Genomic DNA, 56783 nt, shown 5'->3' on the forward strand with positions numbered 1-56783 from the left:
GCGGCGGCCGTGCGCAGCGGCCTGGTGCACAGCTCGCCGCCCTCCAGTACCTCGGCGTGGCGCAGGGTAACGACGCGGCCCGCCTCGCCGGACACAGTGAGGCGGAGTCGGCCCACGAGGTTCTGACCGAAGTCCAGGAGCATCTTGCCGGACGCAGTGGTGGTCACGGAGACCGGAGCGATCTCCTCGATGCGGCGCACCTGCGGGCCGTTGGGCGCCACGAGGGTGGAGAAGTCGCGTTCGACGACACGTACCCCGCGCCAGCCGGACTCGTCGTGGCCGGGCTCCGACCAGCCGGACCGTTCCCGGCGGGCGTCGTAGGCCTCGCCGTCGTAGAGACCGGAGGCGACGACCGGGCCGGTGGCGGCCCGCCACGAACCGTCGGTCGTGACGCGCTCCGTGGTGCCGTCCACGTACTCCACCTCCAGTTGGGCGAGCAGGGCGAGCCGGTCGCCGTAGACGGCACGCGTCTTGCCGTCGAACCCGATGCGACCACGGAACCAGCCGTCGCCGAGGATCGCGCCGAGGGCGTTGCGGCCGGGGCGCAGCAGACCGGTGACGTCGTAGGTCTGGTGGCGCAGGCGCTTGTCGTACGCCGTCCAGCCCGGGGCAAGCACGTCGTCGCCGACACGGGTGCCGTTGATCTCCGCCTCGTACACGCCGAGCGCGGTGGCATGCAAGCGGGCCGAGCGCACCGGGCCGCGCAGGTCGAACTCGCGCCGCAGGAACGGGGAGGGCTGGTCTGTCTGCGGGTCCTCGTCCCAGTCCGGGGTGACGAAGACGGCCGACCAGTCGTCCGGGACGAGCAGGCCGACCTCGGCCGTCGCCGGTTCGCTCCAGGGCGAGACCTCACCGTCGGAGCCGGTGACGCGGACGCGGACGGTGGCCCTGCCGCGTGCCGGGAGCGGCTCGAACGGCCACGTCACAAGGACGGAGTCGGCCGACTCGACCCGCATCCTCACGGCCGGAGTATCGCCGTCCGGGACGGTCAGCTCCACCTCGTACGCCCTCTGGGTCCAGTCCCGGGCCTGCGTGAGAGTGGTCCACGACAGCCGGGGGCGACCGGTGCCGAGGCCCAGCGCATCGCGTACGTGCTCGAAACGGACATCGGCAACGACACCCGCCCGGTCAAGCGTTTCCTGATTCACGTGTGGTCCTCACTCTCGCGCCCGGCCACGGTGGCGTGCCTGTGGCCATCATGAGTCACCGTCCGTGAATCGATTCAAATCCTGACCTGCGACAAGGAGAGCGCCCTGGAGGCAGCGGGAGATCCAGATGGTGACTCGAAAAAAAGTTATGGCTGAAACTCTAGCCACGAATCCCGAACGTCGCTAGGTTTCCGTCACGTGAACTTCTCGTTCACTCTGGATCCGACCGGTTCAGAGGCCTGCGAGAGCCAAGCTCCACACCGCTCCCCTTGCTCGCGCGGCTCGGCACACCAGTCACAACGAGCCGGGGTGACACACCGGGGCACGGCCCCCACCATGGCAGCCACGGAATTGAAAGGTTCCAATTCCCGGGCGCAGATGCACTGTTGCTCATTTCCCCTCGGATGCGGCGCTCGTCCCGTACGGACCTCCCCCACCGCCCCGACGAGGTCACCCTCCGCAGGACCGCTCACTCCTTCTCTCCGAAGAGAGGCCAAACCGTCGTGACTTCCTCCACCACACCCTCACCCGCAGCCACACCCGGGCCTACGACGAAAGCCCCCAGGGCCGGCATGGGAGCCCGCTTCGCCCTCATCGCTCTCGCCCTGATGTGGCCCACCCAGCTGCTGTCGCTGGCGGGCCTGCTCGGCGGCAACGCGCAGGCCTCCGTCGCGCTGCACTTCCGCACCACGGAGATCGGCTGGTTCATCCTCGTCAACGCGCTGGTCGCCACCGTGATCACGCCGTTCGTCGTGAAGGCCGCCGACTTCTACGGCAAGCGCAACGTCATGATCGCCATCACTCTGCTCGGCCTCGTCGGTGACATCGTCGCCGCGCTGGCCACCAGCTACGGCATGCTGCTGGTCGGCCGGGGCATAGCGGGCTTCTACGGCCCCATCGCGGCCCTCGCCTATGCCTCCGTCCGCGAGCTCTTCCCGCCCAAGCACGTGGGCGCGGCCAGCGGCCTGATCGGCAGCGGCATCGCCTTCGTGGCCCTGGGCGGCCCCTTCCTCACCGGCTGGGTGATCGACAGCTTCGGCTTCCGAGGCGTGATGTGGTCACTGGCCACCGCCACGGCGATCGGTCTGCTGCTCCTGCTCACCGTGGTACCCGAAACCCCGCACCGTGCGGAGCGCACGAAGGTGAACTGGCTCGGCGGCGCGCTCCTCGGCGGCGGCGCCGCGGCCCTCACCTACGGCATCGGCAAGGGCGGCGAGTGGGGCTGGACCGACGCTCGCACCCTGGCCTTCATGCTCGGCGGTGTCGCGGCAGTCCTGCTCTACGTGGTGACCGACGTCAAGGCCGCCCATCCGCTGTTCGACCTGACCATGATGTCCCGCCGCTCCGTCTGGACCGTCATGCTGGCCACAGCACTCATCTCCGCGACCGTCTTCGGCACCGGCGTGATCAGCCAGCTGCTGGTGCTCTTCCCCAAGATCCCCGGCGTCTCCGACGGCCTCGGCATGACCGCCACGCACTACGCGATCATCGGCATCCCCGCCAGCATCCTCATCCTGGCCGTCGGCTTCGGCACCGGCGTCGCCCTGCGCAAGGTCGACGCCCGGCTGCCGCTGGGCCTCGGCGCGGCCCTGGCCGCCGTCGGTTTCCTCCTTCAGCGGCAATGGCACTACGGCGACACCCAGCTGATGCTGCTGGGCACCGTGTCCGCCATCGCCCTGGGCCTGATCGTGTCCTCGGTACCGGTCCTGATCATCGAAGCGGTGACGCCCGACGCGCAGGCCACCGCCAACGGGCTCCAGGGCATGATCCAGGGCGTGTTCACCACCGTCATCACACAGCTCGTCTACGTCATCCTCGCCAAGAACAGCACGGTCTACCAGGGCACCCGCTTCTACCACGACGTCGCCTTCAAGAACGCGATGCTGCTCGGCGCCGGCCTCGCACTCCTCGGACTCCTCGCCGCCGCCCTGATCCCCCGGCTCAAGCGCGCCCAGGACATCGAACCGGAGACAGCCGTGGCCGCCTCCTGATCGCCCTCCCTCCAAGGCTGCCCCCCACCGGCCACCGCCCCGAGCGCCAGCCCCGGATCCAAGACCCCATCCCCCCGAAAGGCAGGAACAGCCGATGACTCGTCGACAGACGGTGGACGAAGCGGATCTCACCCGGCGCCTCAACGCCATGTCCCTCAAGGAGAAGGTGACCCTGCTCACCGGCGGCGACGCCTGGACCCTGACACCGGTCGCCGCCGCCGGCCTCGCTTCCCTCGCCCTGTCCGACGGGCCCGTGGGCCCTCGCGGCACCGCCTTCGGCGACACCGCGGCCCCCTCCCTCCTCTTCCCCAGCCCCACCTCACTCTCCGCGGCCTGGGACGAGGACACCGCATACGAGGCCGGCCGCCTCATGGGCCTGAAGGCGCGGGAAATGGGCATTCACGTCCTGCTCGCCCCCACCGTCAACCTGCACCGATCCCCACTGGGCGGACGGCACTTCGAGTGCTACTCCGAAGATCCGCACCTCACTGCCCGCACCACGGTCGGCTTCATCAAGGGCGTGCAGTCGACCGGCGTGGCGGCCACCGTCAAGCACTTCGTCGGCAACGACTCCGAAACCGAGCGGATGACATACGACGCCCGGATCGACGAGAAGACCCTGCGCGAGACGTATCTGCCGCCCTTCGAGGCCGCCGTGCGGGAGGCCGGCGCCTGGGTCGTGATGGCGGCCTACAACTCGGTCAACGGCAAGTCGATGACCGAGAACGGCGAGCTGCTGAACAGTCTGCTGAAGGAGGAGTGGGGATTCGACGGCGTCGTTGTCTCCGACTGGCAGGCCACAAGGTCCACCGAGGACTCGGCCCTGGCCGGGCTCGACCTGGTCATGCCGGGCCCCGACGGGCCGTGGGGCGACGCCCTGCTGGCCGCCGTCACTGAGGGCCGGGTTCCCGAAAGCGTGATCGATGAAAAGGTCCGCCGCATCCTGCGGCTGGCCGCGCGGACCGGGGCACTCGACGGCATGGACGGCACAGACAGCACGGTCGGCGCGGACGTCGCTCCGGTACCGGAGGATGTGCGCTCCCGCATACGGGATCTCGCGGTCCGCGGTTCTGTACTCCTGCGCAACGACGGTCTGCTCCCCCTGCGTACCGACGCCCTGCGCAAGGTGGCCCTGATCGGTCCCAACGCCGTCCGCTTCACCGCGCAGGGCGGTGGCAGCGCCCATGTCACCCCCGAGCACATCGTCACCCCGCTCGAAGGACTGCGCCGGGCACTCGGCGACAACGTCGAGCTCACCGTCCGCCAGGGCGTCTTCCCGCACGCGGCGCTCCTTCCGCTGGACGGGGACACGGCCACCGACCCGGTCACCGGCGAACCCGGTGCACGACTGGAGTACCGGACGGCCGACAACACCGTGGTCTCCGAGGAGCACAAAGACCCCGCGAGCACCTGGTTCCCGATCCTCCTCTCCGACGAGGTGGCGGAACTGGTCGTACGGACCCGTCTCACACTCCGGGAATCCGGCATCCACCGGCTGTCGGTGCTCGGCCCCGGCCACATCACGCTCCAGGTCCCCGGAAACGAACCACAGACCCACGAACAGCTCCAGGACAACGACGACATCGGCTCGCTGGTGCTCTACCCTCCCTCGCACACCTTCGCCTTCCCCGCGGCCGAGGGCGAGACCGAGATCCTGGTGCGCTTCCGGCCGCAACGTCATCTGCCGTACCCCATCACCCTGTTGGGCCTCGGGTACGACACCCCGCGCGGCACCGACGACGAGGAGTTGGAGGCGGCCGTCGTCACCGCTTCGGACGCCGACGCCGTCATCCTGATGGTCGGCAGCGACGCGCACACCGAGTCCGAGAGCGTCGACCGCACAACCCTCACCCTGCGAGGCCGACAGGACGAACTCGTCGAACGGGTCTGCGCCGCCAACCCGCGTACGGCCGTCGTCGTCAACGCCGGCTCCCCCTTCCTCCTCCCCTGGGCGGACCGGCCCGCCGCCCTGCTCTGGTCGTGGTTCCCCGGCCAGGAAGGCGGCGATGCCATCGCCGACATCCTCACCGGGACCGAGCCGGGCGGCCGCCTGCCCACCACCTTTCCCACCACCGAGACCGACGTCCCGGTCCTGTCCACCCAGCCGGTCGACGGAACCCTGGACTACACGGAGGGCGAACTGATCGGCCACCGCGCCTACACCGCTTCCGGCACCGCTCCCCTCTTCCCCTTCGGCCACGGACTGTCCTACACGACCTGGGACTACCAGGACCTCGTCGTCACCGGCGACATGGAACGCGGACTCACGGTTCGGGTCACGCTCCGCAACACCGGGGAGCGCTCGGGCCGCGAGGTCGTCCAGGCCTACCTGGATCCGGTCGACGGCGACCACCCGCGGCGCCTCGTCGGGTTCGCCGCGGTCGAGGCGAGCGCGAGTGAGTCCGTGATCGCCACGATCACCGTGCCCGCAAAGGCCCTCAGCCTCTGGACCCCGGCCGGCTGGGCCGCACGATCCGGGCCGCACCAGCTTCGGGTGGGGCGTTCGGCGGCCGTTCTCCCGCTGACCGCCGCCGTACCGCGGTCGTCATGATCGCGCCCCGCGCCCCCCGCGACCCTCCCCGTCCATGAGTGAAGTACGGTCGAACCGTGAGCAGCACACCACGCAAGCCCAGGGGCCCTTACCGCAAGGGCCTTGAGCGCCGCGAGCAGATCCTGCGTGCGGCTCTGGAGGTCTTCAGCGAGCACGGCGAACGCGGCTCCTCGCTCAAGGAGATCGCCGACCGCGTGGGCATGTCCCAGGCGGGTGTGCTGCACTACTTCGACTCCCGGGAGGACCTCCTGCTGGCCGTGCTGGCCGAGCGGGACGCCCTGGACACCGAAGCGGCCGCCGATGTGATGTCACCGGGCGAGGCGGTGGCCCGGACGGTCGGTCACAACGCCCGACAGCCGGGTCTGGTCGACCTGTTCGTGACCCTGTCCGCCGCCGCCTCGGATCCGGCCCATCCCGCCCACGCCTTCTTCAAGCGGCGGTACACGGACCTGAGCACCCGGATCCAGGAGGGCCTGGAACAGGGCCGACAGAACGACCAGATCCGCCAGGACGTCGATCCAAAGCTCATGGCGCGGCTGCTGCTCGCGGTGTCCGACGGCATCCAGTTGCAGTGGCTGCTGGATCCGAGCGTCGACATGACCGCCCTGGTCGAGGCGTTCAACCGCATGTGTGCCGTCCCGGTGGGCGAGAGCAACAACCCGTCGCCCACCGGCGAAGACAACTGACGCACCCAGTCGGCCGTCCGGGACGGATCGCCACGCCGACAGCACCCTAGGCCCTGTCTCCTTGAACCTCGACAGGCTGGGGCGTTTGCGGATGGTCCACGGTGGTGCCGTCAGGATTCCGCCCGAAGGCGGCCTCTAGAACGTCGGGGAGATCTTCCTCGGAGACCGTGGTGCGCACGTCCGCCAGAATCTGGGGAAAGTCGTCATCGTCGATGACGCCCATGTGCTCCTGGCGGAGTTGGTAGATGATCTCGACGAGCTCCGGTCTCAGCCTCATCCAGGCACGGGCGGTACGGATCTCTTCATCGACCTGGTGCATGAACCAGCGCATGACCTCGTACGGGACGTCAGCGTGCCCTGCGTGCGGGTTGAAGCACACTGTGGGTTCCCGTGCCGGATGCTCGTCGGGGACGATCGCGGTCACGAGAGTCTGTTGCTTGGCCACGAGATCCAGTTCCAGATACCAGGCGTCGTCGGGCACGGAGTACATCGCGGTGATCGTGTAGTCGCCGTCGGGGTGTCGCAAGACCATTGCCGCATGCTGCCACGCTGGGCCGAGAAGGTGCCTCTCCAAGTCAGGCGGCCCGACGCCTCTGTGCCCGGGCCCGGATGAGGAGGCCGGCGCCGTAGCACGCCATCTGGCAGGCGATGGCGAGCTTGTCCGTTCCCATGGCCAGACCCCTCCACTGCTTGAACCGGCTCATGCATCGCTCGACCGCGTTGCGCTGCTTCTACGCCTCGGTGTCGAAGGCGGACAGCCGAAGCGTCAGTGAGTGGATGAGTCAGGCCCACAGGGTGATGCCACCGAAGGCATCATCCCGCTACGGCAAGATTCAAACTGACGCTTCGACAATCATCACTGTGAGGGGAACGGTCGTACCGGAGGAACGACCCTGTCCCGAGGTCCATGGCGGGTTCCGCTGCCGTGCCCTACGAAGTCGATCATCGTTTGCGCAGCCTGATCACGAAGACCTTCACGGCAGTTGCCCTCGCTGTTGCCACGGAACCGGTCAGCGGATCACGCTGAACCGCAGATGGGTGGCGTTCGGCGTCTCGATCACCTTCGTACGCTCCAGCCGGTACTGCCCGCCCAGGTGGTCGAACAGCCGAGTTCCACCGCCGAGCAGGACCGGTGCCAGATGGATCTGGATCTCGTCCAGCAGCCCGGCCGCGAGGCACTGTTGAGTCGTGCTCGCGCCGTGTACGGCGACCGCTTTGCCGCCCGCCGCTGCCTTCGCCTGGGCCACCGCGCCGTGGATGCCGTCGGTGACGAAGGTGAAGACCGATGGGGCCCGTACCGTCTCCGGGTCGGGTGCCTTGTGGGTAAGCACGAAACATGGCGTCGGTCCGGCGGGCCCGCCGTCGCCCCATCCGCCGTCGCCCTCCGCCAACTCGTACGACACCCGGCCCATCAGGATCGACCCCAGCCCTGCGCGCATCTCGTCCAGCAGGGCGATGTCGCGCGGGTCCGGCTGGTGCAGCCACTGGTGCAGCGGCAGGCCGCCGTCGCCCAGTTGCTGCTCGCGGGAGACATTCGGACCGGCGACGAACCCGTCCAGCGACATCGAGATACCTGAAACGACCTTGCTCATGACCTCATCCCTCCGTTGGGTGCCTTCCTGAGGTGACGTCGGAGCCGCACGGGAGTTCTCGACATCGCCCGGGGCAAAGGTTCCGCGCGTACGGCTCCCCCGCCGGGTGCGCGTCGTGGGGCCCGAGCCCTAGAAAGCGCCGCCCTGTCCCGGGCCCCCAATGTGTGGCGCGGCATGCCGAATGGTCGGGGCCGGCTGCTGGCCTTTCCGGTACGCGCAGCGCCCAAACGGCGCTGTACCAGACGGGAAGCGGGCGAACCCGTGATGCCGAACGTGGACGCGGGCGCGGGTGACCGGCTGGCGCTGGCGGTGCTGGTCCAGTACCGGATGGCCACTACCGAACAGATGCACTGGGTGATCGCCCCCGAGGTACGCATCGAGCAGACGAGGCGACGGCTGGCCCGACTGCGGGAGGCGGGGCTGGTCGACAGGATCACCCTGCCAGGGGCCGGACGAACCCGGGTGTGGTTCCCCACCCGGTACGGCGTGCAACTCGCCTGTGAGTGGCCCGAGATGCGCGGCCGCCGGCCCTCCCGGACGGTGTCCGATCCGACCGCCGTACGGCTGAAGGTCGGCCACGCGCTGACCGTGACCAGGACCGCGCTCGCATTCCTCCAGGACGCCCGCCGCAACGGCGACCTGTGCCGGCCACTGGACTGGATCCCCCTGAGGCCCACTATCCGACAGGGAGCGGCGAGGCGGTCATCCCCGACGCCCTCCTGTACTACCGGCGTGGTCCCGCCGACGACAACTGGTCGATGCTGCGGGCGTTCGTGAAGGTCCACCGGGCCACCATGGGCCCCGAACGCCTCGCCGCCTAACTGACCGCGTACGCCCGCCTCCACGGCTACGTGCCCGGGGCGCTGGCCGACCATCCAGGAACCGGCACTGGAAGACTGGCGGCGGCGCTACCCCCTGTTCCCGCGGCTGCTGTTCGTCCTGGACGGCACCGGCCCCACCTGTGCCAAGACACGTATCCGTGCCCTACACGCGGCCGCCAGAGACCTGGCGCCGTTCTGCTTCCTGCACGACGTGCCCGTCCTCGCGGCACCGCTGACCGACCCGCTCCGTGACGGCCCCTCCGCGCCCGTCTGGCGGCCCGCACAGGACCCCGCCCAACAGGTCGCCTGGCACACCTGACCCTGATCGGCGGCATCGGCGGCTGTGAAGCCCAAGGCGCCGTACGGCCCTGCCCCGAGACGTGTTGCACAAGGCCGGGTACGGGCGCCAACGCCGCTCACCATGGCACACGGAGCCACCATTGGCCCTGGTCAAGAACCTACTTCACTACCCTGGGATCCAGTATTCGAAGTAGTACCCAGCCGCATTCCGGAAACAACCGGATGTCGGGTTGGTGGGATAGCCCTGTGCGTACTTCCTTCGCCGGTCCTCATCGCACTTCCGCATCCCGGTCACGGTGTTCGCGTAGACAGGGGAGCTTTCCCACCGGAGGGGGCGGTATATATCCGCGCTCTCCCGCTCAGCCGGCCCGGACGACGCCGATGCTCCGACTGCGGACACTCCTAGGCATAACCAAACGACGGCCAGACAAGATACGACACGACGCACCCTCATACTTCCCCCTCGGCTCTCCGATGAGTCGGCCAACAACACGCTGGCATACGGCGATAGTTCCCAGGCACAAAGCTTGCCGTCCAGACTTGCGGAACCCTCCGGCCATGGCCCACCAAAAGCAACCTCCTATCAAGAGCCGCGAGGCGTCGGCTGCCTCGGTTCGGGGGCACCGGCACGCAGCGCCAGGGCGGCCCGCCCGCAGGCCCGGGTGACCTGTTCACGGAAGGGGTAGATCCACGGGTGGGTCACCTCGCGCCGCAGGGCCGCGAGTGCCTCCACCCACTCCACCGCGTCCTCGGGCAGGGTGTAGGGCTGGCCGCTCAGCGCTTGACTCTGTCGGTGATCTTGAGAATTGCGATGTGGCGAGCGTGATCGCACCGCGACAATTCTGCCCAGGGCGCGAGAAACTGACGATCTATAGGAGCTTCAGCGTCGGGCTCAGCGAATCAGCTGCACCGGAAGGTGTGGACCAGCCACCTCGCCACGCCGTCCGTGTCCGTTGTGGTCAGGTTCCGAGGCGTATAAAGCTGACCCGACGCATGAAGATCGTAAGGGTGCTCCACGCCGCCTTTCTGGAAATAACTGTTGGCGCAGTACCCGGGACCAATGTAGTAACCCTCGGCTTGGGCCCACCCAAGATGCCTGTCCGTTCGCCTGTCTACAGGCAGGATCGCGTCGTAGATGGGGCCACCATCACTCGTTTCGTATACCACGCCGATGCCGACTTCGCTGGCGTACGAGTTGTGGATGTAGCTCCAGGGCGGAGGGGCCGCGGATGCGGGAGTGGTGGTGAAGGGGATCGCGGCCATTACCGCCAGGGCAAGCGCCGTCATACTTCGTAGAGGCCTCATTGTGTCCTTCCTGGGGGCGAGACAGGGGAGCTTTCGGCTGCGTTGGCCGGCACGGGTGCTGTGAGGACGACAGCACATAGGCTGGCGGCTGCCGGTCCGGTGACGAGAGATGCTCTCCGTTTCATCGTCGGTACCTTCGTGCCGCCTGGCGTATCGATAACGCCGTGCGTGGTACGTCGCCTGCTCGGAGGGCCCGCGGAGGATCTTCCCCTTCTCACTCCTCACCTGGAGTGCTGATGCTGATTGCCGCAGACATACGGAGCAGTTGGCCGCGCGCAGGAACGGACTTGGCGTACCAGGCGCGAACGCCCGACGGCCGGCACGGCGAAAACAGCCAGGGGCAGGATCGACGGTCGCGCGCTTTCCGCCATAGTGGCGGGCTTCGGATGAGCGAAGCTCGTCGGTGTTCATTCGTGGTTGCTCTGGGCATTGACCGTAGGCGCGATCCCGGACTTCGTGGCACCATTACGCGCATTGCGGCTCCCCAGTTCGTGCACAGCGTCCGTGGTGCTCGCCGACCACAACGGTGGAGAGGTGCAGGTCAAGCCGTAGCGAGTCACTCGCCGACCGCCAGCGGCTGCGCGGCGACCGTGCGCCCAGTGCCGTCGCGGCTGTCCGCGCTGAACTTCCACGCTCCCCAGATGTGCGCTCTCACAGCTTCGGGAGTGACGCTGCCTGCGAGGCGGGGTCCACTACCCCGGTGGGAGCTGTCGTTGCGACTGGACACGGTGACGACCGCACGGACGAACTCCACCGCCTGATCTTCCAGCATCTGCTGGACGACCAGTGGCACCACGGCGTGGAAACAGCCGTGGACACCACGCTGGTCGGCCGCTGCTACGAGCAGTTCGCCGACCATGCCGCGTCCGTGGCCCGGCGCGTGGCCTACCTCGCCACAGGCGAACACGCCGACGCACTGCCTACCGACCCCATCCGCACCCGCCCGACTTCGACCCAGGGGCCAACCGTCGCGCTCTGGGGCAACAACAGCGCGCTCAACCGCACTCACCGCCAGGGTCGCCGGCTACCGGACCGGCTGCCGGAACACCTCGATCGCGATGCGCACCTCGTGGGCCTGGTCCCACTCCGCGCCGTACTCGCCGGACCCCGCGCGAAACAGCTGCCGCGCGGCACAGATCCCAGGCAGTGGCTGCAACGAAGAACGTGGTCGTGAAGGGCGGTCGCCTACGCGGCGGAACGCTCCATGAGGCTTCAGCCGAACAATCGTCCTCATGGGCAATAGGTGAGGCCCGGGGACACTTCGGCCGCTGGAGGTGATGGTTCAGTTCCCGGAGCCGACGATGGCGGTGACGCGGATCTCCACGCGCATGGCGGCCAGGCCGAGGACCGTGACGCCGGTCTCGGTCCAGATCGGCGCGCGGCCGTCGAGGCGACGGCGGAACTGCTCGGCCATGACCGTGTTGACGTCGTCGCCGATGGCGTCATCTCCCGGTGCGACCTTGTGGTACGAGTTGACGTGGATGACGTCCTTCCATGTCGCGCCGACCGTGGCGAGCGTGCGCTCCACGTTGTCGAATGCCTGGACGATCTCGTCTTCCAGCGAGTCGGGGATGACCAGGTCGTCATCCACCCCGGCCTGACCGGAGGTCTCGACCCGGTCGCCGACGCGGACGGCCCCGCTGTAGCCGAAGGCCTCGTGCAGCTTCTCGCCGTAGCCCGGAACGACGCCGAAGGTGACGGTGCTCATGATGTTCCCTCTTCCTGTCCATAGGGGTGCGTTTCCTCATCCATGAGTTCACGCGTAAAGTGAGACTAGCACGCAATGACTTCAAGCATAAAGTGATTACGGATCATCGGAGAGCCGGGAAGATCCATGACCAGCACGGGAGGGCCCATGAGGGGCGCGAGCGAACACCAGGACGACGAGGAGCTGCGATGGCTCGACGAGCAGGAGAAGGCGGCGTGGACGGGGATGATCTCCCTCGTCCTGCTACTGCCCGCCAAGCTGGAGGCGCCGCTGCGGCAGGAACACGGCCTCACCCTGTTCGAGTACCTCGCGCTCAGCCACCTCTCCGAGGCCCCGCAGCGCAAGCTGCGGATGGGAGAACTCGCCTTCCTCGCCAGCGGGTCGCTCTCCCGCCTGTCCAACGTCGTCAAACGCTGTGAACAACGCGGCTGGGTCGTACGGACACCCGACCCGGCCGACGGCCGCTACACCCTCGCCGAACTCACCGACGCCGGCTTCGACATCGTGCACCTGGCAGCACCCACACACCTGCGCGCCGTACGCCGCATCGTCCTCGACTCGCTCAACACCACCGACCAGAAGGCCCTCGCCCGCATCGCACAAAAACTCCGCATCATCCCCGACGACTTCGGCTGACAGCCGCCCCCTCGTGGCCGGAGCCGTCCGTGTTCACGGTGAACGACACACCCCGCCACGGCAAGGCCGAAACCTGAGCCTGGAACCGGCTGCACCCCAAGCGGATGGCCCTGGAACACAGCGCCAAAGTCGCCATCGCCAAGTACGCATGAGCCGCCGCGAGCGCCTGGGACTGCTCCGTACTGGCGGAGGCCACTTGTTTCTTACGCGCGGTATTCCCTGTGCTCAGGCTCTGCGACGCTGCGGCCATGGGTAACCGAGTTGCCTGGCGAACTCTGGTGAGCCACCGCAGACCTCGGCGGCTTGGCGCGGGTCAGTTGCGACGAGTTGCTCAGCGAGCCGTTCAGCTTGGTCTACCGGATCGTCACTGGAAACGGCGACGATCATCCGGAACTGCAGCCAAGGATGATCTTCCCTGATGGCCGAGCGGCCCGGATGGAAGAGGAAGACGTTGACCTGGTCTGGTTCCCAGGACCAGGCGGACACGGCCCCGAGTTCGCATTCCCACCGTGCGAGCCAGTCAGGGCGTTCTCGGAGACGTTGCTCCAGCAGTCGTGCAACGGTCCGCGCCGGCCATTCCCAGCTGCGGTCCGTGGTCGCCCGCTCGACTTCTCGTTGGTACTCCTGAGCCTCGAAGCGGAAGGCAGGCAGGTCAACCTCGTCCTCGTCAGGATTGCGCCACTCGTCCCAGAGCACGTAGTCGCCGTCGCGCTGGATGGTCACGTAGAGAGCGCCGCAGCAGCCTTCGGTGCACGATGCCTCGGCCAGCCGTACCTCGTGTGATACCGACGCAGCAGTGAGAGGGCCGCCGGGCACCAAGAGGTACTGGGGATCTTCGCCCGGACCCTCTGTAAATGCGTCAGCCAGGATGTCCCTACCATCAACCAGCGCCCGAACCTCCACGTTTGCACCCCTCTGTGAGGGGTCAGGAACGACAACGCGAAGGGTGAGGCAACGCTTCTCATCAGTCACCGGACGATTGTCGAATACGCCGGGACCGGACGTCGCGCCAATTCTCACAACCGACCTTCCTGGGCAGAGATCACCTATCCCAACGCTGTGGCGTACCCCTGTAGTTGAGGTCCTCGGCTCGCGTTGCGATGTAGCTGCTCCAGTCCCTCTTCGCCCGCTGCACCCAGCGGACGGCCGTGTTGATATGCATGTCGAAGAGGTCAGCGAGGACGGCTGCGGGGAGATCGAGAGCCAGCGTGATGCGAGCGGTGTTGCGGACTTCCGTGATCTTGATGTCAAAGGGCCGCGGCGAAGCCGAAACGCAGCGCGTGATCCGACCCGGGAGGGGCCGGACGGTGATGCCACAGCCTCGCGCTGACCAGCTGGGTCGGAGTCATGGTCCGGGGTGTGCAGACTTGTCGGGGCGATCTGCCCCGTCTTCACGTCGCGACTGTCGCCTGATCGTTGGTTCCATCCGCGCGACGGGAGGCCTTCTGCCACCAGCCCAGGAGACAACCCCTGACGATGTAGCCGAAGGTGTGGAGATGCATCGGCAGATCATCTGACAACCACGCGGCGTTGCCGCTCGCTGATGCAATGGAGTTCCCCATGGACAGGAGATCGGCCAAGATCCTTCTGTCGCACGAGGAACTCCGTTGCATGCTCAGTGTCGCGCCCTGCCCGCAACAACCAGGCAGCATGACCGGTATATGGCGACGGACCGGCCGTAAGCGGTGCCTGTCGGCTTCGAGGCGACGGGCCAGGGCGCCGGTGTCGGTGCTGTCCCGAGCTGTCCTCCCGGCGGTGGTAGAAGGGACGGCCGCGTCAGCGCCGCTGGAAGGCGCGTTTCAGGACGTCGCGGGTGACCGCCAGCCCGAGCCGGTGCCCGTGCTCGGAGGCGAAGCGGTAATGCACGCCGGCCCAGATTCGCGCCTCCATGAGTTCGGCTGTCGCCGCCCGAAGGCTGTCGTAGTGGCGGGTCGTGCCGGAGGCGGGGCTGTACGCGGCGAACGTGAGGTCGTCACGGCCGAAGAACGACCCCAGGGTCGTCATGACCGCCGTGGTGAAGCAGGCGTGGCCCGACGGGTACTCCGGCGACGGGGCGGTGACCCGCAGCGGCGTCCAGTCCGGGTCGGGATCGGTGGCCGCGTTGCCGTCGGTGCCGGCGAGCGGAATGGCCGTCACCGGGCGCCAGAAGTTCCAGTGCGCCTTGGCCTTGTAGCAGGCGACCAGGGTGTCGGCGGAGGCCACGTACACCATGGCGAGCAGCCGGGCCGTCCGGAGGCTGCTGAGGCGGTGCGCGCCGGCGAGTTGCCGGGTGATCGACCATTCGACCATCCGGGGGTCGTCCCACCAGATCGCCGCCTCGGTCTGGTCCTCGGTGCGGACGGTGCTGGTGGCCGCGCCGAGGCTCTTGACCTCGTTCAGGTCGCGGGCCCAGGCGGCGCCGGTCAGGGCCGGCGGGGGCTTGACCCGGTAGGCGCCGGCGTCGGGGACGACGAACGGCTTCAGGTTCGGCACCCAGGCGCCGACGCCGATGTAGCCGGGCGGGGTGAGCCGGTATTCGCCCGGCTCGGTGCCGACGGTCCACGGCGCGGTGGGGTCGAAGCCGTCGTCACGGCGGCTCTCGGTCATCGCCGCGGCGGCGGCCCTGCCGACGGCCACTCCGCCGTCCTCGGCGCGGCCGTCGGGGATCGCGGCCAGCGCCTCGTCGTACCGGGCGTTCAGCGACTCGGCCTGCCCGGGGAAGAGCCACAGCAGCGTGTCGTGGGCGGCCGCGGCGACCGCCGCGGCGGTGGAGTCCCCGGGGCGGCTGCGGGGCGCGCTGACCAGGGGCTCGTACGGACGGCCGGCGACGGCGTTGACCGCGTCGTACACGGCGCCCTGCACGATGGCGAAGCTGCGGGTGCTGGTGGTGGGCGACTGCTTGGCGGTGTCGTAGATGGCGGTCTGGGCGTGGATGTTCCAGGCGATCACGGGATTGCCCGGGGCGGCCTCCACGCCGCTGTGCGCCTCGGCGGCGGTGGCCGTCAGTGGGACGGTCAGGGTGAGTACGGTGAGGACCGCGATACGGCGTAACCCTCTGAATGATCCGGCGAGCGGACGTTGTGTCACGAGACCCCCATGGGCTTGTCGGTGACAGGTTGTCCGAGCCTATAAGGCAGGGGTCAGTTGTGTCGTTACATCGACAATCCGACGGGGTTCACACCCGGATGTCCGTCACCTCGGCGACGAATGCGCCGGCTCCGGCCGGGAGCACTCGGCCGGAGCGCCCCCGGGCGGGCCGGTGGCCGTGGTGGCGCAGAGCACCGTCCGGACTACGCGCGGGCCGCGGTGCGGTGGGCACTTGAGCCCGCGTCCGCGCCGCGCGTGCTCGACCTCGGCGCCGGAACCGGCAAGTTGACCGCCACGTTGGTCGCGCTGGGTGCCGAAGTCATTGCCGTCGAGCCCGATCCGGCGATGCTGACCGAACTGCGCCGCTCGCTGCCTGCTGTCCGCGCCCTGCCGGGTGGCGCGGAGGCGATTCCGTTGCCGGACGCGTCTGTCGATGCCGTGCTGGCCGGCAACGCCATGCACTGGTTCGACATGACCGTCGCCGGGCCCGAGATCGCCAGGGTCCTCGCGCCCGGCGGCATCCTGGCAGGTCTGTGGAACGTCATGGGCGACGGGGACGAGTGGGTCTCCGGGCTCGCACGGGCCGGCGGGAGCGCGGCCATCGGCCCGCGTGACACACCCGCCGGCTGGCGCGCCGAGACGGCAGACATGCACCTTCCGAAGAATGGCGAACCCGCCCGGTTCGGCACACCGGAGCAGGCCGAGTTCCCCCACGGGCAGCGCCGTACGGCCGACTCTCTCGTCGCGACTCTCGCGACGCGCGCGGGGTTGCTGGTCATGCCAGAACAGGAACAAGAGGCCACGCTGGGCCGGATCCGCGCGTTCCTCGCGAGCCGACCGGAGACCGCCCGCGGCAAGTTCACTCTCACGATGCGGACAGGTGTCCCGTCTCGGCGCAGTTGAGGCAGTCCCGGTCTTTGCGAGGCATCGGATCACACGTCTCGCTCAATCTCGGGCAATCGGTCTTGGTGGAGGCCGTCGCAAATCTGATCCGCGACGGCTGACCCAGTCTCACGCCGTCGAAGGCTGCACCAACGAATCTGAAACCCCGTCAACCCGTCCTGACCAGCTGATCATCACCTCTCGAACAGCAGGGGAACCTCACGTCCGCAACCTGAAAGGTTCCAGGCCCCGCAGCAGCGCATGTCTGGCTAGCGTGACGGCGGGCCGACGCAGATAACCGGCCGAAGCCATCGGGAACTTGGGGGATGAGGATGCGGATGAAGCAACGGGGGACGGCGCTCGCTGTGACGGGGCTCACGGCACTGGGGGTCATGCTGGGCGCGGCGACGCCGACGCAGGCGGCGGCGGCACCGCCGCGGAACAACAGCAACACCGAGGACGTGCTGCTGGTCCACGGGATCGACTGGAAGGGCACGGCGTCCTACGACTGCAAGAGCACCTGGAAGAACGCCAAGAGGGAACTCTCGGACCGCAGATGGAAGGGTAAGGTCCGAAGCGTCGCCTTCTACAAGAAGGACAAGAACTGCGACCTCCGCATCGCCTCGGGCAACGTCAACACCAAGATCAAGGATCTGGGGAAGGCGCTCGCCAAGAAGATCGATTCGGAGTACACCTCCAAGGGGAAGTCCGTCGACCTCGTCGGCCACTCCATGGGCGGGCTCATCATCCGGGCCGCGATCACAGGCGTAGCCAAGGCGGACTCCGGCTTCCCGAGCAAGCTGTATGTCGAGGACGTCGTGACGCTGGGCGCCCCGCACGACGGCACCGGGTCGGGGGCCTTCTGCTTCTGGGCGACCCAGTGCACGGACATGGTGAAGGGCTCCAACTTCATCGAGTGGCTCAGGAAGAACCCGCAGTCCTCCCACGGCACCGACTGGACCGCGATCGCCAGCGACAAGGACGAGGCCGTCGGCGAGGACACCGCGACCGGCGGCGGCGTCAAGCACTGGGTCCGCTACAAGAACCTCCCGGGCGACGGCGACCACTCCAAGCTCCGAACCGTCCGCTCCGGGACACACAAGCTCACGTACCGCAACCTGCCCAACGCCCAGAAGAGCACGAACACCGGCGAAGCGCCGCTCGACTGGATGGTCCGGGGCCTCTACTGGCAGAAGCTGAGGTAACTCCTCCCCAGCTGACCCATTGTCTGATCAGCCGCACCCTCCGGCGCCGCCGGGACGTCCGTCCCGGCGGCGCCGGAGGGTGCGCGGACGTGGAGGCTGCGAGCCAGGACCGCACGGTGGCCCACGCCCAAAGATTTGGGCCCTCTTCGACCCGCTCTCCACTACTTCGGCGGACGCTGACACAAGGCCAGATACCTCATCTTGATCGAGACGGAATGTCCAATGCTGTCTCGACAAACATGAGGCACCGCAGGTCAGAGCATCAAACTGCCTCACCCCCATCGAGACCGGACAACAGGGGTGCTGCGCGTCCGGCGACTGTGAAGCATCACATCGACGCCCGAGCCTGAGGCCTGCTCACCTGAGAAATGACTCCGGCTGGTGCGGCAACGACGGCCTCGACAATCCTCATGCTCGACCCCGAAGCCGTCGTACGCGCCGACGATCGCACTTCCCAGCACGTCCGCCGCATGCTCCGGTTCAGTGACGCGGGGTCACCACCGCGACCAGCACCGGCGGACCGGAGTCGATACATGTCCACTGCCTTCGCTCTGGGAATCGTGCCACCGACGACGTTCGCGGCGAAGTCGGCGCCGCAATCGGGATCGACTGATCCGCTTGCCGCATGCGGTTCCTGCACCCAGGCTCAGCAGCAATGTGAGAAATGCAGCCAAGACCGCCTGAGACGCGCAGATCACCGGCAGAACAGCCCAAGAGATGCCGTAGCTGATCAGCGCGCCGCGGAGGTCGACCCCACGCTCAGTATCAGGAGGAACCGGCTCGTCCCGCCGGGAACCGGCCCTCCCTCGGCAGCCCACTTCTTCATGCCTTCGACGAACCAGAAGGCAACCCCTGAGTGAGATTCACCGGGTTGCCGTCGGGGTCCCGGATGTGGGCGACGCGCTGTCCCACGGCATGGCGTTGGGGCCGCCGCGGGCCGAGCCGCCCGGCGACTCCACCCGGCCGAGCGTCTCGTCGACACCGATGCCGAGCAGGATCCGTGGCGCCGCCCCGGACCCCGGGTTCGCCTTGACCACCAGCCGGAGGTCGGTGTCGCCAATGCGCAAGCCGAGGTGGAAGGCCGGGCCTTCTGCCGGCACCCGGAAGATCTCCTCAGCGCCGAACAACTTCGTCTGGAAGCCGAGCCGGACGTCCTGGTCGGTAGTCACGATCACTGGCTGGATGGTGGACATGGCGCTCCTGTTGAGAACGGTCTTGTCGCTGTGCAGACCGTTCCAGGACGGTGAACCCATCGACAGAACCACCCCGCCGGACGATCTGCAACGCTGACCACAGCCGACGACCAGCGCGAGCGCCCCGAAACGAGGGCACGCCACCCCGCTGACCAGCCATGGAAGATGCCGGTGGCCCAGTAGTTGAGATTTCACCTACCGGGGTAGATCAAGTAAGGCTTGCCTTATATGCTGACGCAGCCCCTTCGATCCTTCTGGTCGACACGGGGCAGTTCTCTTCTTCCGCACGACAGGACACCCATGCGTACGCCCTCCCGCCGTTTGTTCGCGGCGCTTGCTCTCACCCCGCTGCTGGCCGGCTGTTTCGTGTCCGGCGAGGAGGGTTCGGGTTCGGATGCCGAAGGCGGGTCGACGGGACGGTTGAGGGTCGCTCTCGCCGTGCCGCCGGTGCAGGCGCTTTCCCCGTACAGCAACGACGCCACTGTGCTGAGCAAGCTCTCCGTCGCCGAAGGCCTGACGGCACTCGACAAGAACGGTGCCGCAGCGTCCGCGCTGGCGAAGTCGTGGAAGCAGAAGAACGACACCACTTGGACCTTCGAACTCCGCACGGCCACCTTCCAGGACGGCACCCCGGTCACAGCCGACTCGGTCGTCAGCGCGCTCGGCCACGCGAATGCCGCCGCGGCCAAGCCCCGCGTCCTCAGCGATGTGACCCTCACGGTGAAGGCCGAGGACGCCGACACCGTCACCATCAGCACCAGGACCCCGGACCCGGTGCTCCCGCTGCGACTCGCCAGCCCGGCGCTGGCCGTCCTGTCCGCCAAGGCGTACGCCAAGGACGGCACGGTCAGTCCGGTCGGCACCGGATCGGGCCCTTTCGAGATCACGAAGCTCACCGGAAAGTCCAAGGCTACGCTCGACCGCTACGACGGCTACTGGGGCGGAAGGGCCAATTCGTCCGGCGTTGACGTGACATGGATAGCCGACGGCACCGCCCGCGCCAACGCCCTGCGCGGCGGCGAGGTCGACATTGCCGAGTGGATCCCCACCGCCCAGGCGAAGCTGCTGGACCGGAAGACCCGTCACGAAGTGCCCTCCGTACGCACCGACAGCCTGGTGCTGAACACCGGCAGTGGCCTCTTCACCGAATCGGCCCTCCGTGCGGCGGCTCGCGAGGCCGTTGACGGTTCCGCGCTCGTCGATTCGGTCTTCGGCGGATACGCCGACCCGGCACAGGGCCTGTTCGGTCCCGCCGTGTCCTGGGCCGCCGACAAGCGCATCGACGTCACCGGCCGCGCCCAGGCCGCGACCACCGCACAAGTGAAGTCCAAGACGAAGAGCAAGACCCTGCGCCTGGCCACCTACACCAACCGCGCGGAACTGCCCGAAGCCGCCACCGTCCTGCAACAGCAGTTGGAGAAGGCCGGGTTCACCGTGAAGCAGGAAGTGCGCGAGTACACGCAGATGGAGGCCGACCTTCTCGCCGGCAAGTACGACGCCCTCGTCTTCTCCCGCGTGACGCTCCTCGACACAGGCGATGCCGTCGCCTATCTCGCGAGCGACTACACGAGCGACGGCGTGTACAACATCGCCGGTCTGAAGGACGTCAAGGTGGACCAGGCCATCAAATCGGCCGCCGCGGAGGGTGACACGACGAAGCGTCAGCAGAAGATCATGTCGGCCGAGGCGGAGATCCTGCGCACCGACGCCGTCGTCCCGTTGGTCCACGAGAAGGTCGTCCAAGGCATCGCAGCCAAGGTCGAGGGCGTGCTGCTCGACCCCCGCGAGCGGTCCCTCGTCGACGTCAACACCCGCCTGAAGTAGCGGCTGATGAGCGTCACGTCGGCCAGGGCGGACATGCGCCCCTCCCGATGGCGCGCGGGCCTCGGCCGCCTCACGGCCGGGGCCGCGCTGCTGACGGCGGTGGCCCTGCTGCCCTGGCTGTCCGGGAACGACCCCGCACTGACGGTCCTGCGGGCCCGTTCCGCCGACCAGGATCCGACCCCCACACAGTTGGCCGCCGTACGTGAGCAACTGGGCCTGGACGAGGGACCGCTCGCGCATCTCGCGCACTGGCTGGGTGGGCTGACTCAGGGCGACGCAGGCACCTCCTGGGTTTCCGGCGAACCAGTCCTTCCCCAGGTGACCAGCGCCTTCGCGGTCTCCTTCACACTGATGCTCGGCGCACTCGCGGTCACGATCGCGGTCGCCGCACTGGTCACCGCCCGCACCCTGTATATGGGCTCCCGGCACCGGCTGCCCGGGGGCACAGGGGCCACCGGGGCCGCCGTCCTCGCCGCGCTGCCCAAGTTCCTCCTCGCCTCGATCCTCGCCACCGTGTTCGGCGTCTGGCTGGGCTGGTTCCCGTCCAGTGGATGGGAGGGGCCGTCGTCGATGATGCTGCCCGCGCTCGCCCTGGGTGTCCCCTCCGGGGCGATGCTCGGAGGTTTGCTCGACCAGTCGCTGCCCGCGGCCTTCCACGAACCGTGGGCCCGGACCTGGCGTGCCTACGGTTTCGCGCCTGGCCACATCACCCGGCACGCGCTGCGTCGCACGCTGGCAGGTGTGCTCCCACAACTCCTGCCCACCGTGGTGGCCCTGGTCGGCGGTGCCGTCGCGGTGGAGAAGATCTTCAACATTCCCGGGCTCGGCCGCCTCGCCCTGGACGCCGCTATCGCCCAGGACTTCCCACCCCTGCAGACCACGACACTGGCCCTGGTTGTCCTCGGCATCGCGGCCGGCCTCCTCATCCAGGCCCTGCGCCGAGCCCTCCTCGGCCCTGCCTTGCGGGACGGCGCCCTGCCCGCTCTGCACATACCGGCCCATCGATCAGGGCGCTCCACCCGATGGGTCGCCGCACTTTGTGCCGTAGTTCTACTCACCGTGATCGTCGCGGGACTGCTCCGCGATCCCTTGCAGGTGGACACGGCGGCTCGGCTGCTCCCGCCCTCGACCGCGCATCCGCTGGGCACGGATTCGCTCGGCCGTGATCTGCTGGCCCGATTGGGCCATGGGGCAATGCGGACGGTGGGGGTGGCTCTCGCCGTGACGTCGGTGTGCACCGTCACCGGGCTGTTGCTGGGTATGGCGGCGCAGGTGGGCGCGGGCCTGACCGAAGTGGTGTCGACGCTGCCGGCGGTTCTCGCCGCACTGCTGACGACCGCGGTGACCGGCCCGTCGGCCTGGAGTGCCGCGTGCGCGGTCTGCCTGGTCGGCTGGACGCCCTACGCCGCCCAGGCTGCGGCACTGTTCGAACAGGAGCGAGCCAGCAGCCACATGCTCGCCTCCGTCTCCTTCGGCGCCGACCGCGCATATCTGATCCGCCATCACCTGCTGCCCGCCGTGCTGTCCCCCGTCCTGCGCAACGCGCTCTTGCGCCTGCCCACCACGGTCCTCGTGCTGGCCTCCCTGGGCTTCCTCGGTCTGGGCGAACAGCCACCCACCGCGGAATGGGGCCGCCTGCTGTCAGAGAACCAGCCGTACGTGGAGCTCGCGCCGTGGACCGTAATCGGCCCGGCAGGTGTACTGGCCCTGCTCTCCGTCCTCGCCGTGTCCAGCACAGCCTTGGCCCCGACACGAAGTCGGCGCCGCCGGGCAGCGAAGCGATGAGAGACATGCGGTCCTCGGCAGGCAGCAGGACCGAGTGGTAGAACGCGTCGGTGGATGCGACACCGGCGGGCCGGCAGGTCGTCCTGCCTGTGGTATGCCTCCACTCCGGCCATGTGAAGGTGGTTGCTGCTGCATGAGGATGCCACCAACACCGGCTACGACCCGGTACTGATCTCCACCCGGTCGCGAGGGAATCCAACTCTGTCGTGACGCACCGGCATTGGACTCCCTCGCCTCGGCTGGGCAAGGGATCGTGGCAACCCAGGCGTGGATACCCTCGACTACGGTGTCAGCACGATCCTGCCGAAGACCTCGCCCGCGTCCATTTTCTGGTGCGCCAGCACGGCTGCGTCCAGTGGCAGCACCTCGTGCACCACTGTTTCGACCTCTCCCCGGCTCGCTGCGGCGAACTGCTCGCTCCGCACGGCGCCCCGGTCGGCTCCGGTGACGGTGTGTGCGCTGAAGGTGGCGAAGGACATCGACTTCTGGAACGCCGCCATGATCTTCATGCCGAAGTCCGCCGGTGGCTGGCCTGCGACAGCGCCCACGGCCACCATGCGGCCGTTCGGGTTGAGCCGGTCGAAGAACGACGGCATGTCCTTGCCGGCCGCCACGTCGATGATGACGTCATAGCCATCCGGAGCTGGTTCCCCTCCGTCGCCGGAGCGGTCCAGCACGTGGGTCGCGCCGAGGCGTCGCAGGTGCTCGCCACGCTCGGCCGAGGAGGTGGTGACCGCCACCGCGGCGGCGCCGCCGCGAGCGGCGAGTTGCACTGCCATGATCCCGATGCTGCCGGCCGCACCACGTACCAGGACCGTCTCCCCGGGAGCGAAGTGGGCGTGGCGGAGCCCGAAGTGGGCCACCACGCCGGAACTGCCGAGTGTCACCGCATCGACTGCGGACAGATTCACGGGCAGGGGAACGATCTCCTCGACCGGCGCGAGGGCCTGTTCGACGTAGCCTCCGCCAGTGCCGGTGAAGGCCCACACCCGCCGGCCGATCCACGAGGCGTCGACGCCGTCACCGACCGCGGTCACGGTGCCCGCCACCTCGCTGCCCGGGATGTGGCCCTCCTTGAAGCCGTAGGCAGCCAGAGCCCCGCTTCGGATCACGGTGTCGACGCCACCGACGCCCACGGCCTCGGTGGCGACCACCACCTGTCCGGCAGCAGCTACTGGAGCCAGCAGGTCGACAACAGCCAGGCCTTCGGGACCTCCGTACGTCTGGATCACGATTGCCTTCAATGCCGTCTCCCATGTTCTCGGACCGATCAAGTGCGGTCCCGCTCAGTGCCTGCCGCCGATCGCAGCCGACTGCGGGCGGGGGGCACGGCGCGGCAGGGGTTCGGTCCCGGTGCTGTGCCCCCGATGATCTCGGTCAGCTGCTACGTCTTGAACGCTAACGGACGCCCCCGTCCGTTTAGGTAAAGTGAGAGCGTGATCGACCGGTTGCCTCACACCCTGCGTTCCGACGCGCTCGACAATCGCGAGCGCATCCTCGACGCGGCCCGAGCACTGTTCTCCGCCGACGGCCTGGACGTGCCGATGCGGGAGATCGCGCGGCGCGCGGAGGTCGGACCTGCCACCTTGTACCGTCACTTCCCGACCAAGCAGATGCTGGCCACCGAAGCGTTCGCGGACCAGTTGCGCGCATGTCGCACCATCGTCGACGACGGGTGCGCCGACCCCGATCCGTGGCGTGGCCTCTGCCTGGTGATCGAGAAAATCTGTGAGCTGCACGCGCGGGATCGGGGTTTCAGTGAAGCCTTCATGTCGACCTTCCCCGGGGCGAAGGATGTCGCGGGCCGTGAGTACACGGTGAAAAAGGTCGCCGGACTGGCCCAGCGGGCCAAGGACTCAGGGCAACTGCGGTCCGACTTCGTCCTGGACGACCTGATTCTCATACTCATGGCCAACAAGGGGATCCACGCCGCATCGACCGCCACCCAGGTCATGGCGTCCCGACGCTTCGCAGGGTTGGCAATTCAGGCGTTCGAAGCCTGCCCTCAGCACGCACCGCTACCACCGGCGACACGACTGGTATCCGCAGCACCGGACAGCGACTGACCATGGGCGAGTGGTATCCACGCTGGACGCACGAACCACTCAACCCCGTTGAATAGATCATCCAGGCGGATCCGCCCGTCCATGATGTCCACCGCCGCGTTGTGGGCAGGCCCTCGGCGACATGCGCAAAGGTCACGTCCAGCAGCGCCTCCAACTCCCCCAGGTACTCATCTGCACTGCCCGCGTGAAACGCTCGAGCCGCGGCACCGGGCGGTGCAGGGCGAGCCCGGCACCAACCAGGCGCCGACCGTCGAACCAGCCGAGGGACTCGCTGCGCCATTCGGTCTTGACGCGGCCCTACGCCCGGGTCTGCAGAAGACTGACCGACCGCTGGGCCCGCACGAAGGCCAGATGCTCGGCGGCACTGATCGGCCTGACGACCGGATTCCCGGCTCCTGCTCGTACCGGTTCGCTGTAGGACATGCCACCAGTCAAGGCGGCGGGATGTTGCCCGGGCGTATGCAGTTCTTGATACGGCGACGATATGCCACCGCCCTGCGGCTCACGCGGCGTTCACCGGCTGATCCCCGCCGCCACCGGCCGATGGTCACTGCCCGTGGCCAGCAACAGCCACGCACTCTTCGGCTCCACGCCGCCGACCAGGATCTGGTCGATCCGCGCCACCGCGAACTTCGCCGGCCAGGTGAAGCCGAACCCGTCCCCGGCCTGTACCGAGGGCAACGCAGGGTGAGGCCTTCGAACGACCGGTCGAGCGCGACTTGGGCACCTCGCCGCCGCCGACCTGAGCCGGATCACCAGAGCCGTGAAGCGCAAGCTCAAGACCCTGCAGTACCGGCCCCAAGTGATCAACGACTGCCTGAACGGAACCTGCTTGGGCCTCGAAAGTTGACCACGCCCAACGCGTCGGCTAAAAGAAGCCGAAGAATCGATCCCACCAGCTGGGCTGCCACGCATCTTTGTCCCACGGACGCAGCCGACTCTCCCCGTCGTACCGGAGATTGAGCAGCTCTTCCGGGACCACCACGTACGCCAGGCTGATGAGCGCTTGTTCCACTTTCTCAAGATCCCCGGCGTCCAGCTCGCCCTCCGCCTGAGCGTCATCTGTGCCGAAAAAGGCCCCGGGGTTGTCGGCCGACACGAGAGCCAGAGACCCGAACTTGCTCAGGCACACGACGATCCGAGTTCCGCACACCGTCGCTTCTGCGGGTACAACGACGCGACCGTACTCACTGGAGTCCTGAGTGTCCCGCTCAGCCGTGCAGCTCGTCCCGAACTCGCTCTCCAGCCTGGACACCAGACGTCCGAACGGCACAACACCTTCGCTACGGCTGTAACCCATGGGCCACTCCAGCCACTCCGGGTCGTCGAGCTCGCGCAGCAAGGTCATCAAATCCGGTTCGCTCTCGACCATCCACCCATCCTGGCCCGCGAGGCCGACGCTGGTCCATGCAGTTCCTGGAGCTGCCGCAGCCCGACATCACGCATTCAAGTTCAGTAGCAGGCCGCCGAGAACCAGCCAGCGAACCCGACGGGACGTTGTTCGTGCTCAGGGCCGGGTTCGAGACATACCGCCAGTGAGAACAACCGGGTATTGCCAGCACGTATGCGATTGTCGATACGCGGACGATATGTGCCGGCTCATAGCCTTGATTCATGCGTGTCTTGATCGTCGAGGACGAGCCCTTTCTGGCAGAGGCCATCCGCGATGGGCTGCGCCTGGAGGCGATCGCCGCCGATCTCGCGGGTGACGGCGACACCGCCCTGGAACTGCTGGGCATCAACACCTACGACATCGCCGTCCTCGACCGTGACATCCCGGGCCCCTCCGGCGACGAGATCGCCAAACGCATCGTGGCCTCCGGCAGCGGCATGCCGATCCTCATGCTCACCGCCGCCGACCGGCTCGACGACAAGGCCTCCGGGTTCGAACTCGGCGCCGACGACTACCTCACGAAACCTTTCGAACTCCGGGAACTCGCACTCAGGCTCAGGGCACTCGACCGCAGACGCGCCCACAACAGGCCGCCCGTGCGGGAGATCGCAGGCTTGCGCCTGGACCCGTTCCGCAGAGAGGTCTACCGCGACGACCGCTACGTCGCGCTCACCCGCAAACAGTTCGCCGTGCTCGAAGTCCTCGTCGCCGCCGAGGGCGGTGCCGTCAGCGCCGAAGAGCTCCTGGAACGCGCGTGGGACGAGAACGCCGACCCGTTCACCAACGCCGTACGCATCACGCTCTCCGCCCTGCGCAAATGCCTTGGGAAACCCTGGATCATCGCCACGGTGCCGGGTATCGGCTACCGCATCGACACAACACCCGTCTCCGGGCATGGGGGTGGTGACCGTGGATAGACAGCATGGCTTGAGCGTCCGCCTCAAACTCACCCTCAGCTACGCCGGATTCCTCATGCTCGCGGGCGCCCTACTGCTGGTCGCCGTGGGAGTGTTCCTCTTGCGACAGGGGTGGTTGCAAACCAACGAATCGGGGGCGGTGCGAGTAACTCCGGGCACCCTGTTCGTGCGCGGTTTCGCCCCAACGGCAGCCGCAGTACTGGTGTTCCTCCTGGTATTCGGCCTCCTGGGAGGATGGATCCTCGCCGGGCGCATGCTCGCCCCCCTGGACCGAATCACACACGCCACCCGCACGGCCGCGGCCGGATCGCTCTCCCACCGGATCCTGCTACCGGGCCGCAAGGACGAGTTCCGCGAACTCGCCGACGCCTTCGACATGATGCTCGCGCAGCTCGAAGCACACGTCGCGGAACAGCAGAGATTCGCCGCCAACGCCTCGCACGAGCTGCGCACCCCGCTGGCGATCTCCAAGACACTCATCGACGTCGCCCGCGCCGATCCGAACCACGACACCGGCAAACTCGTCGACCGCCTCCATACCGTCAACACCCGGGCCATCGACCTCACCGAGGCACTGCTCCTGCTCAGCCGCGCCAACCAGCGGTCCTTCACCCGAGAACACGTCGACCTGTCCCTCGTCGCAGAGGAAGCAGCCGAGACGCTCCACCCGCTCGCGGAAAAGAACGGCGTCGCCCTCGAAACCAGCGGCGACATCGCCCCCACGAGTGGTTCGCCCGCGCTCCTGCTGCAGCTCACCACCAACCTCGTACACAACGCGATCGTCCACAACCTGCCCGAACAGGGCACCGTCTGGGTCCACACCGGCGTCCGCCCCAGGACCGTGGTGCTCACCGTCGAGAACACCGGCGAGAAGCTCACCCCACAACGGGCCTCCACACTCACCGAACCCTTCCAGCGCGGCACCGAGCGCATCCACACCGACCAGGCAGGCGTCGGCCTGGGCCTGGCCATCGTCAAAACCATCACCAAGGCACACGACGGAACCCTCACGCTTACCCCACGCCCGGCTGGCGGACTCCGCATCACCGTGGAACTGCCCGCGGCATCAGGAGGGTGAGCCCCGAGCCACCAAGAGGCAACCAACCGGGACCACCCGACGCCTCCCTCGCCGTACAGGTGTCAGCGATGGATCTGCCGGACACCTCGGTACCAGCGCAGGAGGACGACCGTCGGCTGCTCGTCGAGCCACGCGCACGGGGACTTCGTGCCCGTACTCAAGCTGTTCCTTGGTTCCTCGGCCGGCTTGGTCCCCGGCCACGGTGACCCGGCTGAGCTCCCCTCGTCCGAACAGGCGCCAGCATCGAGCGCGGCCAGCTCATCGAGCGTCCCCACGACGAGTCAGGACATGACGCTCAAGCCACCTGGTTTGCTGTCGTCACTCGATCCAACGGGCAGCAGCCTCGTAGGTAGTGGCTGGGGTGCTGTTGAACGCGATGGCCGCATCGGGTGCGTGCCGCCGCACCAGGTTGACTACTCGCTCGAGGAGTTCAACTTGATCGTCTGAGTGTCGCAGGCCACCGCCGACAGTGACGCACTCCCACGGATGGGCTCGCAACGCACTCGCGACGACCGCTTCCACGTCGTCACTACCATCCATGCCGATGAGACATATCTCGACGCCCACACCATGTTCGGCGAACTTGGTCAGTCCCGCCTCAATCGCCTTGACTACCGGCTCGGGATCCCACGGCCCGGGCACCCGATACGGATCAAGCCCGATGACAAGGACGCGTGGTGAAGCAGTTGTGTCCATGTTCGGACGATACGCGTCGAACGACCCGCGAATCAGGAGGTGACACCAAGCCGCGTGACACCCCGATCCACAGGCCTTGAATGTCCCTCGTCGTGCAGCTTCGGTGTTGGCGCCGTGGTCAGTTGAGTTGCGATGGCGGTGAGACGTTCGGCCTCTGGCCGACACAGGCCGTTGGTCCAGGTAGCGACGGCGTCCAGTGCTGCAGGGTAGTGCTCGCGCAGCAGAGACCGGAGCTGGTTGGAGATCAGCCGCCGATTCCCGATCGCGTCCTGCTGGGCCCGGGCCAGGACGGCTCGCCTGCGCCCTGGGCGACGACCTGCGCGCGGCCGCGCCCGGTGCCAACAGCCTGGAAGCGGGCGTCAGCCTGCTCCGAGTGACGTTGCCGGTGACCCCCGTCGCCATGGTCGGCGCCGTGCGACGGAGCGGCACCACCTGAGAACGGCTGCGCGCCCGTCTTCGTTGCCTCGTCCGGAGCCTCGCGACGGCTACTGCCGACCAGATCCGTCGCGCCGGCACCGGGGCCGTGAACCAGGCCCTCGCACGGATCCGCTGCAGCGGCGAACGCGCCGTCGCCACCATCAAGACCTGGTAAGTCCTGACCACGCTGCGCTGCAGTCCCTCCCGGACGGCCGCAATGGCGCAGGCCGTCCTCGTTCTCCACCACGTGGAAGACCCGGCCTGCCAAGGACGAGAAACGCTCAGCCATGCCGGTCGACCCCGGTGATGAGTTTTCGCGCCCGCACCCGTCACACCTACGACGGGACACGACGAGGCGGAAGGATGACGTGATGAGTGCGGACACGTGGCTGGAGGAGCTGGGCGTGAGCGATCTGGGCAAGAGCGGGCTGGGCGAGGTCGACGAGCCGGCGTTCTCGGGGCTGGCGGAGCGGCACCGACGGGAGCTGCACGTGCACTGCTACCGGATGCTCGGTTCGTTCGAGGACGCCGAGGACACCGTGCAGGAGACGTTCCTGCGTGCCTGGCGGCGGCGGGAGACCTTCGAGGGGCGGTCGACGTTCCGTGCCTGGCTGTACCGGATCGCCACCAACGCCTGCCTGGACCTGCTTGCCAAACGCCGCCCGGAGCCCGCGACCGGCGGCGAGGTGCTGTGGCTGCAGCCCTACCCGGACCGGCTGCTCGACGAGCTGGCCGCGGGCGACGCGGACGAGCCGGAGGCCCTCGCCGTCGCGCGGGAGACGATCGAGCTGGCGTACCTTGTCGCGGTCCAGCACCTCGCGCCGCGCCCGCGGGCCGTACTGATCCTGCGGGACGTGCTCGGCTGGCCGGCGAAGGACGTCGCGGAACTCCTCGGGGACTCCGTCAACTCCGTGAACAGCGCGCTGCAGCGGGCCCGCGCCGGCCTGCGGGAGCACCTGCCCGCCGAGCGGCAGGACTGGACCGGCGGCGAACAGGACGCCGACACACGCGAGTTGGTGCGCCGCTACACCGACGCCAGCGTGGCCACGGATGTCGACAGGCTCGCCACACTGCTGCGGGACGACGTCCGCAGCTCGATGCCGCCCACGCCGGGCCTGTACATCGGCCGGGACGCGGTAGTGAACGACTGGGTCGAGAACGGCTTCGAGAGCATGAAGGGCCTGCGCGCCGTCCCCACGTCCGTGAACCGGCAGCCCGCCGTCGCCTTCTACCTCTGGCAGGAGCGGGAGGGTGCGTACCTGCCGTTGACGATCGACGTCCTGCGCGTCACCGACGGGGCGATCACCGAGATCATCACGTTCCACGACGACCAGTTCCCTCGGCTCGCTCTGCCGGAGCGCCTGCCGGTCGACGGCACGGAGTAATCCCGGTGCGGACGCTCACGCTGCGCAGGGGCGGGCGGGTCGCGGTGACTGCGGCGCAGTGGCACGACGCGTTCGGCGTCGTCACCCGCGGACGGATACAGCTGGAGCTGCGCGACGGCGCGCCCGGGCCGGTCCTCGGGCGCGGCGCCGGGTTCTATCTCCGCGGCACCGGCGCCCGCGCCCTGCACAACCCCGGTCGACGCACGGCGAGAGTACGCATTCTCACCCCCAGGGCCAGGACCGTCACCAGCCGGTCAACACCCCAAACGCCGGCCGCCGAATGATGGAGGAACGGCATGAACAGCATGGAGGACACCGGGGCCGTCGCAGACCCGGCACCAGGCCGCACCAACCACACGCACCGACTCCGCCGGCTCGTCGGCACCGGCTGCATCGCCACCCTCGCATCGATGGCGGCCACCACCCTCACCGCGGCACTCGCCCAGGCTGTTGGCGTCGACTTCGCGGTCTTTGATCGCGGCGAGACGATCCCGTTGTCTGCCTTCGCCGTGGTGAGCGGCTGCTTCTCGGCCGTGGGCATCGTCATTGCCGTCGCACTTCTCCGGTGGAGCGCCCGCCCCGCCAAGCGATTCATGTGGACGGCAGTGTCGCTGACCGCGATCTCGTTGGTCCCGCCCCTCCTCTTCGGGGCAGACACCGTCACCACCACCGCCCTCCTCGGGCTCCACCTCGTCCCGGCGACAGTGGTGATCCCCACCCTGACACGGAGCCTGCACACTCAGACCCACTGACAACCCCGCAACAGGACCAAGGGCGGCACAAGGACGATCCCGCAACGGAACAATTGCGCGGCCCAAGATCGTGCACGAACGCACTGACATGCCCCCGTGCCGCCCCTCCCTTTCGGGCTCCTCCTCCTGCCCGATTCGAAAGGGTGTGGCTCTCCTGGAGTGAGTTCGCTGATCGAGCGTGGCGTTCGTGCGTAGTCGTTTTCACTTACCGGCCACCTCGATCCCCTGCCTTTCGACGTTCTGGACAGGATGGTGCATGTTTGCGCTATTTTTGGGTGATGGTTCGGCCGCCTCCGCCTCGAAGGGCCCCGGATGGACCAGCAGTTCGCGGCCGTGGCCGCTCTTGCACTCTCGTTCCTGGCGCTGCTGATCTCGGCGGCCACCGCGTACCGGCAGCTCACACTCATGAGGGGCGCGAACATCCTGCCGATAGTCTTGGAAAGCTTCAGCGAGACGAGAACCCAGGAATGGACCGTCTGCCGGGAGTACATCAACGAGCGTCTCGCGATGGAGCACGATCCCCGTGGCGGGCTCACCGGTCTCCCGGAGCCGATCAAGCACCAGGTGCGCAAGGTCGCGTTCTTCTTCGACGACCTCGGCAAACTCGTTGCGCACCGGGTCGTCGACGAGGATCTGATCCTCGGCGCGTACGGGGGTTCGGTCCTGGCGATGTGGCGGGCGCTCGCCCCCTACATCGCCACCCAGCGGGAGATCGACGGTGCCGGGACCGCAGTTTACTTCGAGGATCTTGCAAGACGCGCACACACCCGGACCGGCACCGAAATCCACGCACGTATCGGCCTGCGGCCGTTCCCGGAGTAGGCGCTCACTCCGACGCGCCATCGTAATTACGACCTCCCGGCCTGACCCGGAATCCGCATGAGACTGTCGCATCGTCAGTTTTCCCCCGCAGCCGCGCACTCAGATCGAGCACCACCCCGTGCGCCGCCAGCGGCTCCGACGGATTGCCCGGTTGTTCTTCCAATCCAGTCCGGAGTATCACCGCCTCTCGTACATGGACGGCGCTACGAGGCGCAGTTCCGTGTCGTGTCAGGGCTGCGGGATGGTTTCCGGGGTGGGTGCGGGTGGGTTTCGCGCACAGGTGAGGGCGTCGTAGAGGGCCTTGGGGTCATCTGCGTGCAGCCTGATCAGGGTGACGAGTCGGACAGCGCCAAGGAACGTCGGTACGTCGACCGGTTCGGCGAGTTCGAGGGTGATGGAGGTCTCCGAGCCGATGGGGAGGTTCAGCTCGCCGTCCTTCTTCTGATGGGTGAAGCGGGTCTCGCGGCGGATGGAGGCGATCTGGTCGAGGGGTAGGTGGATGTCGACGTTGGCGGCCTGCCGGATGCGCAGGGTGTGGCCGGCGAGGGTGTGTGGTCGGGTGCGGGAGGCGGCGTGCAGGCCGAGGACGAACAGGACGGTGTAGACGTCCACGACCAGCATGATGGTGTGGATCACGGGCCAGCTGGCGAGGAGATAGGTCAGCGCGACGGTCTCGACCACACAGGCGAATGTGAGGCCGTACATCATGGCGGCCTGGTCCCGGCCGTGGGTGAAGACCGCGTCGGCGCCGTCCGTGCCGTGGGGCCGGCGGGTGATCCACCGGATCAGGCTTTCCATGATCCGGCCCTCGTGGGCGAGGAACCGCAGCGCGGGTGAGGAGGCGTGCTTGGGTGTGGCGGAGGGCGTAGTGGTCATGCCGGTTCTTCCTGTCGTTGCTGGACGAGTTCGAGGGCGCGACGCACAGCCATGGCCTGAGCCGGGTCGAGGTCCTCGTAGGTCCTCGTGGAGGGCGTCGGCCAGGCCGGGGCGCATGTGCCAGGGGCGCGCGTTGCCAGGCCATCGGGCAGGAAGGTCTCCAGCGCCGCAGCGACGCGGGTCACCTGCGGGTCGTCCGGATATTGGCCAGCGAGGCCGTCGAACAAGCCGTAGACCTGTGCGGCGTGCTGCCGCATGCCCTGCAGCGCTATCAGCGCCGCCCGCCGTTCGTGGGCATCGCGGCGTCGAGGAAGGCCAGGTGCTCGCGGTCCTTCACGGCCATCGGTGAGCCGTTGACGTCCCCGAGAGCGGCCAGCCGGCCGGTGAGCTCAGGCGGCACCGGTCCCTCAGGGGACAGGGATCCGGCCTGAACCTGGACCAGCCGCGGGGCCGGCCGCGTCCGGCGCTGACGGGTCACCACCTCCTGGCGCGCCAGGTCGGCGTCCAACTCCCCCAAGACCTCGGTCAGATCACGGCCTTCGGTGTCCGCGAGGGCGTCCCGTACCTCGTCGAGTCCGAGTCCGAGTCCGAGCAGGGTCAGCCGCCGAATACGGGCGAGCAGGACGGCTTCCCTCATGCCGTAGGCGCGGTACCCGTTGCTGCGCTGTGGAGGTTCGGGCAGCAGTCCGCGCTGGTGGTGGTGCCGCACAGCCCGCGGGGTGAACCCGGCCAGGACAGCGACTTCGCCGATTCTCATGAGTCCAGTGAAAACCGTGACGCCGCGGCAAGGTCAAGGACAGAAGTCTGTGCGCCTGCCGACGGACCACGGCAGGCGTCGCCCGTCGCGGGCGGCTTCGCACAGATCCCTTTGACCTTGCCGCGACGTCATGGTCTTCAGTGGAGGACATCGGCCGAGCAATCAACGTGCCCGGGCCTCCACTTCGGAAGGACATCGAGATGACCACGACCATCGACAAGAACGTGGCCCTCATGCGCAGGGCATACCAGTGCATGGAGAGCGGCGACCTCGATACCGCGCAGGAGCTGCTGACGGAGAACTTCATCGCCAACGTCCCCGGCGTCGCTGAGCCGCTGCACGGCCGGGAGGTATGGCGCATGGGCAGCAAGATCATGCTGGACGCCTTCCCCGACCTGAAGATCGAGGTCCAGGACATGTTCGGCGCCGGCGACAAGGTCACCGTGCTGGTCAACTTCCGGGGAACCCACCTGGGCACCTTCCAGGAGTTCGAGGCGACGGGCCGGACGGTCTCCTACCGCAGCGTCGAGGTCTACCGCTTCGAAGGAGACCGGATCGCTGAGGAGTGGGTCGCTCCGGACCTGCTCAGTCTCATGCAGCAGATCGCACCCACCACGACCAGCCACTGATCCATCCAGCCTGACTGTTCCTACGCCCGAAATCAGGGTGGGCAGTTGACTCTCCTGCTGCGGCTCTCCCGCCGCTTTCCGATCAGCAGCAGCGCTGAGGATTGTCACGGTCTCCAAGCCCGCCCGCAGAGGCCCACCATCTCCTTCACGCTTCGCGGCACCTGTCCCGGAAGGCTCCCGCCGACCCGCCGTCCCGGCGGCCGGCGAGCCGCTCGACCGTCCCGCCGCCCTTCTCGCACGGCATTGTCGTCCCGCTCCGATGCACCGCTACTTCTCCACTGTGTGGAGCAGCTGCGCCACACCGCCTCCGCCGGCCTGTTCGCCGCGAGAGGTGAGTCATTCGAGGTCGCTGTCGGGGCGGGCGGTGTCACCACATGAGGGTCCGGTGGGGTGCACCCCGCCGGACCCTGGCAACGGCCTGCCTGTGCGCACCTCGCCATCATCTGGAGAGGCGAGGCGAGAGACGGATCGTCACCGTCCAGCGATCCACTCGGCGAGGTGTTGGCCGATCCATGCTCCGATCCCCCGCAGCACTCCCAGGCTGATCTGGATCTGCCCTTCGCGCATGCCCCGCCTGCGGCTGGGAGACTCCTCCCCTGTCGGCCGTTCCGGTTGGTGTGGGTCCGGCCGGTTCGGTACGTGCTCCGCTCGCTCCATCGACTCCTCCTGGTGTCCTGGTGTTGTCCTCGTGACGCCGGGCAGCGGCGTCCGCCAGGGAGAGGGCAGATGCGGGGTCGCATTACACGGGTTCTCGTGACCTCACAGGTGACCTGGGCGGATGCGCGGGAGAAGGGAAGCGGAGTGCATCCACCGCGTCGTGCAGTCATCCAGAGGAACGCCGTCAGGAAACGCGGCTTGTCCCGTCCTAGGCGCATGCACTGTTCGAAGTGGCCATGTGGATCTGCGCTCTCACTCCGAATTGGAGCGGGCGGCTGCGAGTTGCACGGCAACGGCCCGTGCGAGCAGGAACGGTGTTCCCCGGCTGCGGCTGGTCGTCAAGCCGGTGTTCGCGGGCCGGGCGGGCGGCCGCTTTATGCCGGGGCGGGGAACACCAGCGAGGCCAGGAAGCCGCATAGCGGATATGACGTGCGCGAGGGCAGGGCGAGGACGTGGGGTCGACGCCCCCACCGGTGACCGGCGACCGATACTGCCTCAACTGCAGCCAGCCCAGCACCGTAGCAGCGGCCGGCGCCACATCCGCACCCAGCAGCTGCACCCCCGCGAACCGTCCCAGACGCAGCCGGATCCTCCGCACCGCCTGCCGGTCCCACACGGTCCGCACCGACGGGGCAGCCACTCCCACCGGCACCGCAACCAGCACCATCCCCACAGGCGGAGGCTCGTCGACGACTGGGGGCGGCGCCAGCACCGCCCGTACGAGTCAACGCGTCGTCGGCCACCATCGAGTTCGAACCGCCCTGCCGATGGCCTGCCCGATCGCGCAGGGCGCTTTCCGCGCCGTGGCCGGCCTGTGGCTCGGTGATTCCCGGGCCCAGTTCACCTGGTGCCACCAGGAGTACGGCCTCAGAACGGCTGCCGCACTCGCGCGCCGGGTTCCTCGGCCACGACCGAGGGATGGCCCCGAGACGGCGACCGGGGGTTGCTCCACCGCAACCGACATGGCCGAAAATGTGTCTCCCATCGCGTGGCCCGGAGCTTGCCAGGTCCATGGAGGCTCCGGCACCACGACGGCCCTGAGGGGGTACCGATGAACACTTGGGCAGTTCCTGGCTACACCGAATCGCTGGAGCTGGGCTCCGGGGCGAGCGGCCGGGTCGTCCTGGCCGTGCATGAAGGGACCGGCATCGCGGTCGCGGTGAAGTATCTCAGCGAGTCCCTGTACACCCGGCCTGGCTTCGTCCACGACTTCCGCGCGGAGGCGCGACTGCTCGCAGGCCTGAACAGCCCGTATGTCACCGGGTTGTACGAGTACGTCGAAAGCCCCGACGGCGCCGCCATCGTGATGGAGCTGGTGGACGGCGTGTCCCTCCGTTCCCTTCTGGCCACGCAGAGTCCACTGGAACCCGAAGCCGCACTCGTGATCCTCAAGGGCTCGCTGCTCGGTCTGGCCGACGCCCATCGGCTCGGTGTGGTCCACCGCGACTACAAGCCGGAGAACGTCCTCGTCAGTTCCGACGGCGCGTCGAAGCTCGTCGACTTCGGCATCGCGGTGACCACGGGTGAGAGCGCCGGAGTGGCCGGAACACCCGCCTACATGGCTCCGGAGCAGTGGACGGGTGCGCCCGCCTCACCGGCGGGCGACGTGTACGCGGCAACAGCCACGTTCTTCGAGTGCCTGACCGGCCACAAGCCGTACCCGGCCGACAACCTCGCCGAACTCGTGCTGCGGCACGTCGACTCGCCCGTCCCGGCCGATGAGGTTCCCGAGGCGGTGCGGTCGCTGGTCTGTCGGGGCCTGGCCAAGTCGCCAGAGGCACGGCCCTCGCACGCCGCGGCGTTCGTCGCGGACCTGGAGGCGGCGGCCGTCGCCGGATACGGCCACGAGTGGGAGGAACGTGGCCGCGGCAGGCTCTCCGCACTCGCGGCGCTGTTGCTGCTGCGCTCTCCGGCCCGCCCCGGCCCGGAGACCACTACAGACACCGCCCGCACCGTCCTGCGCCCGGGAGCTGGTGAGGGCGGCGGGCGGACCCACATGTGGCGGCCCACTCGACCGGGCATGCTCGTGTCGGCCGCGGTCGCGCTCCTGGCGATCGTTCTGGCGTATGGCGTGCCGCGGAACGACGGCCAGGTGGCCGAGCAGGCGGCCGAAGCGTTCGCCACGACCAGTGCGCAGCCCGGAGTGGAGTCGGGGTCCACCTCTCCGACCTCGTCGGCCGACCCCGCCGAGCCCTCGGCATCCGCCGGATCGATCGGCCCTTCCCCGTCGGGCTCGCAGAGCTCGGCCTCCGACGGCCCCTCGGCGTCGGCCTCAGCCCCGACGGAAGGGACGACGCCGCCCGGCGGAACGACGGCCACGCCCACCCCGACGACCGCGCCCCCCGACCCCACCGCGCCCGTCGCGCCCGCGGTCAAGGACGTCGCCGTGTCCGGCTTCCGCCAGACAGGCCCCACCACGGGTACGACCACCGTCTCCATCACCACGGACGGCACCGGGCCGATCTCCGTGACCGTGTCCTGGTACACGGGCGACACCAGTGGGCAGCTCGGCACACCGGACGGAACGCCCGAGACATTCGACCGCAGTGGCGCCACGCAGTACACGCTCACCGTCGACCACACGTTCCAGGGCAAGGGCTGCTACTGGGCCGTGCAGGCCACGACAACTCCTGCGCCCGCCGACGGAGGCGCCTCACAGCAGCTCCTGACGAGGGGGTGCGACATCCGTTGACCCCGACCAACGACCGCACCACCCCGCCCGGAAACGGCTCCTGGCCCGCCCCACCCGACCACAACGCCGACGCGGAGGCGGAGTACAGCGCCACCGTGCTGGGGAGCCACTGGTTCCAGAGACCCGAGCAGGACACCACGTCGCAAGAGGACCGAACCGCCGTGGCACCGGCCACGCCGGAGACCCGGCCCGACCGTGTCGAGGGAACGGTCCTGCGCTTCGGCCCCGGCGTGACCGCCGCTCTCTCGCACCGTTCAGAGACCCCGCTGGCCGCCGCCGTTCCGACCCCCACACGGCATCCGCGAGGAGGTCTGCGCCGACATGCCCTGCCGGCGCTGGTGCTGCTTCTGGTCATCGCGTTCCTCGTCTGGCAGCGTTCCGGCCCCGGCTTCGCCGCGGACCAGGCCGCCGTCACCACCGGCAACACCACAGTGGAATGCGACGGCACGGCGGATATCGCCGGAGTGATCACCACGAACGGCCGACCGGGCACCCTGTCCTACCGCTGGGTCCGCAGCGACGGCACAACCTCGGCCGTCCTGCGCGAAGTGATGCCCGGAGGCCAGAAGAAGGCACGGGTACATCTGCTCTGGACGTTTCGGGGCGAGGGCCGCTACCGGGCCCAGGCCGAGTTGCGCGTCCTCTCCCCCAGCCGCCACACAGCCACGATCCACTTCGTGTACGACTGCTCCTGACGGCGGGAAAGGATGCGGTGGTTGCCGTACTGGCTGGGTTGGCGGTCGTGATCGATTCGATGTCCGTCTTGCGAACGGCGGACCGTCGCTGGTGCAGGAGCACTCCCGAGGCCAGGAAGGCCTCGGCGTGGTCGTCGCGGCGCCGTCGCCACGTCCGGCCACCGTCCGGTACTGCCAGTTGAGGGCCGAACCTGAACAGGACGACACCGGTCCATTGGTTACGCTTGGCACTAATCACCTATTACTGGGCACAGCGGGGCGAAATTCCCTAAGGAACCAAAAATGGGTCTCGGTGTCAGCCTTCCGGCCGTGAAGCGCGGGGCACTCACCCGTGCGTCTGTGGCGATCACGGTTGCCGCCGGCCTGACCCTGAGCGGAGCCTGCGGCGGGGACGGCGAGGGCGGCGGCGACAGCCTCAGCGTCGGCGTGTTGCTTCCGGGTGGCGGGGCCTCGCGCTTCGGGCAATTCGACAGGCCGCTCATCGAGCAGAAGCTGAAGCAGTTGTGCCCTCGCTGCCCGGCAGCAACCGTCGCTGCCACACCGGAGCCAGCGGTCCAGCGGCAGCAGCTCGAGGCCATGATCACCAGGGGTGTGGATGTCCTGATCCTCGCCGTCGTCGACGCCAAGGGACTGCGCTCGACGGTCGAGGCCGCACACCGGGCCGGTATCCCGGTCGTCGCCTATGACCGGCTCGCACAAGGGCCGATCTCCGGTTACGTCACTTTCGACGGCGCGACGGTCGGCAGGCTTCAGGGCGAGGGGCTGCTGAAAGCCATGGGCACTAAGGCGAACGGCGGCCAGATCGTCATGATGAACGGCGCCACGACCGACCCCAATGCCGACTGGTACAAGCAGGGAGCACTCTCCGTCCTCAGGGACAACGTGAAGATCGGCAAGTCGTACGACACCGTCGGATGGCGGCCGGAGAACGCCTACGTCAACATGACCGGCGCCATCGCCGCCCTGGGTGCGGACAACATCGACGGCGTCCTGGCCGCCAATGACAGCCTCGCCGGCGCCGTGGTCTCCGCCTTCAACGCCGCAGAGGTCAGGCCGCTGCCCCCGGTCACCGGCCAGGACGCCGACCTCGCGGCCGTGCGCCGGATCGTCCGGGGCGACCAGTACATGACCGTCTACAAGCCTTTCAAGCCTGCGGCCGACGCCGCCGTCGAGATGGCCGTCGCCCTCGGACGCGGCGAAACGGTCGCGTCCATCGCTCCCGGCACGGTCGACAGCCCCACCACCAAAAACATCCCGGCGGTCCTGCTCCCGTCGGTCTCAGTGACGATCAGCAACATCAAGGACACTCTGGTAAAGGATGGTATGTACACAATCAACCAGATCTGCACTGCGAAGCTCCGGTCCGCCTGCGACAAGGCCGGACTCACCCCATGAGCCTTCGCGGAGGCGGAAGGAGGTGGCCACGTGCCGGCACAGCCCCTGCTGGCGTTGCGCGGCGTCTCCAAGCGCTTCGCTGCCGTCCAGGCACTGGTCGACGTCGAGCTGGAGATCAGAGCCGGGGAGGTGGTCGCCCTGGTCGGCGACAACGCCGCTGGAAAGTCCACCCTGGTCAAGGTGATCTCGGGGGTCGGTCCCGCCGACAAGGGCGTGATCGAGTGGCAGGGCAGTGCCGTTCAGATCAAGCGGCCACAGGACGCCCAGACACTCGGGATCTCGACCGTCTATCAGGACCTCGCGATGTGCGGCAACCTCGACGTCGTCGGCAATCTCTACCTCGGCCGGGAAATCCACCAGCTCGGCATCCTCAACGAGGTGGAGATGGAGCGCCGCACCCGCGAGCTGCTGCAAACCCTGTCCATCCGCATCCCTGACGTACGTGCGCCGCTCGCCACCCTGTCCGGCGGCCAGCGGCAGGTCGTCGCGATCACCCGCTCGTTCCTCAGCGCCCCCAGGCTGCTCCTGCTCGACGAGCCCACCGCCTCCCTGGGCATCGAGCAGACCAACCAGCTCCTCGACCTCATCGAGCAGGTGCGCGACCGGGGCGCCGGGGTGCTCCTCATCAGCCACAACATGGGCGACATCAAGGCAGTCGCCGACCGCATCGCCGTGCTGCGCCTAGGCCGCAACAACGGCCTCTTCGACGTGAACACCACCTCCCAGGAACAGATCATCTCCTCGATCACCGGTGCGTCGGACAATGCCGTCGCCCACCGCACGACCCACCCGGAGGAGGCATGGCCGTGAGGTGGAGGGGGACACGGGCGCGCGCAGGCGACGCCTCGCCCGGCGTCGGCCGTCGCAGGGCCCTCGCCGGTGCGGTGCACCGCAGACTGCACGAGGCTGAACTCGGCCCGGCCCCGGCCCTGCTCGCTCTCGCCATCACCTGGATGGTCTTCCAGGGCCTCAACGACAGCTTCCTCTCCTCGCGCAATCTGTCCGTCCTCAGCGTGGACATTGTCGGGACCGGCATGATCGCCGTCGGCATCGTCTTCGTGCTGCTGATCGGAGAGATCGACCTGTCGGTCGGCTCGCTCGCCGGCCTGGCGGGCGCCCTGTTCGCGGCGCTCAACGTGAACCTCGGAATGCCGGAATGGCTCGCCGTGGCCATCGCGGTGATCTGCGGTGCAGCCGCCGGCGCCGTCCACGGATTCTTCTTCGCAAAGATCGGCGTACCCGCGTTCGTCGTCACCCTGGCGGGCCTGCTGTCCTGGAACGGCCTGATGCTCTACCTGCTGGGTCCGGAGAGCTCCATCAATTTCAACGACGACGGGTTGGTCGCCATGCTGACCAGCCGATACTTCAATGCCGCCGTGGCCACTTACGGCCTGGCTGCACTCGGCACGGTCGCGTACCTCCTCCTCTCCTACCACGACCGCAGGCACCGCAGCGCCGCTGGGATGCCCTATCGGCAGGTGCGCGAGATCTGGGCCCGTACGACCCTGCTCGCGGTGGTCGCGTTCGCCGCCGTCCATGTGCTGGGCCGGTTCGAGGGCCTACCGCTGGCGCTCCTGATCTTCCTCGGAGTCATCGTCGCTTCGGACTTCTTCGTGCGCCGCACACGCTACGGCCGGCAGGTACTCGCACTGGGCGGCGGTGTGGAGGCGGCACGGCGGGCCGGCGTCGATGTGGCGCGTGTGCGGATCGCAGTGTTCCTGGTGTCAGGGACCCTGGCCGCGGTCGGCGGCCTGTTCGTCGCCTCCCGGCTCACCTCGGCGACCACGGTTCCGGGCTCCGGCATGCTGCTGATCAACGCCATCGCCGCTGCCGTCATCGGTGGCACCAGCCTGTTCGGCGGACGCGGCTCGACCTGGTCCGCGCTGCTGGGGGTGCTGATCATCCAGTCGATCGCCTCGGGCATGGCACTGCTGGGAGTCGAGCCCGCGGTCCAGTTCATGATCACAGGTGGAGTGCTGCTCACCGCGGTGGTCTTCGACTCGTTGGCCCGGCGCGCCGTGGAAGCGCGCGGACGGGCTTGAGGGAAGTCCGGTCACCATCCACGCCCTCGCGTCCTACGAATGGATCAGGAAGGGCAAGCCGCTCTGTCTGAACGGCGACTCCGGCACCGGCAAGTCGCACCTGCTGATCGCGCTGGGCACCGAGGGCGCAATGGCTGGCCTAGAACGTGTTGTACGAGGCCGCGAGCTGTACATCTCCCCGAAATGGCTGGGGTGCTAAGGGCTGGCGGGGTGTGGGTGGAGACGTTCACCGGGCTGCAAGTGACGCAGTTCGCTCGTCTCCTTGAAGGTGGTTCGGGGGCGTGGCGGCAACGGCGCCTTGCGGGGCCGGCCGTGGTCGCTGCCGCTGGCCGAGCGGGTGATGGTGGTCGCGGTGTACTACCGCACGAACCTGACGATGCGGCAGCTGGGCCCGTTGTGCGGCGTCTGTTCCTCCACCGTGTGCCGGGTCATCCAACGCCTGGAGCCGCTGCTCGCACGCAAGCCAGTCTCCCGCCCAGCCGATGCCCCAGAACGCATGTGGATCGTGGACGGCACGCTGATCCCGGTCCGCGACCGAAGTGTGGCCGCGTCCAGCCGCAACTACCGGCTCTCCGCGAATGTGCAGGTCATCGTGGACGCGGACACGCGGCTGGTGATCGCTGCCGCGCGGCCGGTGCCGGGCACCACCGCGGACGCACACGCCTGGCGCGCGTTCGGGCTGAACCAGCACTGTCAGGCCGTAACGGGGAGGCTAGTGGCTCGTCACGCAGCCTTGGCCGGGTAATCGACCTGCTGCTCGGCGGCCAGCAGACTGTCTCCAAGTCCTGATCTCGAAGGTGGTCGTGGGACGTCGACCCCTGCAAGAGTGCGCTGGTCGACGGATCACGAAGGCGCAAGGGGCATCAGATCGTGGCCCTCGCAGTGCGGACGGGGTGCACTACCGCAGCGTGCTTCCAATATCAGCGGGAGGCACCAGTGGGCGCCTGGTTGAAGCTCGCGCGATAGGCCGTGGGCGTGAGTCCAACCCGGCCGACCATGTGCTTGCGGAGGGAGTCCGCGCTGCCCAGACCGCTCTTCCTGGCTACCTGATCCATGGGCAGCTCGGTGGTCTCCAGGAGCTCTCTGGCCCGGTCGATGCGCTGGTGCAGCAGCCATTGGAGCGGGCTCAGTCCAGTCTCTGCGTGGAAGCGCCGGGTGAGGGTGCGCACGCTCGTCTTGGCGTGACCGGCCAAGTCGGTCAGGGTGAGCGGGTGATCAAGGTGTTCGAGCGCCCAGACGCGAGTGGGGGCGAATGAAGTGCCGCGCTCCGGCGGCAGCGGGGTCTCAATGAACTGGGACTGGCCGCCCGGCCGTACGGGAGGGACGACCGCGAGCCGCGCAGCCGCGTTGGCGGCCGACGCGCCGTAGTCGATCCTGACCAGATGCAGGCACAGGTCGATGGCGGCCGCGGCGCCCGCCGAGGTGAAGATGCCACCGTCCTCGACGAAGAGGGGGTCGGGCTGCACATCGATTGACGGGAAGCGGGTAGCGAGGTCGCCTGCCAGCCCCCAGTGGGTGGTGGCGCGGAGCCCGTCGAGCAGGCCGGCCTGGGCCAATACGAACGCACCCGTACACAGGGAGGCGATTCGTGCGCCGGCGGCCGCGGCTTTCCGCAGGGCGTCGAGGGTTTCGGTGGGAGCCTGCTCGCCGCCGCTGCCGACGGCGATCACCGTGTCGGCGCCCTCCAGCGCGTCCAGGCCGTCCGGCACCACGATGTCGGGGCCGCCTACGGTCGGCATCGGGCCGGGCCGCGCCGTACAGACACGCACGTCGTAGTGCGGAACGCTGTTGAACACCATGAGCGGGATCGAGACGTCGAAGTTCAGTACGGGCGGCACGATGACCGCGGCGACGCGATGCATGGCCAGATCCTCCGGATGGTTGGCATTGTGGCCACTATTCCACGCAGCCGCAGAGCGGCACCGTTGTCCGCATGAAATCTCATGTGATCGTGGGCCGCGGGGCCGCCGCGTCGAAGACCGCTCTGCTGCTGGCCGAGGACGGCGAGCGGGTACGAATGATCAGCCGGACCGGCGGCGGGCCCGACCACCCGCTCATCGACAAGGTCGCCGCGGACGCGACCGACACCGATCGGCTCACCGAGCTGACGGAGGGGGCGGACACGCTGTTCACCACCGCCGCGCCGCCGTACCACCGCTGGCCCGAGCAGTTTCCGATCTTGTCGGCGTCGCTCCTGAGCGCAGTGAGGCGGACCGAGGCCGCGTATGTCATGCTCGGCAACCTCTACGCCTATGGGCCGGTAAGCGGGCCGATCACGCCGGACTTCCCCCTGGCCGCGACCGGCCCCAAGGGGCGGAGCAGGGCCCGGGCATGGGAGGAGGCCGCCGCCTCGGGGGTGAAGGTCACCGAGGTGCGGGCCGCCCAGTTCTATGGCGCCGGCGCTGTCTCGGTGTTCAGCCTCATGGTGCAGCGGCAGGTCATGGAAGGCAGGCTGGCCCTGGTGCCGCAAGAACTCGACGTGCCGCACAGTTACTCGGGGATCGGCGACACCGCACGCACGTTGGTCGCCGCGAGCCGCAACGAGCAGGCGTACGGCCGTGCCTGGCACGTACCCACCTCGACCCTGTCGGTGCGGGAACTGGCCGGGCGACTCGCCGATCTCGCGGGTGCACCGAAACCGCGGATGGAAGAGATGGCCGAACGTGACCTGACCCTGCTGGCGTTCACCGAGCCGTTCTGGGCGGAAATGCACGAAGTACTCACCAAGCCCGGTCACCCGTTTGTCATCGACTACTCCGAGACCGAGAAGATCCTCGGCGTGAGTGCCACCCCGGTGAACGACGTGCTCCGGGAAGTGATCTAGAGCGGCTTGTCACGCGGCCTTGGCCGGGTATCCGGTCCACGAACGGATCGGTGAGTCGGGTGCGAAGCTAATCTTCGGCTTGGCGCGGGCATTGCGCCAGCGGACGTAGGCGGCGATCGCGGCGTTCTGCTCCTCATGGCTGCGGTGATCGGTGCCGTTGAGTGCGAAGTAGCGCAAGGCTGCGAACTCGGCCTCGAACCAGTTCAACCAGGAGCCATAGGTCGGCAGGAAGACGAGCTCGACCTCGTGGTCGGCCGCCCAGGCGCGGACCTTGGCATGCTTGTGTGGGGAGAAGTTGTCCAGCACCACGTACAGCTTCTCCCCGGGCCAGCGGGTGCGCAGGGACTTGAGGAGATCGAGGAACTCGCGCCACCGCTTGCGCGGGCGGATGCGGTAGTAGAGCTTGCCGGTGGCCAGGTCGAGGGCGGCGAGCATGTGCATCACGCCGTGGTAGCGGTTGTAGGTGGCCCGCAGCCTGCGCGGACGCTTCACCGGCCCCCACGCCTTGCCCTTGCGGGGCATCAGGTTCAGCGGCCCGAACTCGTCGACGCATATCACCCGCCCGTCGGCCGGAGGATTGTCGTACAGCGCCAGGACACGGTGCATCTTGGCGATGAACTCCGGGTCGGTGGACGCCTTCCACGTGGTGGTGGTCTTCCAGGAGACCTTGCCTTCTCGCAGGATCCGGCGCAGGGTCTCCCGGCTGATCGCCGCGATCACCTTCTGCTTGATGAGGTGTTCGGCGAGCTTGCTCAGGCTCCAGGTGGAGAAGGCGGTGAGTCGGCGGGGGACGTCCGGGCGATCAGGCAGATGTGCTCACGCACCTCGTCACTGATCGTCCTGGGGCGTCCCCCGCTCCATTTTGGGTCCAGTGCGTCGAACCCCCGTTCGTTGAAGGCGTGGATGACATCGCGGACGTAGTCCTCGCTGACCTGCATCAGCGTGGTGATGTCCTTGACCGTCCGGCCCTGGGCGGACATCAGCACCACGATCGCCCGGCGGAGTTTGACCGGGTCTTTGCCGGTCCGGCCGATCCGCTGCAGCTTCCGGCCTTCCTCCATGCTGACCGGCCGGACGAACACACCGGGTCGACGTCCCACGACCACCTCCAAGATCAGGTCTCGGAGACAGTCTGCTGCCCAACGACCAGCAGGCCGATTACCCGGCCAAGGCTGCGTGACGAGCCACTAGCGAGGTGCCGCGAGTACGTCCCGGAGTACGTTCGCGAGCGTGACGCGGGCCAGCTCGCGTCTCAGGGTCTCCTCGATGCCCTCATAGACGCCCTGCATCGCCGGCTGGATGCCGTAACCCACCACGCATCCCTGGTCCGGAGTGGTGCGGTGCATCGCGAACAGCGGGCCGGGCTCCACCGCCTCGTACACGTCCAGCAGGGTCATCGACTCCAGCTCGCGCGCCAGCGACCAGCCCGCGCCCACGCCCCGCCGGGACTCCACGAGCCCGGCCCTGCGCAGCTCGCCGAGCAGCCGCCTGATCACCACGGGGTTGGTGTTCGCGCTGGCCGCGATCTGCTCGGAGGTGGCGACCTCATGGCCCTGGCGCTGGTAGAGACCGATCCAGGCCAGCGCGTGGGCGGCAATGGTCAGCCTGCTGTTGGCGCTCATGAACCCCTCCTCTCGGCCGCAACGCTTTATGTTACGACAGCACAGTCGTAACAACAAAGGTTGCAACAGTCTGTCGTAACAATTAACGTTGCGACTGTCGCGAAGGGTCAATCAACGAGGTGGGAAGAATGAGCAAGCCACTCACGGGCAAGGTCGCCCTGGTCACCGGAGGGTCGCGCGGACTGGGAGCCGCGACCGTACGGCTGCTGGCCGAGCAGGGCGCCGACGTCGCCTTCACCTACGTCAGCTCCGAGAAGCAGGCGCAGGCCGTCGTCGACGAGGTGGGCGGCAAGGGAGCCAAGGCCATTGCCTTCCAGTCCGACCAAGCAGACACGAGCCGGGCGCCGGCGCTGATCGACGACGTGGTCGCGCACTTCGGCGGCCTGGACATCCTCGTCAACAACGCGGCGATCTCCGTGGCTGGCACGGTGGACGACCCGGACGCCGACACCGCCGCACTGGACCGGATGCACGCCACCAACTACCTCGGCGTGATCGCCGTCATCCGGGCCGCCTCCCGAGTACTGCGCACGGGCGGCCGCATCATCACGGTGAGTTCCGGGCTGGGCTCCCGGGTCGGTGCCCCCGGGCTTGCCGACTACTCGGCGACCAAGTCAGGGATCGAGAGGTACACCATGGGGGTCGCACGGGACCTCGGGCCGCGGGACATCACGGCCAACGTCGTGGAGGCCGGACTGATGGAGGGCGGCATGCAACCGCCGGACCCCGAGACCCTCAAGGCCCTGGTCAGCTCGCTGTCCCTGCAACGCAAGGGTCACCCCGAAGAAATCGCCGCGGCGATCGCTTTTCTGGCGAGCCCCGCCGCGTCGTACGTCACGGGCGCGGTGCTGGACGCCCACGGTGGCTACAACGCCTGATCCGGAACCCTGCCGCGCGCCCCGGAGGACATCACGCCTTCGGGGCGCGCACCGCCGACGTCCCGCACATGCGTGAACACGCCTCAAGAAGACCGGATCGTGATCGCGTTACGAGCTCTCGCAGGACCTCTAAGCCTTGATTGGTGCGGCCGACCTGGCGGCTCGCTCGATCTTCGCGCAGTAGGCCGCACGGGCTTCCTCGTCGATCTGCTTCTCGTGTTCGGCGCGCACCCCGGTCCGGCCGTCGAGGCCCTCGCGCAGGATATCGGCGTGCCCGGTATGCCGGATGGACTCGCCGAGGACATGGACCAGGATGGCGAACAGGTTCGTGTTGGGATACGGCTCCGGCCACCACGGCACGTGGCCGGGGGCGTCGAGGGGAAGCTCGTTGATCGTCGCGTCCGAGTGCTCCCACGTGCGCCGGTAGAACCCGATGATCTGATCGCGGGTCTCGTCCTCGGCCGCCCACAGATCGCTGCCGTTGTAGTCCTGCCACCGGGGCAGCGGTTCCGGGGAAGGGCGGTCGAAGACCTCTCCGAAGTACCTGGCCTCGACGGTGGCCACGTGCTTGACCAGGCCGAGGAGGTTGGTCCCGGTCGCCGTCAAGGGCCGGCGGGCATCGTATTCGGACAAGCCGTCGAGTTTCCAGAGCAGCGCCTCGCGGTCCCGCCGCAGTCTCCCGTGCAGATTGTCCTTCGCGAATCCATCGATCATGCGGCATGAGCCTGCCATGGGCTGCCGGTGGCCTCAAGATCCCGTACGTGGTCCGCAACGACCGGCAGAGCCGAGGCCGACCATGGCCGCCGCCCTGACCTGCTACAAGAAGCTCGCGAAACTTGCCATGCGGGACAACCTCTTAACTTGTCGTTTTTGGTCCGCCGTCGAACAGGGCTCGAACTTGTTCGGGGTTTCTCCTCTTCACGGCATGTCCGTGGGCCTGGGGCCGGATCCTGCTGGAGGGAGTGGCGCGGCGGTGGAGGCCGGATCGTGGAACGGGTCGAGCACGGGGTCCAACGAGACGCGTTCGCGGCGGTGACGGCGTTCCGTACCGAGCTGTACGCGTCCCTACTCGCCCGGGGCGACGCACTCTTCGAGCTGTGCGACGCCTTGGCTGTGCACCGACGGTCCGGTCCGTACGCTCGTGGACCTGGCTCTGGCGCCCGAGCATCGGCGGGGACGCGGCGCCCTGTACGCCGGGTTGAACCAGGGCAGGATCGACGTCGCCCGGCTGCGCCGGTCCTTGGCCGGGGTGCCGTTGCCCCGAGCCGCCGACGGGCGCCTCGTGCTCGCGGTGGATGTGTCCCCGTGGCTTCGGCCGGACGCCGACACATGCTCGGACCGATCGTTCTGCCATACCTTCGGCCGAGGCCTGGGCAAACACCAGATGGTGCCCGGCTGGCCGTACTCGATCGTCGCCGCGCTGGAGACCGGTCGCACCTCCTGGACCGCGCTGCTGGATGCGCTTCGGCTGGAACCTGGCGCCGACCTCGCGGCCGTCACCGCCGACCAGGTCCGCGAGGTCGTCGAACGCCTCATCGCAGCGGGCCAGTGGCAGCGGGGTCAACCGGACGTCCTCATCGTCCTCGATGCCGGCTACGACGCACCCCGCATCGCGCACCTCTTGGCGGACATGCCGATCGAGGTCCTGGGCCGGCTCCGGTCGGATCGGGTGATGCGCAAGCCGGTCCCGGTCCCGTGGATCTGCCCGCCGCAGGGCGGGCGTCCCCCGAAGCACTGCGGCGAGTTCGTATTCGGCGATCCAGTCACCTGGGGCGAGGCGGCGGCCGTCACCTCGACGACGACGGAGCGGTACGGGACCGCGACCGCGCAGGCATGGGACCGGCTCCACCCCCGTCGGACCCGCAGGGCCGCGTGGGGGAACCACGACGGGCCGTTGCCGATCATCGAGGGCAGGGTGATCAGGCTAGCCGCGGCGAAGCTGCCCAGCGGCGGAGTCAACAAGCCGGTCTGGCTGTGGTGGTCGGGCACCGGAGCCACCCCCGAGGATGTCGAACGGTGTTGGCAGGCATTCCGGCGGCGGTTCGATGTCGAGCACACCTTCCGCCTGCTCAAGCAGACCCTCGGCTGGACCTGGCTCGTCCTGGCCGCCCACGCACAACCCCGCCTCGCCCGTCCCCTCACCGCAGATCTCCGCCGGCCGTGGAACGGCCAGCGGAACCGAACAGGCTCACCCCGGCCCGGTCCGCCGGGGGTTCAGGAACCTGCACGCGAAGACGGGCACGTCGGCCCGTGCACCGAAACCCACCCGACCCGGACCCGGCCCCCCCATGGCTCGAAGAACCAGCGGCCCGTCACCCGCTACGCCGTTGGACGCGTGCTCGCCACCGGGGAGTCCTACACCCGACCCGCACACCACAAGAAGGGAACTAAGCCCCGGCGAACGACCAACGACGGCCGTGATCGCGGCACGGAATAAGCGGCTGTCAGCCGATGTCCCAAGATGCCAGGCTCGTGTTGCAGTGCAAGCAGCGGAACAGGTATGCGGTTGGCTCGCCAGTGCGGTCCAGCCCCCGCAAGAACTCCTCGGTATCTGTCGGCGACCAGCCGTAACGCCGGTGATCTGCACGGAGCATGACGAGGGCCTCTGGGTAGGCCTCAAGCTCGCGATACCCGGCAGGGCCGAGAAAGGCCGCGCCGTCGCCACAGTGGTACAGCCAGGTCTCCTGCTGCCAACCCGCAAAGCCGGGAGTGCGTCGGGTGATTTCTTCGACGACCGACAGCGGCACGTCGTCGGGGACGTCAACTGCATCGCTGAACATCGCAGACATGTCGGAGTCCCCATCGCCTCCGCCTGAGATGCTCAGGGCCAGCGACGCTGCCCCGGACTGGATGCAGTGAAGGCAGAGGGAATCTGGTTGCCGACCGTAGACAGGTCCTTGATAGCGGATCTGGCGATCCAGGCCACAGACACTGCAGACATGGTCGGTGCGCAACGCGGACCCGGAGGCCAGCGGATCGGGGTGGTATCGAAAGGTCGGCTCTGCCACGGGACCATCCTCCCAACCAGAAGCGGGCACCGTGAAGCCGGTATCCGTTTGCCGCGATGCGGCACCCGCTCACGCGAAGATCAGAGGTTAAACGGCGAGCTTAAGGGATGTCCTGTATTGCTCGTCGGGACGGTCCATCCGGCGGAGGCGAGATTGTGTAGACGGGCGATGCCGAGCATGGCGTGGTGGATGCCGTCGCCTTTGAGGCGACAGTCGCGCAGGATCTTCCAGCTCTTCATACGGGCGAAGGTGTGCTCGATGCGGGCGGGAACCTGTTTGTGGGACCGGTTGTGTTCCTCCTTCCAGGCCGGGAGTTCGGCTTGCCCGGCCGCTCGCCGGTGCGGGATCACCAGTCCGGTGCCCTGGTAGCCGCCATCGGCGATCGTCGTGGTGGTGCCCACAGCAGCCTTGGCGTCGGATTCCTCCCAGCCGCGGGAGTCATGGCGATTGCCGGGCAGCGGTCGGCCGACCACGACGACCAAGCGGGTGACGGCGTCGATCACAACCTGATGGGTAGTCGAGTAGCAGTAGTTCTTGGACTGTTCGGCGATGGAATGGTCGCGAGTGGGCACCACTGTGCCGTCCACGATGAGCACGGTGTCCTCGCGGAACCGCCGACGAGGCTGGAGCGCGAGCCAGGGGCCGAGGTGGTCAATGATGCGGTCGGCCGCGGACTTCGAGATGGCGAAGAGCGGGGCAAGCCGACGCGTCGTCAAGTGTGTGCGCCAGTACGTCGTCACGAACAGCGCGCGGTCTTCCAGTGGCAGACGCCACGGACGGCCCCGCCGCACGGCATCCGCGCCCTCCCGTCGCTACGCGGACACCAATCTGCCGAAGCAGCGCGGGCTCAGCGCAGTGAATGGAGCTGCCCAGGACGGCTCGGACGCCGTGATCACAACTGCTGCCACAGCCCGTCATCATCGCAAGGCAAGGTCGCTTCGCCTCGACCAAGATGGGCGCCCGCGACTACACGCTCCGTACTGCAATGCCGGCTCAAGCTGCGATGTCGGCCTCGGGTCGGAGGGCAGGGCCGAGCAGCAGACCACCGTCCAGGACGAATTCCGAGCCCGTGGCGAAGGATGCGTCCTGGGAGGTGATGAAGAGCAGCAGGCGGGTGATGTCGGCAGGTTCGGCCAGGCGGGGAATGGCGAAGGGGTCGGGCGAATAGAAGTCGGCGATGGCCGGCTGGCCTGCGACGGTGGGTTCATTGATCAGCGGTGTGGAGACGACACCGGGGTGGATGGAGTTGACCCGGATGTTGTCCCGTCCCAGCTCCAGCGCGGCCGTTTTGGTCAGTCCGCGCACGGCCCACTTGCTGGCGGTGTAGGGGGCGTAGAAGGCCGTGCCAACGTGGGCCATGGTCGAGGCGATGTTGACGACGGTTCCGCCACCGCCCCTGCGCATCGACGGAGCCACGGCCCTGATACCGAGGAACTGTCCGGTGACATTGACGCTGAAGGTGTGCTCCCAGCTGCGGAGTTCGGTGTGCTCGATAGGGGCCGCAGGGTTCTGGACGCCCGCGTTGTTCACCAGGATGGTGACCGGCCCGAAGTGGCCTTCGACTTCTCGCACAGCCGCCGCCCAGTCGTCCTCGCTGGCGACATCCAGGTGAACGGACAGAGCCCGATGACCGAGCTGAGCGGCGAGATCGCGGCCGGCGTCGTCGTCGCGGCCGGCGATGACGACGTTGGCTCCCTCGGCGTAGTAGCCCTGCACATGGCTGCTGCCCATGCCCCCGCTGCCGCCCGTGACTATGACGGTCTGGCCCTCAAAGCGTTTCATAGTGCATCATTCCAGTCGCATTAGTGGTGAGCTGAGTGACTCACCTCTTCTCTCAAGGTAAGAGCTGGACCGGAGGTGAGTCAAGTGACTCACCTCGCAGTGACGGGCATACTGGAGGGCATGACGGCACAGCCTTCGGAATACCACCGGCGCGTGGCAGCGCAGAAGCGGACGTCCATCATCGAGGCAGCGACGAAGCTGTTCCTCGACTCCGGCTACGACGGCACCTCGCTGGCCCGCATCGCCGAGGCGGCCGGAGTGTCGAGGGCGACTCTGTTCAAGCAGTTCAGCACCAAGGCGGCCCTGTTCGAGGCGATCGTCACCGAACACTGGAAGATCGACGACGAGGAGGCGCCTTCCCCCGAGCCAGGCAACCTCCGCGCAGGGCTTGAGACCATCGGACACCGATACGTGGCGCTTCTCACCCAGCCCGGCATGGCCGCCCTCTTCCGCATCGTCATCGCCGAAGTACCGCGCTTCCCGGAGCTCGGCGAGACCCAGTTCAAGCTCGGCAAGATGCCCTACTTCGAATCGGTCCGGCGCTACCTGGCGGCGGAAAACGCCGCCGGTACAGCCCTGCTTGACGATGCGGAGATGGCAGCGACCCAATTCCTCGGGATGATCTCCAACTACGTGTTCTGGCCGCGGATGCTGCTCGCCCGCTGGGAGCCCGACGACTCCTCCGTCATGAACGCGGTCGATCAAGCGGTGCTGACCATGGTCGCCCGATACGGCGCGCCGGGGCCTCACCGCGCCTGAGAGACCAGCGCCTCACCGCTCCGCGTAACCAGCCCCGGTACCTCCCGCACAGGCAGGCCCCGCGACCCCGTCCAGAACACGATCGCCCACACCAGTTCCGGAGCTACTTGGACTGCCGCCTTCGCGATGGAGGTGCACCCGACAGCCCCCGGCCCCGCGGTCGGTCGAAGCCAAAGACCGATTACGGGACAGCCCTCAAGCGCTGTCCCGTAACTGCTGGTCAGAGGAGATGACTTTGGGACGTCTCACGGAAGGGTCAGAGACTGAAACGGCCACATGTCCCCTCAGCCGCCTACGATGCGGGTATGTCATCGTCTGGGATCGCTCCGGGAAGCCGTCGCGGGGGAACGAGATCGACTGGCCTGGCGCCGGCGCGAGCGGATCGGATCATCAGAGTACTGTCGTGGTGGTGGGCGTCTGCGCCCCTCCTCCTGTTCACCCCGGCGATCGCGTATGCGATGGGGTTGCCGGACGTGAGACGAGAGATCGGCTGGGCCTTCGGCCTGATGGCCCTGTTCACTGCCGTGTTTGCGTCGGCAGCGGGATTCGTGGTGGCTCAGGTTGGGGACCGGCGAGAAGCACGCGGGCGATTCCTGATCATGGCCGTGTTGTCCAGTGTGCCGATTCTCTTCTTCTTGTTCTTCGGAGTGCTGTTCCCCGAGTGCCCGGACGGGTACCACTGCTAAGGGCTGCCTCGTAACTGCAGTCACCAGGTGTCTGGCGTGATCACGGCTTCGGAGTCAACCTTTGCGCGGCTTGGAGCCTGCCGACTCCGAAGAGTCGGCGCCGCTGGCAGAGCTACTTGAGCGCATGGAGTTGGTTGGGCAAGGTAGACGGAATCTTCGAGATGTACCCTCTTCAGGACCCGGCTCCAGCTGGAACGTGAGCGGTTGGCAGAGAGGTCGGCCCACGGGACGCAGGCCCCGCGGAACTGTCCAGAAAGTAGCGGTGGTTGAGACTAATTCCGTCCTCGTTGTCGCTCTCTCCGACGCCGACGTTCCTGCTCGACCATTCTTTGACGGGTTCTCTCCTTGATGGCGGCGCGGCTAGAGGGAAGACCGTGCTCGCGCGCGTACCTCTGTTCCTGCATCGGCCAGATGATTACCACGAACACCATCCACACCAACAGAAGCAGGCCGAGCAGCCCAAGCGCACACCATCCGACCATCGGCCATGAGATGTCATGCATCCGCCCGAGTAGGGCCAGTACTGCGCTGGTGGCAAGCGTGCCGAGCACCGCGATGCCGACACCTTCCAACCACCGTTCCAACCTGGGCGACATGACCCACCCCCTGTCGCCCAAAGTAGCGGGATGCGAGGGCAAGCGCCTCCCAAATCGATGACGATTCGAGCAACGACCCTGGGTAAGGGTTGTCCCGCGATCGCCGACGGGCGTGCGGCGACAGCTACCAACCCTCGCAGCATTGCCGGGCTCGTCCGCATGAGGACGATCCTGCGCCCCCTGATCCACCGCATCTGACGCCGCATGCTGCTCCACCAGGAATTACGGGACAGCCGGCGGATGACTCCTAATGTGGGCACGGGCCGCTGACCAAACGGTGTTGCGTGAAGTGAGGAAATCTCGCGTGCGTCTACCCGGCCCAGCAGAGCCTGCCGGTGTACGCCGCCCCCGTGACGTCGGGCCACGTACCGAGCCGGGTCAGACCGGGCTTCACGCACATGTCGCGCTCATTGGCGCCCTCGACGTGGATGATGATGTCGGGGCGGCGCGTCGCAGTGCCCGTACCAGCCGTAGAGGTCCTTCCAGTGGAAGCCGCATGTGAACTGCGCAGCGGCCTGCTCGTCAGCGGCCGCGGCGCTGGCTGTGGCGCCGACTGACAGCAGCCCAGCCGTGGCGAGCGCGACGGCCAAGGCGGTCGCTCCTTTCAGCGGCATTGCCTTCTTCATGGGTTCTCCTTTGATCGACGATGCTGGTCACAAGCGGGCACGACCGGTATGGAGATGGGCCGTCCAACCGTTTCCGCTCCGCCTCGAAGTTCCGTTGAAGCGGGTCGGCAACGTGGCTGTTGCGGCCGAATCCAGTCCAGGTGTAGAGGCCCAGACGTTGTTCACGTTCGAAACCCTGGTGCCGAACAAACAACTGCTGAAAAATGTGACGGCGTCGTCCGGGTGTGACGTGGGGGAACGGGGATCTACGGGGAGGTGCGGCGATGCCGCGCAAAGAGCGACCGCTGGATGCCGGGGACGGTCCGTTACTGGAGTTCGCCACGGGCCTGAGACAGTTGCGGCAGAAGGCGGGTGGTCCGTCGTACCGGAAGCTGGCGGAACAGGCGCACTATTCGATCTCGACCTTGTCCTCCGCGGCGTCAGGACAGCGGCTGCCGACACTGGCGGTGGCACTGGCCTACGTACGCGCCTGTGACGGGGACTTGCAGGAGTGGGAGCAGCGGTGGCGCGAGGTGGCACGCCACTTCGGAGAGGAGGACTCCGCCCCCGGCGAGGCAAAGGAGTCCGGCACGCCGCCGTATGCGGGTCTGCGCCCGTTCCGTGAGCAGGACGCGGAGTGGTTCTTCGGCCGGGAGCATCTGGTGGCCGAGCTGGCCGAGCGGCTGGAGCGGCAACGGTTCGTGATGGTGATCGGGGCTTCGGGCGCGGGCAAGTCGTCGTTGTTACGGGCCGGGCTGGTGCCGCGGCTGCGGACAGCCGCGACGACGGTGGTGCTGACGCCGGGACCCCGGCCGCTGGAGGAATGTGCGGTGCGGCTGGGCGCACTGGCCGCACTGGCCCCGGGCACGCTGTACAGGGAGTTGCGGGAGGATCCGGAGAACCTGGGACGTGTGATGCGGCAGATCGCCGCACGTGCCGACGCGGTCGACGGTCATGTGGTGCTGGTCGTCGACCAGTTCGAGGAAACCTTCACCACGTGCCAGGACAACCATGAGCGGCAGAGCTTCATCGAGGCACTGGTCACTGCCGCTTCGGCCGGGTCCGGCCGGTGCCGGGTGGTACTCGGTGTGCGAGCCGACTTCTACGCACACTGCACCCACAACCCCCTGCTGGTGGAGGCGATGCGCGACACACAGGTGCCGGTCGGACCGATGACCCTCGACGAGTTGCGCAGAGCCGTGGTGAGACCGGCCCAGCAGGCCGGTTGTACCGTCGAGGGCGCGCTGCTGGCATCGCTCACCGCCCATGCGCACGGCCGGGCCGGAATGCTTCCGCTGCTGTCGCACGCGCTGCTGCAGACCTGGCGCCGTCGTCGCGGCAACGCGCTGACGCTGGAGGCGTTCGAGGCAGTGGGCGGACTCGAAGGCAGCCTGGCACGCACCGCCGAGGAGTTCTACGGACAACTGGAGCCGGCGCAACGGAAGCCTGCCCGGCAGGTGTTCGTGCGACTGACCGCGCTGGGCGACGGAACGGAGGACACCCGCCGGCCGACGCGCCTGGAGGAACTCCAAGGGCTCGCCGAGCAGTCCGACGGTGCGGACATCGCCGACGTACTGGACCGGGCGGCCCGAGCACGGCTGCTGACACTGGACCAGGAACGAGTGGAACTGGCCCATGAGGCGCTGATCCGCTGCTGGCCCAGGCTTCATGGATGGCTGACCGAGGACCGGGAAGCCTTACGGATCCTGCGCCAGCTCACCAGCGCGGCACAGGCGTGGGAGGCGCTGGGGCAGGATCCCGGTGCGCTGTACCGAGGCACGCGGCTGGACATGGCCGCCGCGCTCGACCGTACCTCCTTGTCCATGAAGGAGCGGGAGTTCCTCGACGCGAGCCGGGCCGCCGCGGACAGCGAACAAGCTGCCGCCCGCCGCGGTGCCCGCCGACTGCGTCGGCTCACCGTGCTGCTCGCCGTGCTCCTGGTCACGGCATCGGCCGCCGCCGTGTACGCCGTGCGCGCACAGGGCACCGCCACCCGGCAGCGCAACATCGCCTTGTCCCAGAAGGTCGCGGACCAGGCCACCGCACTGCGCTCCACCGACC

General features: G+C 68.0%; 49 protein-coding genes and 11 pseudogenes (2 of these 60 cut by a window edge). 32 read left to right on the forward strand and 28 right to left on the reverse strand.

Annotated elements, in window-relative coordinates:
* Positions 1–1148: the start of an alpha-L-rhamnosidase gene (locus JEQ17_RS00975; RefSeq protein WP_200393374.1), read on the reverse strand. The gene continues 1705 nt to the left of window position 1, outside the view; 1148 of the gene's 2853 nt are visible here — the first part of the coding sequence; it begins with the start codon at positions 1146–1148; its stop codon lies off the left edge, out of view.
* A gap of 572 nt (positions 1149–1720) precedes the next feature.
* On the opposite strand from JEQ17_RS00975, the gene JEQ17_RS00980 reads away from it, so the two are divergent.
* From JEQ17_RS00980 to JEQ17_RS00990, 3 genes are all read left to right on the forward strand, one after another.
* Positions 1721–3139: an MFS transporter gene (locus tag JEQ17_RS00980; protein ID WP_200393375.1), complete on the forward strand. Its 1419-nt coding sequence runs from the start codon at positions 1721–1723 to the stop codon at positions 3137–3139.
* A gap of 94 nt (positions 3140–3233) precedes the next feature.
* A complete protein-coding gene (locus JEQ17_RS00985; protein ID WP_200393376.1) occupies positions 3234–5690 on the forward strand; it encodes a beta-glucosidase family protein in 2457 nt (818 codons plus the stop codon).
* A gap of 56 nt (positions 5691–5746) precedes the next feature.
* Complete coding sequence (locus JEQ17_RS00990) at positions 5747–6376, forward strand: TetR/AcrR family transcriptional regulator (protein WP_234047976.1); 630 nt, start codon at positions 5747–5749, stop codon at positions 6374–6376.
* Positions 6377–6422: 46 nt separating this feature from the next.
* Here JEQ17_RS00990 and JEQ17_RS00995 read toward each other — a convergent pair whose 3' ends face one another.
* From JEQ17_RS00995 to JEQ17_RS01000, 3 genes and pseudogenes are all read right to left on the reverse strand, one after another.
* Complete coding sequence (locus JEQ17_RS00995; protein ID WP_200393377.1) at positions 6423–6908, reverse strand: hypothetical protein; 486 nt, start codon at positions 6906–6908, stop codon at positions 6423–6425.
* Positions 6909–6951: 43 nt separating this feature from the next.
* Positions 6952–7137 (reverse strand): annotated as a pseudogene (locus JEQ17_RS49790) (IS5/IS1182 family transposase); the annotation flags it as partial.
* Positions 7138–7386: 249 nt separating this feature from the next.
* Positions 7387–7968: a dihydrofolate reductase family protein gene (locus JEQ17_RS01000; protein ID WP_200393378.1), complete on the reverse strand. Its 582-nt coding sequence runs from the start codon at positions 7966–7968 to the stop codon at positions 7387–7389.
* Positions 7969–8232: 264 nt separating this feature from the next.
* Here JEQ17_RS01000 and JEQ17_RS49795 point away from each other — a divergent pair, with 264 nt between their 5' ends.
* Positions 8233–8745, forward strand: coding sequence for a replication-relaxation family protein (locus tag JEQ17_RS49795; protein WP_234047977.1), 513 nt, complete (start codon positions 8233–8235; stop codon positions 8743–8745).
* A gap of 927 nt (positions 8746–9672) precedes the next feature.
* Here JEQ17_RS49795 and JEQ17_RS01010 read toward each other — a convergent pair.
* Positions 9673–9921 carry a hypothetical protein gene (locus JEQ17_RS01010; protein WP_200393379.1) on the reverse strand — a complete coding sequence of 83 codons (249 nt, stop codon included), beginning with the start codon at positions 9919–9921 and terminating at the stop codon, positions 9673–9675.
* A gap of 1173 nt (positions 9922–11094) precedes the next feature.
* Here JEQ17_RS01010 and JEQ17_RS50815 point away from each other — a divergent pair.
* Positions 11095–11568, forward strand: coding sequence for a PhoU domain-containing protein (locus JEQ17_RS50815; protein ID WP_407700030.1), 474 nt, complete (start codon positions 11095–11097; stop codon positions 11566–11568).
* 108 nt (positions 11569–11676) lie between these two features.
* Here JEQ17_RS50815 and JEQ17_RS01020 read toward each other — a convergent pair whose 3' ends face one another.
* On the reverse strand, positions 11677–12102 hold the full coding sequence (locus JEQ17_RS01020) for a Rid family hydrolase (protein ID WP_200393380.1): 426 nt from the start codon (positions 12100–12102) through the stop codon (positions 11677–11679).
* Positions 12103–12228: 126 nt separating this feature from the next.
* Here JEQ17_RS01020 and JEQ17_RS01025 point away from each other — a divergent pair, with 126 nt between their 5' ends.
* The gene (locus tag JEQ17_RS01025) at positions 12229–12738 is read left to right on the forward strand and encodes a MarR family winged helix-turn-helix transcriptional regulator (RefSeq protein WP_234047978.1); all 510 of its coding nucleotides are present in this window, start codon (positions 12229–12231) and stop codon (positions 12736–12738) included.
* Between the two features lie 225 nt (positions 12739–12963).
* Here the strand turns inward: JEQ17_RS01025 and JEQ17_RS01030 are convergent, their stop codons facing one another.
* Both JEQ17_RS01030 and JEQ17_RS01035 read right to left on the reverse strand, forming a co-directional pair.
* Positions 12964–13461, reverse strand: coding sequence for a hypothetical protein (locus tag JEQ17_RS01030; RefSeq protein ID WP_234047979.1), 498 nt, complete (start codon positions 13459–13461; stop codon positions 12964–12966).
* A gap of 1053 nt (positions 13462–14514) precedes the next feature.
* Entirely contained in the window at positions 14515–15804 is a 1290-nt protein-coding gene (locus JEQ17_RS01035) for a vanadium-dependent haloperoxidase (RefSeq protein ID WP_200393382.1), read from the reverse strand.
* A 219-nt stretch (positions 15805–16023) separates the two neighbouring features.
* Here JEQ17_RS01035 and JEQ17_RS01040 point away from each other — a divergent pair, with 219 nt between their 5' ends.
* Positions 16024–16707, forward strand: a complete 684-nt coding sequence (locus JEQ17_RS01040; RefSeq protein WP_234047980.1) for a class I SAM-dependent methyltransferase — start codon at positions 16024–16026, stop codon at positions 16705–16707.
* Positions 16708–17024: 317 nt separating this feature from the next.
* Entirely contained in the window at positions 17025–17891 is an 867-nt protein-coding gene (locus tag JEQ17_RS01045) for a lipase family alpha/beta hydrolase (protein WP_200393384.1), read from the forward strand.
* Between the two features lie 822 nt (positions 17892–18713).
* Here JEQ17_RS01045 and JEQ17_RS01050 read toward each other — a convergent pair.
* A pseudogene (locus tag JEQ17_RS01050) lies at positions 18714–19084 on the reverse strand (VOC family protein).
* A 300-nt stretch (positions 19085–19384) separates the two neighbouring features.
* Here JEQ17_RS01050 and JEQ17_RS01055 point away from each other — a divergent pair.
* A complete protein-coding gene (locus JEQ17_RS01055; RefSeq protein WP_200393385.1) occupies positions 19385–20908 on the forward strand; it encodes an ABC transporter substrate-binding protein in 1524 nt (507 codons plus the stop codon).
* A 6-nt stretch (positions 20909–20914) separates the two neighbouring features.
* Positions 20915–22693, forward strand: coding sequence for an ABC transporter permease subunit (locus JEQ17_RS01060; RefSeq protein ID WP_200393386.1), 1779 nt, complete (start codon positions 20915–20917; stop codon positions 22691–22693).
* Between the two features lie 281 nt (positions 22694–22974).
* Here JEQ17_RS01060 and JEQ17_RS01065 read toward each other — a convergent pair whose 3' ends face one another.
* The gene (locus tag JEQ17_RS01065) at positions 22975–23937 is read right to left on the reverse strand and encodes a zinc-binding dehydrogenase (RefSeq protein ID WP_200393387.1); all 963 of its coding nucleotides are present in this window, start codon (positions 23935–23937) and stop codon (positions 22975–22977) included.
* Between the two features lie 192 nt (positions 23938–24129).
* Here JEQ17_RS01065 and JEQ17_RS01070 point away from each other — a divergent pair, with 192 nt between their 5' ends.
* Positions 24130–24759, forward strand: a complete 630-nt coding sequence (locus tag JEQ17_RS01070) for a TetR/AcrR family transcriptional regulator (RefSeq protein WP_200393388.1) — start codon at positions 24130–24132, stop codon at positions 24757–24759.
* 177 nt (positions 24760–24936) lie between these two features.
* Here the strand turns inward: JEQ17_RS01070 and JEQ17_RS01075 are convergent.
* Together JEQ17_RS01075 and JEQ17_RS01080 are read right to left on the reverse strand one after the other, a co-directional pair.
* Positions 24937–25182, reverse strand: a pseudogene (locus tag JEQ17_RS01075) (peptidoglycan bridge formation protein FemAB); the annotation flags it as partial.
* Positions 25183–25272: 90 nt separating this feature from the next.
* Positions 25273–25440, reverse strand: a pseudogene (locus tag JEQ17_RS01080) (hypothetical protein); the annotation flags it as partial.
* A 40-nt stretch (positions 25441–25480) separates the two neighbouring features.
* On the opposite strand from JEQ17_RS01080, the pseudogene JEQ17_RS51020 reads away from it, so the two are divergent.
* Positions 25481–25609 (forward strand): annotated as a pseudogene (locus JEQ17_RS51020) (IS630 family transposase); the annotation flags it as partial.
* Positions 25610–25627: 18 nt separating this feature from the next.
* Here the strand turns inward: JEQ17_RS51020 and JEQ17_RS01085 are convergent.
* Positions 25628–26131, reverse strand: a complete 504-nt coding sequence (locus JEQ17_RS01085; protein WP_200393389.1) for a hypothetical protein — start codon at positions 26129–26131, stop codon at positions 25628–25630.
* Positions 26132–26373: 242 nt separating this feature from the next.
* On the opposite strand from JEQ17_RS01085, the gene JEQ17_RS01090 reads away from it, so the two are divergent.
* Positions 26374–27069: a response regulator transcription factor gene (locus JEQ17_RS01090; RefSeq protein ID WP_200393390.1), complete on the forward strand. Its 696-nt coding sequence runs from the start codon at positions 26374–26376 to the stop codon at positions 27067–27069.
* Entirely contained in the window at positions 27062–28147 is a 1086-nt protein-coding gene (locus JEQ17_RS01095) for a sensor histidine kinase (protein WP_200393391.1), read from the forward strand. Before JEQ17_RS01090 ends, JEQ17_RS01095 begins: the two co-directional genes overlap by 8 nt.
* Before the next feature lie 318 nt (positions 28148–28465).
* On the opposite strand, the gene JEQ17_RS01100 is transcribed toward JEQ17_RS01095, so the two are convergent.
* Together JEQ17_RS01100 and JEQ17_RS51025 are read right to left on the reverse strand one after the other, a co-directional pair.
* Positions 28466–28843, reverse strand: a complete 378-nt coding sequence (locus tag JEQ17_RS01100) for a hypothetical protein (RefSeq protein WP_200393392.1) — start codon at positions 28841–28843, stop codon at positions 28466–28468.
* A 101-nt stretch (positions 28844–28944) separates the two neighbouring features.
* Positions 28945–29145: pseudogene (locus tag JEQ17_RS51025) on the reverse strand (IS110 family transposase); the annotation flags it as partial.
* A 190-nt stretch (positions 29146–29335) separates the two neighbouring features.
* On the opposite strand from JEQ17_RS51025, the pseudogene JEQ17_RS50820 reads away from it, so the two are divergent.
* From JEQ17_RS50820 to JEQ17_RS01120, 5 genes and pseudogenes are all read left to right on the forward strand, one after another.
* Positions 29336–29567 (forward strand): annotated as a pseudogene (locus JEQ17_RS50820) (transposase family protein); the annotation flags it as partial.
* A 64-nt stretch (positions 29568–29631) separates the two neighbouring features.
* Complete coding sequence (locus JEQ17_RS01105) at positions 29632–30645, forward strand: RNA polymerase subunit sigma-70 (RefSeq protein ID WP_200393393.1); 1014 nt, start codon at positions 29632–29634, stop codon at positions 30643–30645.
* 5 nt (positions 30646–30650) lie between these two features.
* Positions 30651–30929: a hypothetical protein gene (locus JEQ17_RS01110; RefSeq protein ID WP_200393394.1), complete on the forward strand. Its 279-nt coding sequence runs from the start codon at positions 30651–30653 to the stop codon at positions 30927–30929.
* 12 nt (positions 30930–30941) lie between these two features.
* Complete coding sequence (locus tag JEQ17_RS01115) at positions 30942–31397, forward strand: DUF6069 family protein (RefSeq protein ID WP_200393395.1); 456 nt, start codon at positions 30942–30944, stop codon at positions 31395–31397.
* A 312-nt stretch (positions 31398–31709) separates the two neighbouring features.
* Positions 31710–32219, forward strand: a complete 510-nt coding sequence (locus tag JEQ17_RS01120) for a DUF4760 domain-containing protein (protein WP_200393396.1) — start codon at positions 31710–31712, stop codon at positions 32217–32219.
* Between the two features lie 228 nt (positions 32220–32447).
* Here the strand turns inward: JEQ17_RS01120 and JEQ17_RS01125 are convergent, their stop codons facing one another.
* The 3 genes from JEQ17_RS01125 to JEQ17_RS50650 are packed head-to-tail and all read right to left on the reverse strand — an operon-like array spanning position 32448 to position 33852.
* Complete coding sequence (locus JEQ17_RS01125; protein ID WP_200393397.1) at positions 32448–33095, reverse strand: hypothetical protein; 648 nt, start codon at positions 33093–33095, stop codon at positions 32448–32450.
* On the reverse strand, positions 33092–33352 hold the full coding sequence (locus JEQ17_RS50645; protein WP_325176228.1) for a hypothetical protein: 261 nt from the start codon (positions 33350–33352) through the stop codon (positions 33092–33094). The genes JEQ17_RS01125 and JEQ17_RS50645 overlap by 4 nt, the downstream gene beginning before the upstream one ends.
* Positions 33353–33366: 14 nt before the next feature.
* Entirely contained in the window at positions 33367–33852 is a 486-nt protein-coding gene (locus JEQ17_RS50650; protein WP_325176229.1) for a MerR family transcriptional regulator, read from the reverse strand.
* A 200-nt stretch (positions 33853–34052) separates the two neighbouring features.
* Here JEQ17_RS50650 and JEQ17_RS01135 point away from each other — a divergent pair, with 200 nt between their 5' ends.
* The 8 genes and pseudogenes from JEQ17_RS01135 to JEQ17_RS01170 form a co-directional block, all read left to right on the forward strand.
* A complete protein-coding gene (locus JEQ17_RS01135) occupies positions 34053–34481 on the forward strand; it encodes an ester cyclase (protein ID WP_200393398.1) in 429 nt (142 codons plus the stop codon).
* Positions 34482–36189: 1708 nt separating this feature from the next.
* On the forward strand, positions 36190–37830 hold the full coding sequence (locus JEQ17_RS01140) for a serine/threonine-protein kinase (RefSeq protein WP_200393399.1): 1641 nt from the start codon (positions 36190–36192) through the stop codon (positions 37828–37830).
* A complete protein-coding gene (locus tag JEQ17_RS01145) occupies positions 37827–38525 on the forward strand; it encodes a hypothetical protein (RefSeq protein ID WP_234047981.1) in 699 nt (232 codons plus the stop codon). Before JEQ17_RS01140 ends, JEQ17_RS01145 begins: the two co-directional genes overlap by 4 nt.
* Before the next feature lie 282 nt (positions 38526–38807).
* Complete coding sequence (locus tag JEQ17_RS01150) at positions 38808–39920, forward strand: sugar ABC transporter substrate-binding protein (RefSeq protein ID WP_200393400.1); 1113 nt, start codon at positions 38808–38810, stop codon at positions 39918–39920.
* 30 nt (positions 39921–39950) lie between these two features.
* A complete protein-coding gene (locus JEQ17_RS01155) occupies positions 39951–40730 on the forward strand; it encodes an ATP-binding cassette domain-containing protein (protein WP_200393401.1) in 780 nt (259 codons plus the stop codon).
* Entirely contained in the window at positions 40721–41962 is a 1242-nt protein-coding gene (locus tag JEQ17_RS01160) for a sugar ABC transporter permease (RefSeq protein ID WP_200393402.1), read from the forward strand. Before JEQ17_RS01155 ends, JEQ17_RS01160 begins: the two co-directional genes overlap by 10 nt.
* 13 nt (positions 41963–41975) lie before the next feature.
* Positions 41976–42101 (forward strand): annotated as a pseudogene (locus tag JEQ17_RS01165) (ATP-binding protein); the annotation flags it as partial.
* Positions 42102–42145: 44 nt separating this feature from the next.
* Positions 42146–42668, forward strand: a pseudogene (locus tag JEQ17_RS01170) (transposase family protein); the annotation flags it as partial.
* Between the two features lie 214 nt (positions 42669–42882).
* Here the strand turns inward: JEQ17_RS01170 and JEQ17_RS01175 are convergent.
* Complete coding sequence (locus JEQ17_RS01175; RefSeq protein WP_200393403.1) at positions 42883–43824, reverse strand: GlxA family transcriptional regulator; 942 nt, start codon at positions 43822–43824, stop codon at positions 42883–42885.
* Between the two features lie 71 nt (positions 43825–43895).
* Between JEQ17_RS01175 and JEQ17_RS01180 the strand changes: the two genes are divergently transcribed.
* Positions 43896–44786, forward strand: coding sequence for a Rossmann-fold NAD(P)-binding domain-containing protein (locus JEQ17_RS01180; protein WP_234047982.1), 891 nt, complete (start codon positions 43896–43898; stop codon positions 44784–44786).
* A 9-nt stretch (positions 44787–44795) separates the two neighbouring features.
* On the opposite strand, the gene JEQ17_RS49805 is transcribed toward JEQ17_RS01180, so the two are convergent.
* The 3 genes from JEQ17_RS49805 to JEQ17_RS01190 all read right to left on the reverse strand — a co-directional run bounded on the left by JEQ17_RS49805 (position 44796) and on the right by JEQ17_RS01190 (position 46408).
* Positions 44796–45506: an IS630 family transposase gene (locus JEQ17_RS49805; RefSeq protein WP_234047983.1), complete on the reverse strand. Its 711-nt coding sequence runs from the start codon at positions 45504–45506 to the stop codon at positions 44796–44798.
* Between the two features lie 32 nt (positions 45507–45538).
* Positions 45539–45886 carry a helix-turn-helix domain-containing protein gene (locus tag JEQ17_RS49810; RefSeq protein ID WP_234047984.1) on the reverse strand — a complete coding sequence of 116 codons (348 nt, stop codon included), beginning with the start codon at positions 45884–45886 and terminating at the stop codon, positions 45539–45541.
* 87 nt (positions 45887–45973) lie between these two features.
* Positions 45974–46408: an Rrf2 family transcriptional regulator gene (locus JEQ17_RS01190; protein ID WP_200393404.1), complete on the reverse strand. Its 435-nt coding sequence runs from the start codon at positions 46406–46408 to the stop codon at positions 45974–45976.
* 128 nt (positions 46409–46536) lie between these two features.
* On the opposite strand from JEQ17_RS01190, the gene JEQ17_RS01195 reads away from it, so the two are divergent.
* Positions 46537–47286: an SDR family NAD(P)-dependent oxidoreductase gene (locus tag JEQ17_RS01195; RefSeq protein WP_200393405.1), complete on the forward strand. Its 750-nt coding sequence runs from the start codon at positions 46537–46539 to the stop codon at positions 47284–47286.
* 129 nt (positions 47287–47415) lie between these two features.
* Here JEQ17_RS01195 and JEQ17_RS01200 read toward each other — a convergent pair whose 3' ends face one another.
* Positions 47416–48000, reverse strand: coding sequence for a DinB family protein (locus JEQ17_RS01200; RefSeq protein ID WP_200393406.1), 585 nt, complete (start codon positions 47998–48000; stop codon positions 47416–47418).
* 273 nt (positions 48001–48273) lie between these two features.
* Here JEQ17_RS01200 and JEQ17_RS01205 point away from each other — a divergent pair.
* A pseudogene (locus JEQ17_RS01205) lies at positions 48274–49723 on the forward strand (NF041680 family putative transposase).
* 7 nt (positions 49724–49730) lie between these two features.
* On the opposite strand, the gene JEQ17_RS01210 reads toward JEQ17_RS01205, so the two are convergent.
* The 3 genes and pseudogenes from JEQ17_RS01210 to JEQ17_RS01220 all read right to left on the reverse strand — a co-directional run bounded on the left by JEQ17_RS01210 (position 49731) and on the right by JEQ17_RS01220 (position 52076).
* Positions 49731–50294: a CbrC family protein gene (locus tag JEQ17_RS01210; protein ID WP_200393407.1), complete on the reverse strand. Its 564-nt coding sequence runs from the start codon at positions 50292–50294 to the stop codon at positions 49731–49733.
* An 80-nt stretch (positions 50295–50374) separates the two neighbouring features.
* Positions 50375–51202: pseudogene (locus JEQ17_RS01215) on the reverse strand (transposase).
* A gap of 85 nt (positions 51203–51287) precedes the next feature.
* Positions 51288–52076 (reverse strand): SDR family NAD(P)-dependent oxidoreductase, encoded by a 789-nt coding sequence (locus JEQ17_RS01220; RefSeq protein WP_200393408.1) that lies wholly within the window; start codon positions 52074–52076, stop codon positions 51288–51290.
* A gap of 120 nt (positions 52077–52196) precedes the next feature.
* Between JEQ17_RS01220 and JEQ17_RS01225 the strand changes: the two genes are divergently transcribed.
* The gene (locus JEQ17_RS01225) at positions 52197–52835 is read left to right on the forward strand and encodes a TetR/AcrR family transcriptional regulator (protein WP_200393409.1); all 639 of its coding nucleotides are present in this window, start codon (positions 52197–52199) and stop codon (positions 52833–52835) included.
* Between the two features lie 1592 nt (positions 52836–54427).
* Here the strand turns inward: JEQ17_RS01225 and JEQ17_RS49815 are convergent.
* Positions 54428–54517 carry a DUF6355 family natural product biosynthesis protein gene (locus JEQ17_RS49815; RefSeq protein WP_234047985.1) on the reverse strand — a complete coding sequence of 30 codons (90 nt, stop codon included), beginning with the start codon at positions 54515–54517 and terminating at the stop codon, positions 54428–54430.
* 7 nt (positions 54518–54524) lie between these two features.
* Complete coding sequence (locus tag JEQ17_RS01230; RefSeq protein WP_200393410.1) at positions 54525–54743, reverse strand: hypothetical protein; 219 nt, start codon at positions 54741–54743, stop codon at positions 54525–54527.
* A gap of 263 nt (positions 54744–55006) precedes the next feature.
* On the opposite strand from JEQ17_RS01230, the gene JEQ17_RS01235 reads away from it, so the two are divergent.
* Positions 55007–56783: the beginning of an nSTAND1 domain-containing NTPase gene (locus tag JEQ17_RS01235; RefSeq protein ID WP_200393411.1), read on the forward strand. 2054 nt of this gene lie beyond the right edge of the window; the window shows 1777 of its 3831 coding nt (coding positions 1–1777); it begins with the start codon at positions 55007–55009; the stop codon falls past the right edge of the window.

The organism is Streptomyces liliifuscus (assembly GCF_016598615.1).
Taxonomy (GTDB): domain Bacteria; phylum Actinomycetota; class Actinomycetes; order Streptomycetales; family Streptomycetaceae; genus Streptomyces; species Streptomyces liliifuscus.

Bases quoted from the DNA above. Each gene is read 5' to 3' on its own strand.
- JEQ17_RS01230 (WP_200393410.1), bottom strand. From the start codon at position 54,743: ATGAAGAAGGCAATGCCGCTGAAAGGAGCGACCGCCTTGGCCGTCGCG.
- JEQ17_RS01225 (WP_200393409.1), top strand. From the start codon at position 52,197: ATGACGGCACAGCCTTCGGAATACCACCGGCGCGTGGCAGCGCAGAAG.
- JEQ17_RS00995 (WP_200393377.1), bottom strand. From the start codon at position 6,908: ATGGTCTTGCGACACCCCGACGGCGACTACACGATCACCGCGATGTAC.
- JEQ17_RS01195 (WP_200393405.1), top strand. From the start codon at position 46,537: ATGAGCAAGCCACTCACGGGCAAGGTCGCCCTGGTCACCGGAGGGTCG.
- JEQ17_RS01105 (WP_200393393.1), top strand. From the start codon at position 29,632: ATGAGTGCGGACACGTGGCTGGAGGAGCTGGGCGTGAGCGATCTGGGC.
- JEQ17_RS01100 (WP_200393392.1), bottom strand. From the start codon at position 28,843: ATGGACACAACTGCTTCACCACGCGTCCTTGTCATCGGGCTTGATCCG.
- JEQ17_RS01135 (WP_200393398.1), top strand. From the start codon at position 34,053: ATGACCACGACCATCGACAAGAACGTGGCCCTCATGCGCAGGGCATAC.
- JEQ17_RS01115 (WP_200393395.1), top strand. From the start codon at position 30,942: ATGAACAGCATGGAGGACACCGGGGCCGTCGCAGACCCGGCACCAGGC.
- JEQ17_RS00980 (WP_200393375.1), top strand. From the start codon at position 1,721: ATGGGAGCCCGCTTCGCCCTCATCGCTCTCGCCCTGATGTGGCCCACC.
- JEQ17_RS01200 (WP_200393406.1), bottom strand. From the start codon at position 48,000: ATGATCGATGGATTCGCGAAGGACAATCTGCACGGGAGACTGCGGCGG.
- JEQ17_RS01025 (WP_234047978.1), top strand. From the start codon at position 12,229: ATGACCAGCACGGGAGGGCCCATGAGGGGCGCGAGCGAACACCAGGAC.
- JEQ17_RS01220 (WP_200393408.1), bottom strand. From the start codon at position 52,076: ATGAAACGCTTTGAGGGCCAGACCGTCATAGTCACGGGCGGCAGCGGG.
- JEQ17_RS00985 (WP_200393376.1), top strand. From the start codon at position 3,234: ATGACTCGTCGACAGACGGTGGACGAAGCGGATCTCACCCGGCGCCTC.
- JEQ17_RS01175 (WP_200393403.1), bottom strand. From the start codon at position 43,824: ATGCATCGCGTCGCCGCGGTCATCGTGCCGCCCGTACTGAACTTCGAC.
- JEQ17_RS01085 (WP_200393389.1), bottom strand. From the start codon at position 26,131: ATGGTCGAGAGCGAACCGGATTTGATGACCTTGCTGCGCGAGCTCGAC.
- JEQ17_RS01125 (WP_200393397.1), bottom strand. From the start codon at position 33,095: ATGACCACTACGCCCTCCGCCACACCCAAGCACGCCTCCTCACCCGCG.
- JEQ17_RS01000 (WP_200393378.1), bottom strand. From the start codon at position 7,968: ATGAGCAAGGTCGTTTCAGGTATCTCGATGTCGCTGGACGGGTTCGTC.
- JEQ17_RS01140 (WP_200393399.1), top strand. From the start codon at position 36,190: ATGAACACTTGGGCAGTTCCTGGCTACACCGAATCGCTGGAGCTGGGC.
- JEQ17_RS01120 (WP_200393396.1), top strand. From the start codon at position 31,710: ATGGACCAGCAGTTCGCGGCCGTGGCCGCTCTTGCACTCTCGTTCCTG.
- JEQ17_RS01190 (WP_200393404.1), bottom strand. From the start codon at position 46,408: ATGAGCGCCAACAGCAGGCTGACCATTGCCGCCCACGCGCTGGCCTGG.
- JEQ17_RS50645 (WP_325176228.1), bottom strand. From the start codon at position 33,352: ATGCGGCAGCACGCCGCACAGGTCTACGGCTTGTTCGACGGCCTCGCT.
- JEQ17_RS01060 (WP_200393386.1), top strand. From the start codon at position 20,915: ATGAGCGTCACGTCGGCCAGGGCGGACATGCGCCCCTCCCGATGGCGC.
- JEQ17_RS01020 (WP_200393380.1), bottom strand. From the start codon at position 12,102: ATGAGCACCGTCACCTTCGGCGTCGTTCCGGGCTACGGCGAGAAGCTG.
- JEQ17_RS49815 (WP_234047985.1), bottom strand. From the start codon at position 54,517: ATGTGCGTGAAGCCCGGTCTGACCCGGCTCGGTACGTGGCCCGACGTC.
- JEQ17_RS01160 (WP_200393402.1), top strand. From the start codon at position 40,721: ATGGCCGTGAGGTGGAGGGGGACACGGGCGCGCGCAGGCGACGCCTCG.
- JEQ17_RS50650 (WP_325176229.1), bottom strand. From the start codon at position 33,852: ATGAGAATCGGCGAAGTCGCTGTCCTGGCCGGGTTCACCCCGCGGGCT.
- JEQ17_RS01150 (WP_200393400.1), top strand. From the start codon at position 38,808: ATGGGTCTCGGTGTCAGCCTTCCGGCCGTGAAGCGCGGGGCACTCACC.
- JEQ17_RS01180 (WP_234047982.1), top strand. From the start codon at position 43,896: ATGAAATCTCATGTGATCGTGGGCCGCGGGGCCGCCGCGTCGAAGACC.
- JEQ17_RS01045 (WP_200393384.1), top strand. From the start codon at position 17,025: ATGAAGCAACGGGGGACGGCGCTCGCTGTGACGGGGCTCACGGCACTG.
- JEQ17_RS01090 (WP_200393390.1), top strand. From the start codon at position 26,374: ATGCGTGTCTTGATCGTCGAGGACGAGCCCTTTCTGGCAGAGGCCATC.
- JEQ17_RS49795 (WP_234047977.1), top strand. From the start codon at position 8,233: ATGCCGAACGTGGACGCGGGCGCGGGTGACCGGCTGGCGCTGGCGGTG.
- JEQ17_RS01055 (WP_200393385.1), top strand. From the start codon at position 19,385: ATGCGTACGCCCTCCCGCCGTTTGTTCGCGGCGCTTGCTCTCACCCCG.